The 56,235-nt window shown below is 68.8% G+C and carries 57 protein-coding genes (2 of these 57 running past the window's edge); 30 read left to right on the forward strand and 27 right to left on the reverse strand.

The window, feature by feature from the left end:
- Positions 1-239 carry the 3' portion of an arsenate-mycothiol transferase ArsC gene (locus tag GYB83_RS17225; RefSeq protein ID WP_161896582.1) on the forward strand. 196 nt of this gene lie to the left of the window's left edge, so the window shows 239 of its 435 coding nt (coding positions 197-435); the start codon falls outside the window, past its left edge; its stop codon occupies positions 237-239.
- Here GYB83_RS17225 and GYB83_RS17230 read toward each other — a convergent pair.
- A complete protein-coding gene (locus tag GYB83_RS17230) occupies positions 225-767 on the reverse strand; it encodes a TetR-like C-terminal domain-containing protein (RefSeq protein WP_161896583.1) in 543 nt (180 codons plus the stop codon). The two genes, GYB83_RS17225 and GYB83_RS17230, sit on opposite strands and share 15 nt — an antisense overlap.
- A gap of 51 nt (positions 768-818) precedes the next feature.
- Here GYB83_RS17230 and GYB83_RS17235 point away from each other — a divergent pair, with 51 nt between their 5' ends.
- A complete protein-coding gene (locus tag GYB83_RS17235) occupies positions 819-1,112 on the forward strand; it encodes an alpha/beta fold hydrolase (protein WP_161896584.1) in 294 nt (97 codons plus the stop codon).
- A 50-nt stretch (positions 1,113-1,162) separates the two neighbouring features.
- Here the strand turns inward: GYB83_RS17235 and GYB83_RS17240 are convergent, their stop codons facing one another.
- Complete coding sequence (locus GYB83_RS17240) at positions 1,163-1,519, reverse strand: hypothetical protein (RefSeq protein WP_161896585.1); 357 nt, start codon at positions 1,517-1,519, stop codon at positions 1,163-1,165.
- Between the two features lie 185 nt (positions 1,520-1,704).
- Between GYB83_RS17240 and GYB83_RS17245 the strand changes: the two genes are divergently transcribed.
- Positions 1,705-2,199 carry a hypothetical protein gene (locus tag GYB83_RS17245; RefSeq protein ID WP_161896586.1) on the forward strand — a complete coding sequence of 165 codons (495 nt, stop codon included), beginning with the start codon at positions 1,705-1,707 and terminating at the stop codon, positions 2,197-2,199.
- Entirely contained in the window at positions 2,196-2,660 is a 465-nt protein-coding gene (locus tag GYB83_RS17250; RefSeq protein WP_161896587.1) for an SRPBCC family protein, read from the forward strand. The genes GYB83_RS17245 and GYB83_RS17250 overlap by 4 nt, the downstream gene beginning before the upstream one ends.
- A gap of 183 nt (positions 2,661-2,843) precedes the next feature.
- Here GYB83_RS17250 and GYB83_RS17255 read toward each other — a convergent pair whose 3' ends face one another.
- Complete coding sequence (locus GYB83_RS17255) at positions 2,844-3,905, reverse strand: magnesium and cobalt transport protein CorA (protein WP_161896588.1); 1,062 nt, start codon at positions 3,903-3,905, stop codon at positions 2,844-2,846.
- Between the two features lie 286 nt (positions 3,906-4,191).
- Here GYB83_RS17255 and GYB83_RS17260 point away from each other — a divergent pair, with 286 nt between their 5' ends.
- The 3 genes from GYB83_RS17260 to GYB83_RS17270 are packed head-to-tail and all read left to right on the forward strand — an operon-like array spanning position 4,192 to position 6,631.
- A complete protein-coding gene (locus tag GYB83_RS17260; RefSeq protein ID WP_161896589.1) occupies positions 4,192-5,088 on the forward strand; it encodes an alpha/beta hydrolase in 897 nt (298 codons plus the stop codon).
- 14 nt (positions 5,089-5,102) lie between these two features.
- A complete protein-coding gene (locus GYB83_RS17265) occupies positions 5,103-5,993 on the forward strand; it encodes an SDR family NAD(P)-dependent oxidoreductase (protein WP_161896590.1) in 891 nt (296 codons plus the stop codon).
- Positions 5,993-6,631, forward strand: coding sequence for a TetR/AcrR family transcriptional regulator (locus GYB83_RS17270; RefSeq protein WP_161896591.1), 639 nt, complete (start codon positions 5,993-5,995; stop codon positions 6,629-6,631). Before GYB83_RS17265 ends, GYB83_RS17270 begins: the two co-directional genes overlap by 1 nt.
- 6 nt (positions 6,632-6,637) lie before the next feature.
- Here the strand turns inward: GYB83_RS17270 and GYB83_RS17275 are convergent, their stop codons facing one another.
- Together GYB83_RS17275 and GYB83_RS17280 are read right to left on the reverse strand one after the other, a co-directional pair.
- Positions 6,638-7,144, reverse strand: coding sequence for a flavin reductase family protein (locus GYB83_RS17275; RefSeq protein WP_161896592.1), 507 nt, complete (start codon positions 7,142-7,144; stop codon positions 6,638-6,640).
- Positions 7,141-7,749 carry a superoxide dismutase gene (locus GYB83_RS17280; protein ID WP_161896593.1) on the reverse strand — a complete coding sequence of 203 codons (609 nt, stop codon included), beginning with the start codon at positions 7,747-7,749 and terminating at the stop codon, positions 7,141-7,143. The genes GYB83_RS17275 and GYB83_RS17280 overlap by 4 nt, the downstream gene beginning before the upstream one ends.
- A gap of 95 nt (positions 7,750-7,844) precedes the next feature.
- Here GYB83_RS17280 and soxR point away from each other — a divergent pair, with 95 nt between their 5' ends.
- The gene (gene soxR, locus GYB83_RS17285; protein ID WP_186349865.1) at positions 7,845-8,291 is read left to right on the forward strand and encodes a redox-sensitive transcriptional activator SoxR; all 447 of its coding nucleotides are present in this window, start codon (positions 7,845-7,847) and stop codon (positions 8,289-8,291) included.
- Positions 8,292-8,346: 55 nt separating this feature from the next.
- Here the strand turns inward: soxR and GYB83_RS17290 are convergent, their stop codons facing one another.
- Genes GYB83_RS17290 through GYB83_RS17300 form a run of 3 tightly spaced genes read right to left on the reverse strand, consistent with a single transcriptional unit; the run spans position 8,347 to position 10,459 of the window.
- On the reverse strand, positions 8,347-8,784 hold the full coding sequence (locus tag GYB83_RS17290; RefSeq protein WP_161896595.1) for a nitroreductase family deazaflavin-dependent oxidoreductase: 438 nt from the start codon (positions 8,782-8,784) through the stop codon (positions 8,347-8,349).
- Complete coding sequence (locus GYB83_RS17295) at positions 8,781-9,539, reverse strand: alpha/beta fold hydrolase (protein WP_161896596.1); 759 nt, start codon at positions 9,537-9,539, stop codon at positions 8,781-8,783. Before GYB83_RS17295 ends, GYB83_RS17290 begins: the two co-directional genes overlap by 4 nt.
- Complete coding sequence (locus GYB83_RS17300; protein WP_161896597.1) at positions 9,536-10,459, reverse strand: oxidoreductase; 924 nt, start codon at positions 10,457-10,459, stop codon at positions 9,536-9,538. The genes GYB83_RS17295 and GYB83_RS17300 overlap by 4 nt, the downstream gene beginning before the upstream one ends.
- A 96-nt stretch (positions 10,460-10,555) precedes the next feature.
- On the opposite strand from GYB83_RS17300, the gene GYB83_RS17305 reads away from it, so the two are divergent.
- From GYB83_RS17305 to GYB83_RS17315, 3 genes are all read left to right on the forward strand, one after another.
- Positions 10,556-11,491: a threonine/serine dehydratase gene (locus GYB83_RS17305; protein ID WP_161896598.1), complete on the forward strand. Its 936-nt coding sequence runs from the start codon at positions 10,556-10,558 to the stop codon at positions 11,489-11,491.
- A gap of 76 nt (positions 11,492-11,567) precedes the next feature.
- Entirely contained in the window at positions 11,568-12,554 is a 987-nt protein-coding gene (locus GYB83_RS17310) for an adenylate/guanylate cyclase domain-containing protein (RefSeq protein WP_228461573.1), read from the forward strand.
- Positions 12,551-14,053: an acyl-CoA carboxylase subunit beta gene (locus tag GYB83_RS17315; protein WP_161896600.1), complete on the forward strand. Its 1,503-nt coding sequence runs from the start codon at positions 12,551-12,553 to the stop codon at positions 14,051-14,053. Before GYB83_RS17310 ends, GYB83_RS17315 begins: the two co-directional genes overlap by 4 nt.
- Before the next feature lie 67 nt (positions 14,054-14,120).
- On the opposite strand, the gene GYB83_RS17320 is transcribed toward GYB83_RS17315, so the two are convergent.
- A complete protein-coding gene (locus GYB83_RS17320; protein WP_161896601.1) occupies positions 14,121-14,726 on the reverse strand; it encodes an LGFP repeat-containing protein in 606 nt (201 codons plus the stop codon).
- Between the two features lie 258 nt (positions 14,727-14,984).
- On the opposite strand from GYB83_RS17320, the gene GYB83_RS17325 reads away from it, so the two are divergent.
- Complete coding sequence (locus tag GYB83_RS17325) at positions 14,985-15,794, forward strand: alpha/beta fold hydrolase (protein WP_161897561.1); 810 nt, start codon at positions 14,985-14,987, stop codon at positions 15,792-15,794.
- Positions 15,795-16,691, forward strand: coding sequence for an alpha/beta hydrolase (locus tag GYB83_RS17330; protein WP_161896602.1), 897 nt, complete (start codon positions 15,795-15,797; stop codon positions 16,689-16,691).
- A gap of 87 nt (positions 16,692-16,778) precedes the next feature.
- Here GYB83_RS17330 and GYB83_RS17335 read toward each other — a convergent pair whose 3' ends face one another.
- Positions 16,779-19,013: an NADP-dependent isocitrate dehydrogenase gene (locus GYB83_RS17335; protein ID WP_161896603.1), complete on the reverse strand. Its 2,235-nt coding sequence runs from the start codon at positions 19,011-19,013 to the stop codon at positions 16,779-16,781.
- 353 nt (positions 19,014-19,366) lie between these two features.
- Here GYB83_RS17335 and GYB83_RS17340 point away from each other — a divergent pair, with 353 nt between their 5' ends.
- Genes GYB83_RS17340 through GYB83_RS17350 form a run of 3 tightly spaced genes read left to right on the forward strand, consistent with a single transcriptional unit; the run spans position 19,367 to position 21,725 of the window.
- On the forward strand, positions 19,367-20,452 hold the full coding sequence (locus GYB83_RS17340) for an NADH:flavin oxidoreductase (RefSeq protein WP_161896604.1): 1,086 nt from the start codon (positions 19,367-19,369) through the stop codon (positions 20,450-20,452).
- On the forward strand, positions 20,449-21,108 hold the full coding sequence (locus GYB83_RS17345; RefSeq protein ID WP_161896605.1) for a DUF1345 domain-containing protein: 660 nt from the start codon (positions 20,449-20,451) through the stop codon (positions 21,106-21,108). Before GYB83_RS17340 ends, GYB83_RS17345 begins: the two co-directional genes overlap by 4 nt.
- Complete coding sequence (locus GYB83_RS17350; RefSeq protein ID WP_161896606.1) at positions 21,105-21,725, forward strand: LysE family translocator; 621 nt, start codon at positions 21,105-21,107, stop codon at positions 21,723-21,725. The genes GYB83_RS17345 and GYB83_RS17350 overlap by 4 nt, the downstream gene beginning before the upstream one ends.
- Positions 21,726-21,761: 36 nt before the next feature.
- Here the strand turns inward: GYB83_RS17350 and GYB83_RS17355 are convergent, their stop codons facing one another.
- From GYB83_RS17355 to GYB83_RS17375, 5 genes are read right to left on the reverse strand one after another with little or no spacing between them, the layout of a single operon-like run.
- Entirely contained in the window at positions 21,762-22,493 is a 732-nt protein-coding gene (locus tag GYB83_RS17355) for a MerR family transcriptional regulator (RefSeq protein ID WP_161896607.1), read from the reverse strand.
- A gap of 9 nt (positions 22,494-22,502) precedes the next feature.
- Positions 22,503-23,999, reverse strand: a complete 1,497-nt coding sequence (locus GYB83_RS17360) for a flavin-containing monooxygenase (RefSeq protein WP_161896608.1) — start codon at positions 23,997-23,999, stop codon at positions 22,503-22,505.
- A gap of 13 nt (positions 24,000-24,012) precedes the next feature.
- Positions 24,013-24,936: a ferritin family protein gene (locus tag GYB83_RS17365; RefSeq protein WP_008376476.1), complete on the reverse strand. Its 924-nt coding sequence runs from the start codon at positions 24,934-24,936 to the stop codon at positions 24,013-24,015.
- A 34-nt stretch (positions 24,937-24,970) separates the two neighbouring features.
- A complete protein-coding gene (locus GYB83_RS17370; RefSeq protein ID WP_161896609.1) occupies positions 24,971-25,855 on the reverse strand; it encodes an SDR family NAD(P)-dependent oxidoreductase in 885 nt (294 codons plus the stop codon).
- The gene (locus GYB83_RS17375) at positions 25,855-26,853 is read right to left on the reverse strand and encodes an alpha/beta hydrolase (protein WP_161896610.1); all 999 of its coding nucleotides are present in this window, start codon (positions 26,851-26,853) and stop codon (positions 25,855-25,857) included. Before GYB83_RS17375 ends, GYB83_RS17370 begins: the two co-directional genes overlap by 1 nt.
- A gap of 179 nt (positions 26,854-27,032) precedes the next feature.
- Between GYB83_RS17375 and GYB83_RS17380 the strand changes: the two genes are divergently transcribed.
- From GYB83_RS17380 to GYB83_RS17390, 3 genes are read left to right on the forward strand one after another with little or no spacing between them, the layout of a single operon-like run.
- A complete protein-coding gene (locus tag GYB83_RS17380; protein WP_228461577.1) occupies positions 27,033-27,512 on the forward strand; it encodes a hypothetical protein in 480 nt (159 codons plus the stop codon).
- A gap of 7 nt (positions 27,513-27,519) precedes the next feature.
- Positions 27,520-28,797, forward strand: coding sequence for a flotillin family protein (locus tag GYB83_RS17385; RefSeq protein ID WP_161896612.1), 1,278 nt, complete (start codon positions 27,520-27,522; stop codon positions 28,795-28,797).
- Positions 28,798-28,806: 9 nt separating this feature from the next.
- Positions 28,807-29,622 carry a hypothetical protein gene (locus GYB83_RS17390; RefSeq protein WP_161896613.1) on the forward strand — a complete coding sequence of 272 codons (816 nt, stop codon included), beginning with the start codon at positions 28,807-28,809 and terminating at the stop codon, positions 29,620-29,622.
- On the opposite strand, the gene GYB83_RS17395 is transcribed toward GYB83_RS17390, so the two are convergent.
- Entirely contained in the window at positions 29,607-30,221 is a 615-nt protein-coding gene (locus tag GYB83_RS17395; RefSeq protein WP_161896614.1) for a pyridoxamine 5'-phosphate oxidase family protein, read from the reverse strand. The two genes, GYB83_RS17390 and GYB83_RS17395, sit on opposite strands and share 16 nt — an antisense overlap.
- A 15-nt stretch (positions 30,222-30,236) precedes the next feature.
- Between GYB83_RS17395 and GYB83_RS17400 the strand changes: the two genes are divergently transcribed.
- On the forward strand, positions 30,237-30,701 hold the full coding sequence (locus GYB83_RS17400) for a carboxymuconolactone decarboxylase family protein (RefSeq protein WP_161896615.1): 465 nt from the start codon (positions 30,237-30,239) through the stop codon (positions 30,699-30,701).
- Between the two features lie 19 nt (positions 30,702-30,720).
- On the opposite strand, the gene GYB83_RS17405 is transcribed toward GYB83_RS17400, so the two are convergent.
- The 4 genes from GYB83_RS17405 to GYB83_RS17420 are packed head-to-tail and all read right to left on the reverse strand — an operon-like array spanning position 30,721 to position 33,367.
- Positions 30,721-31,053: a GNAT family N-acetyltransferase gene (locus GYB83_RS17405; RefSeq protein WP_161896616.1), complete on the reverse strand. Its 333-nt coding sequence runs from the start codon at positions 31,051-31,053 to the stop codon at positions 30,721-30,723.
- Entirely contained in the window at positions 31,046-32,020 is a 975-nt protein-coding gene (locus tag GYB83_RS17410) for a pirin family protein (protein WP_186349800.1), read from the reverse strand. Before GYB83_RS17410 ends, GYB83_RS17405 begins: the two co-directional genes overlap by 8 nt.
- A gap of 28 nt (positions 32,021-32,048) precedes the next feature.
- Complete coding sequence (locus GYB83_RS17415) at positions 32,049-32,669, reverse strand: LON peptidase substrate-binding domain-containing protein (RefSeq protein WP_186349866.1); 621 nt, start codon at positions 32,667-32,669, stop codon at positions 32,049-32,051.
- 5 nt (positions 32,670-32,674) lie between these two features.
- Entirely contained in the window at positions 32,675-33,367 is a 693-nt protein-coding gene (locus tag GYB83_RS17420) for a VOC family protein (protein WP_228461578.1), read from the reverse strand.
- Positions 33,368-33,472: 105 nt separating this feature from the next.
- Between GYB83_RS17420 and GYB83_RS17425 the strand changes: the two genes are divergently transcribed.
- Positions 33,473-35,173: an alpha/beta hydrolase gene (locus GYB83_RS17425; RefSeq protein ID WP_228461580.1), complete on the forward strand. Its 1,701-nt coding sequence runs from the start codon at positions 33,473-33,475 to the stop codon at positions 35,171-35,173.
- A 45-nt stretch (positions 35,174-35,218) separates the two neighbouring features.
- Positions 35,219-36,076 carry a crotonase/enoyl-CoA hydratase family protein gene (locus GYB83_RS17430; protein ID WP_161896618.1) on the forward strand — a complete coding sequence of 286 codons (858 nt, stop codon included), beginning with the start codon at positions 35,219-35,221 and terminating at the stop codon, positions 36,074-36,076.
- Positions 36,077-36,156: 80 nt separating this feature from the next.
- Here GYB83_RS17430 and GYB83_RS17435 read toward each other — a convergent pair whose 3' ends face one another.
- Together GYB83_RS17435 and htpG are read right to left on the reverse strand one after the other, a co-directional pair.
- On the reverse strand, positions 36,157-36,612 hold the full coding sequence (locus tag GYB83_RS17435; RefSeq protein WP_161896619.1) for a nitroreductase family deazaflavin-dependent oxidoreductase: 456 nt from the start codon (positions 36,610-36,612) through the stop codon (positions 36,157-36,159).
- Positions 36,612-38,546, reverse strand: coding sequence for a molecular chaperone HtpG (gene htpG, locus GYB83_RS17440; protein WP_161896620.1), 1,935 nt, complete (start codon positions 38,544-38,546; stop codon positions 36,612-36,614). Before htpG ends, GYB83_RS17435 begins: the two co-directional genes overlap by 1 nt.
- 82 nt (positions 38,547-38,628) lie before the next feature.
- On the opposite strand from htpG, the gene GYB83_RS17445 reads away from it, so the two are divergent.
- Positions 38,629-39,393 carry a PIG-L family deacetylase gene (locus GYB83_RS17445; RefSeq protein ID WP_161896621.1) on the forward strand — a complete coding sequence of 255 codons (765 nt, stop codon included), beginning with the start codon at positions 38,629-38,631 and terminating at the stop codon, positions 39,391-39,393.
- Between the two features lie 22 nt (positions 39,394-39,415).
- Here GYB83_RS17445 and recD read toward each other — a convergent pair whose 3' ends face one another.
- From recD to GYB83_RS17465, 4 genes are read right to left on the reverse strand one after another with little or no spacing between them, the layout of a single operon-like run.
- Positions 39,416-41,245, reverse strand: coding sequence for an exodeoxyribonuclease V subunit alpha (gene recD, locus GYB83_RS17450; RefSeq protein ID WP_161896622.1), 1,830 nt, complete (start codon positions 41,243-41,245; stop codon positions 39,416-39,418).
- Positions 41,242-44,595 carry a UvrD-helicase domain-containing protein gene (locus GYB83_RS17455; protein ID WP_161896623.1) on the reverse strand — a complete coding sequence of 1,118 codons (3,354 nt, stop codon included), beginning with the start codon at positions 44,593-44,595 and terminating at the stop codon, positions 41,242-41,244. The genes recD and GYB83_RS17455 overlap by 4 nt, the downstream gene beginning before the upstream one ends.
- Complete coding sequence (recC, locus tag GYB83_RS17460) at positions 44,592-47,924, reverse strand: exodeoxyribonuclease V subunit gamma (RefSeq protein WP_161896624.1); 3,333 nt, start codon at positions 47,922-47,924, stop codon at positions 44,592-44,594. The genes GYB83_RS17455 and recC overlap by 4 nt, the downstream gene beginning before the upstream one ends.
- A 4-nt stretch (positions 47,925-47,928) precedes the next feature.
- Complete coding sequence (locus tag GYB83_RS17465) at positions 47,929-48,384, reverse strand: acyl-CoA thioesterase (protein ID WP_161896625.1); 456 nt, start codon at positions 48,382-48,384, stop codon at positions 47,929-47,931.
- Positions 48,385-48,444: 60 nt separating this feature from the next.
- Between GYB83_RS17465 and GYB83_RS17470 the strand changes: the two genes are divergently transcribed.
- Together GYB83_RS17470 and GYB83_RS17475 are read left to right on the forward strand one after the other, a co-directional pair.
- Entirely contained in the window at positions 48,445-49,035 is a 591-nt protein-coding gene (locus GYB83_RS17470; RefSeq protein ID WP_161896626.1) for a GNAT family N-acetyltransferase, read from the forward strand.
- A 94-nt stretch (positions 49,036-49,129) separates the two neighbouring features.
- Positions 49,130-50,563, forward strand: a complete 1,434-nt coding sequence (locus GYB83_RS17475) for an NAD(P)/FAD-dependent oxidoreductase (protein ID WP_161896627.1) — start codon at positions 49,130-49,132, stop codon at positions 50,561-50,563.
- 370 nt (positions 50,564-50,933) lie between these two features.
- Here GYB83_RS17475 and GYB83_RS17480 read toward each other — a convergent pair whose 3' ends face one another.
- Positions 50,934-51,350, reverse strand: a complete 417-nt coding sequence (locus GYB83_RS17480; RefSeq protein ID WP_161896628.1) for a PaaI family thioesterase — start codon at positions 51,348-51,350, stop codon at positions 50,934-50,936.
- A 259-nt stretch (positions 51,351-51,609) separates the two neighbouring features.
- Between GYB83_RS17480 and GYB83_RS17485 the strand changes: the two genes are divergently transcribed.
- From GYB83_RS17485 to GYB83_RS17505, 5 genes are all read left to right on the forward strand, one after another.
- On the forward strand, positions 51,610-52,002 hold the full coding sequence (locus GYB83_RS17485; RefSeq protein WP_161896629.1) for a BlaI/MecI/CopY family transcriptional regulator: 393 nt from the start codon (positions 51,610-51,612) through the stop codon (positions 52,000-52,002).
- Between the two features lie 85 nt (positions 52,003-52,087).
- Positions 52,088-53,026, forward strand: a complete 939-nt coding sequence (locus GYB83_RS17490; RefSeq protein ID WP_161896630.1) for a M56 family metallopeptidase — start codon at positions 52,088-52,090, stop codon at positions 53,024-53,026.
- Positions 53,027-53,056: 30 nt separating this feature from the next.
- Complete coding sequence (gene guaB1 / locus GYB83_RS17495) at positions 53,057-54,493, forward strand: GMP reductase (RefSeq protein ID WP_161896631.1); 1,437 nt, start codon at positions 53,057-53,059, stop codon at positions 54,491-54,493.
- 9 nt (positions 54,494-54,502) lie between these two features.
- Positions 54,503-55,879 (forward strand): hemolysin family protein, encoded by a 1,377-nt coding sequence (locus GYB83_RS17500; RefSeq protein WP_161896632.1) that lies wholly within the window; start codon positions 54,503-54,505, stop codon positions 55,877-55,879.
- On the forward strand, positions 55,872-56,235 hold the beginning of the coding sequence (locus GYB83_RS17505) for a hemolysin family protein (protein ID WP_161896633.1). The gene runs 713 nt beyond the window's last position; the window shows 364 of its 1,077 coding nt (coding positions 1-364); the start codon lies at positions 55,872-55,874; its stop codon lies beyond the right edge, outside the window. The genes GYB83_RS17500 and GYB83_RS17505 overlap by 8 nt, the downstream gene beginning before the upstream one ends.

A 56,235-nucleotide genomic window follows, 5' to 3' on the forward strand; every position in this document is an offset into this window, starting at 1 on the left:
CGAAGGCGATCGACCCCGATGTCCTCGCCGACGTCGATCTCGTGGTGATCCTCGGCCGCGAAGCCGTCGTCGACGCACCGGCAGGGGTCACCGTGATCAATTGGGACACCGACGAACCCTCCGAACGCGGCATCGACGGGATCGACCGCATGCGCCTGGTGCGCGACGACGTCGCGGCACGGGTCACCGAGCTGGCAGCAGCCTTGCGCGACTCGACGCCGCCGTCACGAGGGAAATGACAGCCCGCCGATCGTGATGTCGACGACCGCGTCGAGCATCCGATCGTCGACGACCTCCCGGGTCAGCAGGCGCCGGAAGTGGATCGGCGCGATCACCATCTCCAACACGATGCGCGGGTCCACATCCGCGGCGATGTCACCGCGCGCCGCTGCACGCTCGATCATCACTCCGGCAGCCTTCGATCGCGCGAGCCAGAAGCTGCGCCGCGCATCCGACGTGGCGGAGTCGTCCTCGACCGTGGACATCGATCTGACCAGCGCCGTCCCGAGTGGTGATATCAGATAGTCCGCAAGCAACCGTGCAAACGCACGCAGGTCGCCGCGGAGCGATCCGGTGTCCGGGACCGTCAGAGTGTCGCCGCTGACGTCGAGAAGCGCGTCGAGGACGAGGTCTTCGACGCTTCCCCACCGCCTGTCCAACGACGTCGCGTGCACCCCCGATCGGCGCGCGACCTCGGTCATCGTCACCCCGCGCACGCCGTTCTCGACGCCATCACCGATGGCCGCGTGCCGCTCCTTCGCCGACACCCGCTGGACGCGACACCGGGACACGATCGCCGACGACGCTCTCCGGAGATCATGATGTGGACGCTTCAGAAGACCTTCGGCGTGTCCGATCCGCTGTCACTGATGAAGCGGATGCGGTCCCTGTCCCTGCGATCGGCCTACCGCGACGTGACGATTCCCATCCTGGCCGTCAACGGCGACTCCGACACACTCGTCTCCACCCAGGACACTGTCGACCTCGCGCACCACGCACCGCTCGGCGATCTAATCCTGTACCCGGACGACGACCATTGCGCCATGGGTCACTACGACGAGGTCGCCGCCGACTCCACAGGTTTCCTCGCCCACCACCTCGGGTGCGACTGACCGCCGGGTCGAACACTGCTCCTCGCCTGATCGACGAGTTGGAGACGAGGTCAGCGCAGGGGCGTCAGTGTGAAGGTTCCGACGCGGGCACCGCCGAGATACGCCGGCCCCTTGTAACCGCCGTGTCCGTCGGGATACATGAACACGCGGTGGCCGGGGAAGAAGTCGACGTAGCCGCCGTTGCCGACGTTGTGAATCGGGTAGTGGCCGATCAGGACCAGTTGGCCGTGCTCGACGTGTCCGACACGCTTGAGCAGGACGGTGTTCCCGGCCCATGTGGTGGAAGTGTATGCGCCGGACTTGACGTCGGCCGCGGCCTGTCCCGGAACGGCGACGAGCGCTGCCGCGCTCACCGCTGCGGCGACCGCGACGGTCCGGACGACGGCTGGGCGGAAAGATGTGGTCATCGTCGTTCCTATCTGCTCGGGGTTCTCACGCTACGCCCGATCCGGCCCCCGAGCGCGGCAGTCGTGAGGCGATTTCCCCGTCGAACGACCGACACGCGGAACTCGCGTAAATTGCGTTGACGCGGAACGCCGACCACCATCGACGACATGTCGAGAAGGCCTGATTCCGGAAGCACGTGGTCGACATGATCATCGTCTACGCGGTCGTTGCGTTCGTCGTCATCGCCGCCGCGGTGGGCCCGTTGCTCGTCGTCGGAGCCCTACGCGGAACGCCGGGACGTGTCAGGCGGCGCATGGCCGCCGGCCTGATCGCGACGACTGTCGTCGCGGGGTGCGCGGCTGCGGCTGGCGGAGTCGACGTCCTCGAGTTCTGCGTGTACGTGATCGAGGGCGCCGTTCTCGCGTGCTTCGCCTTCACGCCCGGCGTCCTCGTCTCGGGCATCGGCGCGCTGTTCACCAAACGGGCGCTCGGTTCGACACCGCTCGTCGTCTCGGCGTGTGTGCTCATCGTGGCGGGCCTGGCGATCGACGTTCCCCGACCGGTGCCGTGGGACGAACTCGCCATGGTCTTGCTCGGCGTCGCGCTGGTCCTCGTTCCGGTTTTCGTCACGCCCGCAGGGCGCCGTCGGGACACGCCTGGCACACTTGTCGAAACGCCCGCAGAGGAGAGAAGTTCATGACCGGACCCGCCGACCGCGACTTCACCGACGAGGTCACGATCAACGCCGACCGCGCGCACGTATGGGACATCCTCAGCGACCCGGCGACCATGCCGAAGGCCAGCCCGGAACTCTTCGCCATGACCCGACGAAAGGGGCCGTTCCGCGCTGGTGAACGGTTCGTCGGATGGAACCGCCGCAAGGCCGTCGTGTGGCCGACGGTCAGCAGGGTGGTGACGGTCGACGAAGGCCGCGAACTCACCTGGCACACCTCGACGAGCGGCGCCACCTGGTCCTACACGATTGCCGGCGACGGCGACGCCACCGTGCTGCGCGAGGCCCGGACGATCACCGACGGCGTCCCCGGATTCGCCACGCTGTTCGGCAACGTGCTGCTCGGCGGCATGGGCAATCACGCCGACGAACTCGAATCCCACGTCTCCGCCACCCTCGCCTGGATCAAAGCCGAAGCCGAGCGCTGACGTCCTCACCCGTTCGTTGACCGAACGCTGACTCCCTAACGCCGGCATCCGCACGTAACATTCCCCGATTTCCGAGCGCGGCCGAGGAATCACCCCGAGATCGTTCGATTCGGGGAATGTTAGACGCTTCGACTTGCTGCACTCGCTCAACGAGCGGCGGCAGCAGGGCGGTCGGGCGGCGGATCAGATCCAGCCGCGGCGCTTGAACGCGAAGTGCAGGACGACGCTCACCATCACCATCAGGAAGAGGCCGAACGGATAGCCGTACTGCCAATGCAGTTCCGGCATGGTGTCGAAGTTCATGCCGTACACGGTTCCGACTAGGGTCGGCGCGAAGAGGATCGCCGCCCACGCCGAGATCTTCTTGACGTCCTCACCCTGGGCGATACTGGCTTCGCTGAGAGTCTTCATCTCCTCGTTCTGCCGCTGCGCGACCAGCGTCGCGTTCACGGTCAGGATGTCGCGCAAGGCGCTGCGGAAACCGTCGATGCGCTCATTGATCCCCACGACATGATCGGCGACGTCACGCAGGTGGCGGCGCAGTTCCTCGTCGACCCCGTACTTGTCCGACCCGGCGTCGAGAGCCGCGAGGACTCCCGTCAGCGGCCTGGTCGCGCGCTGGAACTCGACGACTTCGCGGGACAGTTCATACGTCCGGCGCGATGCCGCGGGATCGCCGCCGAACACCTCGGTCTCGATCTCGTCGATGTCGTTCTCCAAGCCGCGGACGACGGGTGCGTAGCCGTCGACGACGGAGTCGAGGATCGCGTACAACACCGCATCGGTGCCGCGTGCGAGGAGGCGGGGATCGTCCTCGAGCCGCCTTCGGACACCCGCCAGGTCGGGCGACTCGCTGTGCCGGATGGTGATGACGAAGTCGGGCCCGATGAACAGGTGGAGCTCGCCGAACTCGACGATCTCGGCGGCGTCGACGTAACGGGCGGCGCGCAGCACCGCGAACAGTGTGTGCCCGTAGCGCTCGACTTTCGGACGCTGATGAGCGTGAACCGCGTCTTCGACGGCGAGTTCATGAAGGCCGAATTCATCCGCGAGCGCGGACAATTCGTCGATGCTCGGACGGTAGAGGCCGATCCACGCCATTCCGTCGGGCGTCGATCGAAGACTCCGGAACGTCTCGCCGAGGGATGGGGGAGACGCGACACGGCGGCCGTGGCTGTAGATGGCGCTGTCGACGATGCTCGATGCGCAGTCGACGGTGGACGAGTAGCAGCGTTCTTTGGACATGACGAGACCATTCACACGAGAAGGGGACTCCGGAAGCGGAGTCGAGGATCACGAATGAGGTCGCACACGCGACACGCCGACGTCAGCGCAGGACGAGAGTGCGACCGTTCGGACTGGGAGGTTCACCGGCGGACATGGCGGCTCCTTCCCCACTCGGCGTCAACACGTCGGCGACCATACCATCGGTCGACATCCCTCTCAGTTTTGTAAGGTCTTCTAATTTTAGAATTGAATCTATATTGTGATCATCACCGAACCCCACCACACCAACGTGAGGAGCCTCCAGATGGAGCGCATCGACGTCACATTCCCATCCGGCGACGCGGCTTGTGCGGCGTGGCTGTACCTGCCCGACGCCGACAGCACCGATCGACCCGGACCGGTCGTGGTCATGGCCCACGGTCTCGGCGGCGTGCGCGAAGAACGACTGGACGCCTTCGCCGAGCGATTCTCCGCCGCGGGTTATGCGTGTCTCGTCTTCGACTATCGATACTTCGGAGCGAGCGGCGGCGAGCCCCGCCAGCTGCTCGACGTCCCGAGCCAGCGTGCGGACTGGCGTGCCGCGGTCCGGTATGCGCGATCCCTGCCGCAGATCGACGCCGACCGAGTCGTGGTGTGGGGAACGTCGTTCAGCGGTGGTCACGTCATCGTGACCGCCGCGGAGGACCGCCGGATCGCCGCCGCCACGGCGCAATGCCCGTTCACCGACGGACTCGCCTCCGGGACCGCCATGTCTCCCCTGGTCAGCATGAAGATCGCGGCCCTGGCCGTGCGCGACGTGGTGGGTTCGAGACTCGGTCGCCCGCCGGTGATGGTCCCCACGACAGGCGAACCCGGCACTGTCGCCCTGATGACCTCCCCCGACTCCGTGGCCGGCGTGCAGGCGCTCATCCCCGAGGGCGCGCACATCGAGAAGGACGTCGCGGCGCGCGTCGCACTTCAGATTCCGCTGCAGTTCCCCGGCCGTCAGGCGGCGAACGTGGCATGTCCCCTGCGGGTCGTCATCTGTGAGCAGGACGCCGTCGCTCCGGCCGCCGCGACCCGGAAGCACGTGTCGAAGGCGCCCGACGTCGAGATCGTCTCGTACGACACCGGGCATTTCGACATCTACGTCGGCGATTGGTTCGAGAAGAACGTCACCGAACAGATCGACTGGCTTCGCCGGACCGTCGCGCTCCCCTGACCCGGAAGATCACCATGAAACGCTACGACCTGTCCGGACGCACAGTCGTCATCACCGGCTCGACGGGCGGCCTCGGGTCGGCCCTGGCCGCTGAACTCCGCGCCCGCGGAGCCCGCCTCGCATTGCTCGACCTCCACGCCGACGCGGTACGCATCCAGGCCGAGACGCTCGGTCCGTCGTCCGTCGCTCGGGCGTGGTCGGTGGACGTCCGCGACCTCGTGAGCATCCAGACCGCCGTCGACGAGGCGGCCGTGCACTTCGGCGGCATCGACGTCGTGATCGCCAATGCCGGAGTCGGTTCGATGGCGTCCATCGAGACGCTCGACCCCGACGCGTTCGCCAGGATCATCGACATCAACCTCAACGGCGTGTGGCGGACATTCCGCGCCGCCGTTCCGCACGTGATCCGGCGGCGCGGATATCTGCTGGCGATCTCGTCGATGGCGGCGTTCGTCCACTCCCCGCTCAACGGGCCGTATGTCGCGAACAAAGCAGGTGTGTGGGCGCTCGCGGACGCGACCAGGCTCGAACTGCGTCACCACGGCGTCGCGGTCGGCAGCGCTCATCCGACGTTCTTCGCCACCCCGATGATGGACGACGTCCACTCCGATCCCGCGGGCCGCGCGTTGTGGGGTGGAAACACGTCGGGACTGTGGAAGATGGTCCCGCTCGACGAGGTCGTGGAGATCGTCGTCGACGGCATCGAGCGCCGCAAGCCGCTGATCGTCGCACCGAAGAGGAACGCCCTCGCCGCCCGGATCCCCGGGCTGATCCGCCCGATCGTCGAACGAATCGGCTTCCGTGGCACCACGATTCCCGACGCTGCCGCACTCGCGAGCGCCACCGGGTGGATCAGTGCGCGGCACGAGAACCCCGAGGAGACAGATCCCGGCCACATGAGATGATGCGGACACGGAGAGGAGCCCCGGTGGCAGACGACAAGGCACCGTCGCGACAGTCGCGCAAGCGGATCGCGACGCGTGAGGCGATCATCGACGCCGCCGAGGAACTTCTCGACCGGGGCGGACTCGACGCGGTCACGTTGCCCGCGGTCTCGGAGAAGGCCGATGTCGCGTTGCAGACGATCTACAACCGTGTCGGCACGCGGGACGCGGTCCTGCTCGCGGTCGCCGAACGAGCTCTCGCCGCCAATCGCGAGTACATGGACGCGGCGTACGCATTGCCCGGGTCGGCCGAGGATCGGGTGACGGCGGCGGCCGCCGCCTACGCCCGGTTCGCGTTCGAACGCCCTCACCAGTTCCGCCTGTTGGCGTCGCCGCCCGACGTCCCCGAGGCGCTCGAGCGGATAGCCGAGCTGACCGCCGAACAGAACGGGAAGCTCGCCGACGCGATCCGCGACGGTGTCGCCGACGGAAGCGCGCGCGCCGACCTCGATCCCGATCTCACCGCGACCCTGATGTGGGCAGCGTTCAACGGCGTCCTCAGCCTCACATGGCGGGCGGGCCCCCGCGTCGACGACATCGGCCGCCTGCTGAGCCTGCTCGCGTCGATCGTCGCCGACGGTGTCCGTCCGCGCCCCTGACCGGCGTCAGGCGGCCCTGCTCTCGCGGACGTCGCCGGTCGTGTGGAAGCCGTGGTCCCACCGCAGCAGCGGCGTGCCGTCGCGGCTGCTCCCCCGGACGACGTCGCCGACGATGAGCACCTGGTCGTTGACCGGCATCGTCGACGACGTGGTGCACCACACCGAGGCGAGCGAGTCGGGCACCCACAGGACGCCCTCGGGTGATCGATGCGCGCCGGCCGCCGCGAGCGCCTCGCTGCGTTCAGCGGGTGACGTCGGACCGGTGAGGGTCTCCACGAGGGGCAGATGGTCGACCGACAGCACCGACAACGCCCACGGTCGTCCCGCCATGATCGCCGACAGACCCGGTCGCCGACCGCCCACGGACACGGCGATCGCGAACGGATCAACGGACGCGGTGAGCACCGACGCCGCGACGAAGCCGACGTCGCGGCCGTCGTCGTTCACCGTCACCAGGCACACGCCGCTGCCGAGTTTGGCGAAGGCGTCGTACAACGAGGCGTCTGCGCTCATCGGACCGTCGCGACGGCGGCCTCGAACCGCGCCTGGGCGTCGGCCCAGTTCGCGATGTTCCAGAACGCCGCGGCATAGTCGGCCTTGACATTGCGGTAATCCAGGTAGAACGCGTGCTCCCACATGTCGAGTTGCAGGATCGGGACCAGGGTCGCGGGGATGTTCGACTGCTGGTCGTACATCTGCACGACGTGCAGCCGGGCGCCGAGGGCATCCCACGCCAGGATCGCCCATCCCGAGCCCTGAATCGTCAGTGCGGTCTGCTCGAAGTGGGCACGGAACCCATCGAACGACCCGAACTGGTCGTCGATCGCGGCAGCCAGTTCGCCGGTGGGCTTGTCGCCGCCGTCGGGTGACAGATTGGTCCAGAAGATCGAGTGATTGATGTGACCGCCGAGGTTGAACGCGAGCGTCTTCTCCAGGCCGACGATCGAACCGAAGTCACCCGTCTCGCGGGCGTGCGCGAGCTTGTCGAGGGTGGTGTTGAGGCCCGCGACGTAGTTCGCGTGGTGTTTCGAGTGGTGAAGCTCCATGATCTCCGGGGAGATGTGCGGAGCGAGGGCACTGTAGTCGTACGGAAGGTCGGGCAGCGTGTAGGCGGTCATGGCGGTGTTCCTTTCATCGAGGTGCAGTCGCCACGCTAAGACCTCAAGTTCACTTGAGGTCAATTCGCTACGATGGAGACATGGACCACACCGCGATGCATCATGAGCCCGACGAGTTGCTCACGGTCGGCGAGATGAGCCGCCGTACCGGCGTCGCGGCGTCCGCCCTGCACTACTACGAGACGCTCGGGCTCATCGCGTCCACGCGCACGTCGGGCAACCAGCGCCGCTACCCGCGCCACATGCTTCGCCGCGTCGCGCTGGTGTCGGTCGCAAAACGGCTCGGGATTCCCCTCGCCGACGTTCAGGACGCGTTCGCCGACGTGCCGCTCGATCGTCGACCGAGCCATGACGACTGGCAGCGCGCGTCACGCCGATGGAAGTCGACGCTCGAGCAACGTCGGCTCGGCATCGAGAAGCTCGAGAAGGAACTGACGGGCTGCATCGGCTGCGGATGCCTGTCGATGAAGGCGTGCGGACTGCTCAACCCCGACGACGAACTCGCCCAGACCGGATCGGGCGCGCGACGCGTCGATCTGTGATCTCAGCGCGACCGGAACGAGTGCGCGGCGCGCGGACCACCCGTTCCGGTCGTGGTCAGCGGTTCTCGCAGATCACGACGGGGACGTCGCGCTCGGTTCGCTTCTGGTAGTCCGCGTATCCGCGGTACGACGCGACGATCCGCGGCCACAATTCGGCCTTCTCCGCGGGAGTCGCGGTGCGCGCCGTGACGCGGCGGGTGACGCCCTCGATGACGATCTCCGCGTCCGGCGTCGCCTGCAGGTTCCGGTACCAGTCCGGGTGCCGGTCGTCGCCGCCCTTCGACGCGACGAGCACGATGCGCTCGCCGTCGTGGACGGGACTCGTCAGATAGCACGACCTCGGCAGTCCGGACTTGCGGCCCACGGTGTGGAGTTCCACGGTCGGCATGCCGAACGGGGCCGACAGCAGACGTCCGCCGCTGATCGCGAGGATCGCGCGGTGGCCGCGGTTCATCAGCTTGGCGCCGACGTCTTTGATCAGGTGGGACTTCATCTTTCGGCTCCTTCACGGGTCCACCAGTCGACGATTCGATCGACGACGGCGTCGGGTGTGCGCACCCAGGCGATGTGGTCGTTGGACGCCCCGTCGGGAACGTCGCGGTCGAGGTAGTGCCAGCGGGTGACGGACCGAGCGGCGAAGAAGCGCTCGGCGAGATCGTCCACCGCCGCGGACGGCGACAGATCGTCGCCGTCGAGGCTGATCATCAGTGCGGGTGTGTCGACGGGGCCGGCCACCGGAAACGGGGGCCTGCCGCTGCGCACCATGCGCGACCATTCCCGCATGAGCGTGCGAGCGCCGGGCGCGCCGAACGCGGGCTTCGGCAGGTAGCCGAACACCGCGGTCGTCGCCGGCACGACGACGCCCGCGAGAAGGGCGAGCGGCAGTCCGCCGTACCGGAAGTGGCGGAAGTACGGGAACGACGCACCCACGGTGACGACGCCGTCAGCCGGCGTCCTCGTCAGTTCGTGACCGGCGACCAGCTGCCCGCCGAGGCTGTGACCGAGGAGGACGACGGGCCGTCGCGGATTCTCGCCGCGGACGCGCGTCACCGCTGTCTCGATGTCGCCGATCTCGTCGTCGTAGCCCCAGTCCGACGCGCGGGACGCCCGCGGTTCGCCTCGCTCGAAACCCCGTCGCGGCAATGCGACCGCATCCCAGCCCCGCCGCTCGAAGGCCTCGACGAGCGGACGGTAGTACCCCGAGCCGATCGCCATCGCGGGTGCGATCAGCACGATCGGCTCCGTCATGCCTGCACGTCGATCGCGACGCCCGTCAACTCCTCGGACACGGCCCACAGCCTGCGGATCGCTTCGTCGGCGCCGGGCCGCACCAGCGGGCGGACCACAGGCGATCCGAAACTGGCGAACAGCGGGCCGTACAGCGTGCCGCCGGTCGCCGACGGATCGGTCGCGGCCCGCAACTGGCTCAGCGCGCCGCGCGGCACCGACATCCCGAAGAAGCGTGTCGTCACGCCACCGAGTGTGCCGAGGACGCCGCCGCCACCGGCCTCGGCAGTGGTGGTCTGCAGGTCCGAAGCGGTCCAGCCGGGATGACCCGACAGCGCCGTGGCCCGCGCGCCCGCGTCGGTGAAGAGACGGTCGAGCCCGATCGCGAAGTGCAGATTCGCGAGCTTGGAGTTCCCGTACGCGCGCCACGCGTCGTAGCGGCCCTCGAGGAACGGATTGGCCGGGTCGATGCTGCGGCCCTGATGGCGGGCCACGCTCGTCACCGTCACGACGCGACCGGCGTCGGCGGCGAGGACCGCGGGCAGCAATGCCGCGGTCCACGTCCAGTGACCGAGATGATTGGTGCCCAACTGGACCTCGTAGCCGTCGGCCGTACGCCCCTCGGGCATCGCCATGACTCCCGCGTTGTTGATCAGCATGTCGATCCGGTCGTGTCGGGCGAGGACCTCGGACGCGGCACTCTTGACCGACTCCTGCGACGACAGGTCGAGCGGGACCACATCGATGGCCGCGCCGGGCGCCTCGCGGAGGATCTGCGTCTTGGCCGCCTCGGCCTTGTCGAGATTGCGGGCCGCGATCACGATCTCGGCGCGCTTGCGCGCGAGCGCCGTCGCGGTTGCCAGGCCGAGTCCGCCGTTGGCGCCGGTGATGACGGCGACGCGGCCGTCCTGTGCGGGGATGTTGCTCTCTGACCAGCTCATGGTGCCTTCGCCTTCCGCGATGTTTACATTGCTCACGACACTAGGAAGGCGCGTGAGCAGTGTCAACATTGGTGTGACGCAGGTAACGTCGACACCGTGATCACCGCAGACGACGTCCGCATCGCACAACACCGGATCGCCGACCGCGTCCGGCGTACCCCGATGATCCAGGCGGACCGGGGTCCGTCCGGCGGCGACGTCTGGTTCAAGGCGGAGTTCCTCCAGCGCTGCGGCGTGTTCAAGACCCGCGGCGCGTTCAACCGCCAGTTGCACGCCCGCGAGCTCGGCCTGCTCGATCCGACCGTCGGCGTCGTCGCCGCGTCCGGCGGAAACGCCGGGCTGGCGAACGCCTACGCGGCCTCGGTGCTCGGTGTGCCCGCGACAGTGTTCGTCCCCGAGACCGCACCCCGGGTGAAGGTGGATCGTCTGAGCGCCTTCGGAGCGACCGTCCGCCAGGTGGGACGCGAATACGCCGAGGCGTACGACGCCGCGCAGGCGCACGTCGCGTCGACCGGCGCGCTGTTCTGCCACGCCTACGACCAGCCGGAGATCGCGGCCGGGGCGGGAACGCTCGCCCTCGAGATCATCGACGACCTCGCGGGCGTCGACACCATCGTCGTGGCGGTGGGCGGCGGCGGGCTGTTCGCCGGTGTCGCGGCGCTCGCGCACGAACACGGGGTGCGGGTGGTGGCAGTCGAGCCCGAACGCATCCCGACGCTGCGGTCGGCGCTGGACGCCGGGGCGCCCGTCGACGTCGATGTGTCGGGCGTCGCGGCCGACTCGCTCGGCGCGCGCCGCATCGGCGACATCGCCCTCGCGGTCGCGGCTGTGACCGACCCGATCAGCGTCCTCGTATCGGACGACGACATCGTGCGATCTCGGTCGTCGCTGTGGGCCGACTACCGGATCCCGGCCGAACACGGCGCCGCGGCAGCCGTCGCCGCGCTCGACGGCGGAGCCTACCGTCCGGCGTCGGGCGAGCGGATCGCCGTCGTCGTCTGCGGCGCGAACACGGATGTCTCGACCTTGTAGGTTCGTCGCGGTCGCCACTCGTCGAGGACTGCGGAATCGACGCCCGGGCATCGGTGCTCCGAATAGCCTGGACGGGATGGACACCAACCACGACGTCGACCTCCACGATCTCGCATCGAAGGTGGAGACCTTCCTGCTCGGCGGCGAGCGGACGTTCAGCGCGCGCGACCTCGCCGAGCACGTGGGGATCGACCTCGAATACGGCCGCGCGATGTGGCGGGCGATGGGCTTCCCGATCGAGGACGACGACGCGATCGTCCTCACCCGTCGCGACGCCACCGCGACCAAGGGCGCGATGCACGCGGTCGACCTCGGCATGGTGACGGCGGACGAGGTGCTCTCGTTCACGCGCCTGACCGGGCAGGTGTTCGCGCAGCTCGCCGAGTCCGAGGGCGAAGCGCTGATGCGGATCGTCTTGGACGGAGTCGCCAGGGTCGGATCGGACGAGACGCTCGAGCGTCTCATGGGCGACGCCCTCCCGCTGATCGAGGCCCTCCACGTCTACGTGTGGCGGCGGCAATTGGCGGCGTTCATCACCCGGACCGTCGCGCAGTACGACAGGACGGGCACGACGAGCGCCGACGTGACCGTCGGATTCGCCGACATCTCGGGGTTCACCGCGCACTCGCGGACGGTCTCCCCCGCCGACCTCGCAGACCTGCTCGAACTCTTCGAGTCGATCGCCACCGACGCCGTCGGCGCGCACGACGGTCGCGTCGTCAAACTGATCGGCGACGCGGTGCTGTTCACCGCGCCGACCGCTGCATCGGGCGTGTCCATCGCCCGCGACCTGCTCGACGCCTGGCCCGTCGACCGTCCGCCGGTCCGGGCCGGGATCGCCTCCGGCCCGGTTCTGCGGCGCCTCGGGGACGTCTTCGGACTCACGGTGAACATCGCGAGCAGACTCACGTCACTGGGCGGACCCGGCCAGATACGCATCGACGAGGCCACTCGTGCGGGGTTGCCGCCGGACGCGTCGTACCGCGTCGTCGAACAGAGTCCGCAGAACGTGCGGGGCTATGACAGCCTCCATTCGTGGACCGTCGAGGAGGACGTCTCATGACCGAACAGAGCCCGGCGAGCGGTCTCACCGAGGTGATCGCCAGACGGCACCTGACCACCGACGACGCCCGCCCGGAGAAGGTCGCGAAACGCCACGCCGCCGGTCGCCGCACCGCACGGGAGAACATCGCGGACCTCGTCGATCGCGGCTCGCTCGTCGAGTACGGACAGTTCGCCACCGCCGCGCAGGAGCGCAGGCGTGACCTCGCCGACCTCGTCGTCGACACCCCGGCGGACGGATTGATCGGCGGCACCGCGACCGTCGACGGCACACCGTGCGTGGTGATGTCGTACGACGCGATGGTGCAGGCCGGCACGCAAGGTCTGCGCGGACATCACAAGACCGACAGGCTGATCGACGTGGCGATCCGCCGTCGCCTGCCTGCTGTCTTCTTCACCGAGGGCGGAGGCGGCCGTCCCGGCGACACCGACTTCCCCATCGTGTCCGCGCTCGACGTCGGATCGTTCGCGCGATGGGGAGCCCTCGGCGAGGTCGCCCCGCGCATCGCGCTGGTCTCGGGGCGGTGCTTCGCAGGCAACGCGGTCCTCGCGGGCTCCGCGGACGTGCGTATCGCGACAGCCGACGCCAACCTCGGCATGGCCGGACCCGCGATGATCGTCGGCGGTGGGCTCGGACACGTATCCGCCGACGACATCGGCCCGGCGGACGAACAGTTCGCGAACGGAGTGCTCGACGTCCTCGTCGACGACGAGGAGGACGCGGTGCTCGTCGCCCGCGAACTGCTGGGTCTGTTGACGGGCCGTCGGACGGCGTCCGACCAGGCCGACCAGGCCGTGCTGCGCGACGCCCTGCCCGCGGGCGAACGGGAGGCGTTCGACGTCCGGCCGATCGTCGAGACGATCCTCGACACCGACTCCACGATCTGGCTGCGGTCGGGCTGGGCCCCGGAACTCGTCACCGCCCTCGGCCGCCTGGACGGGCGTCCGGTCGGCGTCATCGCGAACCAGTCGACGCACGACGCCGGCACACTCGCCGCCGACTCGTCGACCAAGGCAGCCGACTTTCTGGAGCTGTGCGAGCGCTGGTCGCTGCCGGTGATCAGCCTCGTCGACACGCCCGGCTTCATGGTGGGCCCGGACGCCGAACGGACCGGGCTCGTGCGGGCGGCCTCGCGCCTCGTCAACGTCGGGTCGCGACTGAGCGTCCCGCTCGTCGGGGTGGTCCTGCGCCGCGGCTACGGTCTCGGTGCACAGGCCATGCTCGGCGGCGACACGCGTCGGCCACTGCTGACCGTCGCCTGGCCCGAGGCCCACCTCGGACCGATGCGCCTCGAAGGCGCCGTCCGGCTCGGCATGGCGAAAGAGATCGCGGCACTGCCCGAGGCCGAACGGGAGCCCGCCGTCCGCGACCTCACCGCCGCGATGGAACGCAACGCGCGTGCGCTCAACGCCGCACGCGTCCTCGAGATCGACGACGTCATCGACCCGGCCGACACTCGCCGGGTGATCGCCGCGACGCTCTGGTCGTCTGTCGATTGAGCGCAGACGTCCCCGTACGCTCGCCGGAGTGCGAGCACACGGGGACGTCGTCGGTCGACGAAGCCGCCTACTTGGCGGCGACCTCCTTGCCCATGACCGTCACCTTGATCTTGTCGGTCTTGGTGTCGAAGGTGATCTCGCCGTGCTCGAAGGTCGACTTCTTGAGAGTTCCCTCGTCGGTCTCGTCGCTGGTCGCCGCGCCGAGCGGACCGTTCGAGCCGGACTTGCCGTGCGCCGACGGTTTGCCGTGCTCGTCACGTTTGACGTTCCACGCGTCGCGGATCTTGCCCCAGGTGATGAAGGCGGGAGTGCCCGCCTCGGCGTTCTTCGCGGTGATCACGCCACCGACGAACTGTTGGAAGACGACGCCGCTCTCGCTGGTTCCCGCCTCGCCCTTGCCCGCCTTCGGCTTGCCGAGGTCCTTGCGCTGTTTGTCGGTCGCGGCCGAGTACTTCGCCGCGATCGGGCCCGTGAGCGTGACCTCCTTGCCATCGGTGCTCGTCAGTTCGACGGGCTTCGCGGCCGCGGCCGACGAGGTCGTCGTCGCCGCGCTCGTCGCCGTCGTCGACGCTGACGCATCGTCCGACTTGTCGTCGCTACAACCGGCCAGCACCGCAGCGGTCACCGCCAATGCCGCGGCGACCCCCGCCGTCCGTCGCATGTTCTGTCGCATGTTGATCCCTCCCAGGCTTCAAGGACATCTCTTTCGGTCGCGTGGAACACGACCCGCCTCGGACACTAGGGCACAGCGCAGTCACGAGAACAGCCCTCGCGCACAATGATTCGAAATTCTTATCGGCCAATCGGACTACACGGCCATAAGCGCCCGGTTGCCGCACGACCACCCTCGTCCGATACGTTTGTACAGGGCAGTCAGGAGGATCACGTGAACGCCATCAACATCGAGACAGTCACCGTCGAGAGCAACGGCATGCGTCTGGTCGGCGATCGGCGTCGCACCGATTCGACGACCGGCGAACCGATCGTCCTGTTGCACGGAGGCGGCCAGACCCGCCACTCCTGGGACCGCAGCGCCCATGCCCTCGCGGCCCGTGGACGTGACGTGTACACCTTCGATCTCCGCGGTCACGGGGACAGTTCGTGGGCGGACGACTACGGCATCGGCGGGTTCGTCGACGACCTGCGATCGGTGATCCGGGCCATCGACGCCGCTCCCGTCCTGATCGGCGCATCGCTCGGCGGCATCACCAGTCTGTGCGTCGCGGGCGAGTTCCCCGGCGCGGCGTCCGCGCTGGTGATGGTCGACGTGGTGGTCGACGTCGAACCCGCGGGCATCGACCGCATCAAAGCGTTCATGAGCGACCACATCGACGGCTTCGACACTCTCGAGGACGTCGCCGACGCCGTCGCCGCATACACGCCGGGGCGCGCGAGGACGCGCAATCTCGACAGTCTCCGCAAGAACGTCCGGCTTCGGGACGACGGGCGCTGGTACTGGCATTGGGACCCGGCGTTCATCATCGGCCCCGCCGACGAGACGCGGACGGTGACCGACCCCACCAGGTTGCGAGCCGCAGCCAGACGGGTGGACGTTCCGACACTCATCGTCCGCGGCGGCAAGTCCGATGTGGTGAGCGATGCGGGCATCGCGTCCATGAAGGCGTTGGTCCCGCACGCGGACGTCGCCGATGTGGCCGCCGCGGGACACATGGTGGCCGGTGACGACAATCAGGTGTTCGAGGCGTCCATCGACGAATTCCTCGGCCGCCACGGCCTGTAGATGCGCTTCGATCTCGCCCGGTTCACCGCGCCGGGATCAGCCGAACACGCCGCCGAGTGCAGGACTCACCACTCCCGGACTGCGGCCGTCCGGGGACCCGCCGACCACGACGAACTGCTCCGCGTCCGTGCGGCCATCGCGACGCGTCCGTCGGTCGCGGACCCCGATGCCCGGACGCGCACGATCGACGGGGTCCCGGTCCGCGTGATCAGCCCGACCCGACCCGCACGCGGCGTGTACCTCGCGCTGCACGGCGGCGGCTTCTACCTGGGCTCGGCCGTGCGCAGCGACCCGCGGCACCGTGACCTCGCCGACGCCCTCGACGTCGTCGTCGTGGCGCCCGACTACCGACTGGCGCCCGAACACCCGTGGCCCGCGGCCGGTGACGACTGCGAACGCGTCGCGGACTGGCTCATCGACCACTCCGTCGACGAGTTCGGAAAGTCGACGCTCCTCATCGGCGGAGCCTCCGCCGGAGCGACCCTCGCCCTCACCACTCTCCTGAGACTGCGCGACCGCGGGCGCTCGGACGCGTTCGCCGGAGCCGTCCTCACCTTCGGCACGTACGACATCAGCGGACGCACCCCCATGGGTCGGGCGATCGACGACGAGTACTTCATCGACGCGTATGTCGGCCACGTCGACGATCGGTCGGTCCCCGACATCTCGCCGATCTTCGCCGACCTGCGGTCCCTGCCGCCGTCACTGCTCACCGTCGGGACGGCCGACGTCCTTCTGGAGCACAGCGTCGTCCTGGCCTCGCGGTTGGCGCTGGCCGACTGCGACGTCGAGCTCAACGTGTATCCGGACGCCCCGCACGCGTTCACCGGCGCTCCGACCGCGATGGCCGCGTCGGCCTGGGCCGACATCTACCGCTGGATGTCGGCACGCCTCTGACGCGTTCTCGTCGGACGACGACCCCGAAGCACGAAAGCGGGTCCACCCGGATGGGTGGACCCGCTTTCGTGCGTGAGAGGTCGAGTGTCAGCCCTGAGCCGCGGCGAGCGCCGCGTTCAGCGTGGCGCTCGGGCGCATGGCCGCGTCGAGCTTGTCGAGATCGGCCTGGTAGTAGCCGCCGAGCTCCACGGGATCGCCCTGCACGGAACCGAGCTCGGCGACGATCGTCTCCTCCTGGGCCGCGAGGCTGTCGGCGAGCGGCGCGAAGTGGGCGGCGAGTTCCGCGTCGTCGGACTGCTCCGCCAGCGCCTGCGCCCAGTACAGGGCGAGGTAGAACTGGCTGCCACGGTTGTCGAGCTCACCGGTGGTGCGCGACGGCGACTTGCGGTTGTCGAGCAGCTTGCTCGTCGCGGCGTCGAGCGTCACACCGAGGATCGCGGCCTTCGGATTGTCGTTCTTGCGGCCGAGGTCGTCGAGGCTCGCGGCCAGTGCGAGGAACTCACCGAGCGAGTCCCACCGGAGGTGATTCTCTTCGACGAGCTGCTTCACGTGCTTCGGCGCCGAACCGCCCGCACCGGTCTCGTAGAGGCCGCCGCCCGCCATCAGCGGGACGATGGACAGCATCTTGGCGCTGGTGCCCAGCTCCAGGATCGGGAACAGGTCGGTCAGGTAGTCGCGGAGGATGTTGCCGGTCACCGAGATGGTGTCGAGGCCGCGCATCGCGCGCTCGAGCGTGTACCGCATGGCACGGACCTGCGACATGATCTGGATGTCGAGACCCTCGGTGTCGTGATCGGCCAGGTACTTCTTGACCAGAGTGATCAGGTTGTTCTCGTGCGGGCGGTACGGGTCCAGCCAGAACACCGCGGGCATTCCCGATGCGCGCGACCGGTCGACGGCCAGCTTCACCCAATCCTGGATCGGGGCGTCCTTGACGATGCACATGCGCCAGATGTCGCCCTGCTCGACGTTCTGCGACAGCAGCACCTCGCCGGTCGACGCGTCGACGATGTTGGCGACACCGCCTTCGGGGATCTCGAAGGTCTTGTCGTGCGAGCCGTACTCCTCGGCCTTCTGCGCCATCAGGCCGACGTTCGGCACGGTGCCCATCGTGGTGGGGTCGAATGCGCCGTTGGTCTTGCAGAAGTTGATGATCTCCTGGTAGATGCGGGCGAACGTCGACTCCGGCATCACCGCCTTGGTGTCCTTCTTGCGGCCGTCCGCGCCGTACATCTTGCCGCCGATGCGGATCATGGCCGGCATCGACGCATCGACGATGACGTCGCTCGGCGAGTGGAAGTTCGAGATGCCGCGGGCCGAGTCGACCATCGCCAGCTCAGGGCGGTGCTCGTGGCAGCGGTGGAGGTCTTCGACGATCTCCTCGCGCTTCGACGCGGGCAGGGTCTCGATCTTGTCGTACAGGTCGACCATGCCGTTGTTGACGTTGACGCCGAGTTCGTCGAACAGGTCGCCGTGCTTGGCGAACGCGTCCTTGTAGAACACCTTCACGCAGTGACCGAAGACGATCGGGTGCGAGACCTTCATCATCGTCGCCTTGACGTGCAGCGAGAACATGACGCCGGTCTCCTTGGCGTCGTTGAGCTGCTCTTCGTAGAACTCCAGCAGCGCCTTCTTGCTCATGAACATGCTGTCGATCACGTCGCCCTTGTCGAGCGGGACCGTCTTCATCAGGTGCGTCTCGCCGTCGGGGGTCACGACCTCCATGCGCGCCTCACACGCGTGGTCCATGATCATCGACTTCTCGCCCGCGTAGAAGTCGCCGTGGTGCATGTGCGCGACGTGCGACTGCGAGGCCATCGACCACTTGCCCATGCTGTGCGGGTTCTTGCGCGCGTACTCCTTGACGGCCTTCGGTGCGCGGCGGTCCGAGTTGCCTTCGCGCAGAACCGGGTTCACGGCGCTGCCGAGGCAGGCGGAGTAGCGGTCGCGGATCTCGACCTCGTCGGGCGTCTTGGGATCGTGCGGGTAGTCCGGCAGGTCGTAGCCGTGCTCGCGCAGTTCGGCGATCGCCGCGTTCAGCTGCGGGACGGACGCGCTGATGTTGGGGAGCTTGATGATGTTGGTGTCGGCGAACTGCGTGAGACGTCCGAGCTCGGCGAGGTTGTCCGGGACACGCTGGTCCTCGGTCAGTCGTTCGGGGAATGCCGCGAGAATGCGGGCGGCCACCGAGATGTCGCTGGTCTGGACGTCGATCCCGGCGGGTTCGGCGAACGTGCGGATGATCGGCAGGAACGCTGCGGTGGCGAGGCGAGGGGCCTCGTCGGTGAGCGTGTAGATGATCGTCTGCTTCTGGGAGGTCATAGGTCGCAGCCTCTTCTGATCGTCATCGTTCTTGTGGAACTTGTTGCTATCGCTGACATTGTCCCGCCGAACGTGACCCGGTGCGGGCTGTCCCCGGAATTGCGAGGCAGCCCACACGTCGATCGGCCACTGACCTGCCCTGCTTGCTGTATGCAGCAGGGCCTGCCGTCTGGTGGGACGTATTTCCTGCGAATCGACCGGCGTCAACCGGCGATCCGCCGCGCTCGGCGGAGTGGTTTTCCGTCTCCCGCTTCACTATTCATCCTACCTATGGGCGGCGGCGCACTCCGCGCGTGTCCCGGTGTGGCGCAGCCGATACTGTCGGGCGTAGATCAGCAGAGTCGAGGAGTCCCATGCCAACGCCGTCCCAATCGCTCACCCTCCGCCGCGGCCCGAGGTGGCGCAATCGTGTCGCATTGGCCCCGCTGACCAATCTGCAGAGCAATGCCGACGGCACGCTGACCGACGACGAACACGACTGGCTCGCGCGACGCGCAGACGGCGGCTTCGGCATGGTCATGACGTGTGCGGCATTCGTCGACGACGCGGGACACTCGTTCACCGGGCAGCTCGGGGCGTCCGACGACGCCCACCTCCCCGGACTCACTCGGCTCGCCGACAGCCTGCGCGCCGCGGGCGCGGCGTCGTCGGTGCAACTTCAGCACGGTGGACGCCGCGGCGACCGGGCGCTGACCTCGACACTCGTCGCCCCGTGGGACGACCCGAAGTACGGCGCACAGGCGTTGACCACCGACGGCGTCCAACAGGTGATCGCCGATTTCGCGGCGGCCGCGCGCCGGGTGGAACGTGCGGGCTTCGACGGCGTCGAGATCCACGGAGCCCACGGCTATCTCCTCGCGCAGTTCCTCGACGGCCGCAACAACGTGCGGACCGACAGGTACGGAGGCAGCGCGGACAACAGGTTCGCGATCATCCACGAGACGATCGCGGCCGTCCGGGCCGCGACCGGGGCCGACTTCCAGGTCGGCCTGAGACTGTCTCCCGAGAGGTACGGGATCGTGCTCGACGAGGCCCGCGAACTCGCCCGACAGGTGCTCGCCGACGGCGCCGTCGACTACCTGGACATGTCCATGTGGGACACGTTCAAGCATCCTCACGATCGCGAGTCCCACGACCGACCGCTGCTCGACTACTTCACCGAGATCCCCCGCGGCGACGTCCGCCTCGGGGTCGCGGGCAAGATCCTCAGTTCCGCTCAGGTGCACGAGTGCCTCGACCGCGGCGTCGACTTCGTCCTCGCCGGGACCGCAGGCATCCTGCACCACGACTTCCCGCGGCTCGTCGTCGACGACCTCGACTTCACGGCGACGCACCCGCAGCCCGCATCGCACTTCATCGCCGAATCCGTCGGACCCGCGTTCCTCGACTACCTCGCGACCAACTGGGACGACTTCGTGACCGCCGGCGACGCGACATGATGGTTCGAGCACGCGCCTCGGTCACGGCCGCCGTCGTCGCCGACCTGTCGATGGTCGGCCTGTCCGTCTACGCGCTCGCGTCGCGCGAGTTCGCCGCGCTCATCGCGTGGGAGGTCGGCGCGCTCGTCTACCTGCTCGGGACCGGCGTCGTCTTCCGTCACCGTGCGCGGCGCGGCACACGCGATCCGCGCACCGGTTTCCTGAACACCCTGTCGTGGGTGATGCCGATCGCGGCCAGCCTCGTCGGCGTGAACTCGGCGGTCATCGCGTTGCTCGGGCAGTCGTTCGCCGAACAGGCCAACGGCACCGCCACCGCCGCCGCGTTCGGGGTGGCGGGCATCGTCATGTCGTGGCTGCTGCTCCACATCGCGTTCGTCAACGTGTACATGACCCGGTACAGCGAGTCGACGGTCCGCTCGCTGACCTTCCCCGAACATCGCGACCCGGAATCCGGCAGGCCGCCACGCGAACCCGGGTACGCCGAATTCGTGTACTTCGCGTTCACCATCGGCACGACCTTCGCGACGTCGGACGTCGAGGTCCGCACCCGCCGGATGCGCTCGGCGGTGGTGACCCACAGCGTCTGGAGCTTCTTCTACAACGCGCTCGTCGTCGCCGTGGCGTTCCAGGTCCTGCAGCGCTTCGCGACTCTGTGAGCTGGTCGCTGTGGTGGGCGCTTCTCGGCGCGTGCCTGCTCATCAGCTTCACTCCGGGCGCGGGCGCCGTCAACACGATGACCAATGCGCTGAACGTCGGGTTCCGCCGATCGATCTGGGGGATCCTCGGCCAGCAGGCCGCATTGCTCATCCAACTGTTGATCGTCGCGGCGGGGTTGGGACTGGTCATCGCCCGGTCGCCGACGGCGTTCGACGTGATCCGCTACTGCGGCGCCGCGTATCTCGGCTACCTTGGCGTTCGGTTGATCCTCTCGCCTGGGCAGGACGGCGACCTCGACGTGACCGACCGGTCGGACGAGAGCGGCGTGTCGATGTTCGTCCGCGGCCTCTGGGTGAACCTGCTGAACCCGAAGGCGATCGTCTTCCTGCTCGCGTTCATCCCGGGTTTTGTCGCCGCCGACCGTGATCTGCCCACACAGTACGGCGTCATCGGCCTGACGATCGTCGCCGTCGACGTGACGGTCATGTGGCTGTTCTTCGCACTGCTCGGCCGCATGTTCGCGCGTGTCACCTCGTCGCCGCGATCCCGCCGCCGCCTCGACGTCCTCTTCGGCCTGCTCTTCATCGGCGTCGGCGTCATGCTCGCGCTCATGTGACGCTGCACGGCCGCACGCTTCGACACGCCACCTCGGCTACGGCATCTCGACAGTCGCCAGATAGTCCTTGACTTCGGCGTCACGCGCATCGTCGAGAGCCCGATCGAGGGCGGCGTAGGCGTTCGCCGTCGCCGACGACCTCATCGTCGCGAGGAGATCGGTCACCCACTCGACCTCATCGGGCGTCGACGGTATCCACCCCGGCCCCTCACGTCGGACGATCTCGTCCCGTGCCCCCGACATCAGCACGCGCACGGCGTCGGCGAGTCGGTCGGTGAACTCGTGGTGCACCACGATCAGCGTGCGCAACTCCATGCCGCGCGCAACGAGTCGCCCGAGGTTCCTCAGGATGTTGTCGTCGACGGCACGCACCCGCGACGACCCGTCGACGCGCGTGAGGATTCGCGCGTCGACGAGTGCGTCGAGGGTCTCGGCGTCGACCGGGCCGAGTGCACGCTCCAACTCGTCGTGCGTGATCTCGTCGGGCCGCCGCTGCGCCCACCGGAGGTCGAGCAGATCCGGAAGATCGAGCGCCTCCGCGACCATTGCACGGGGATTGGTGAGGAACGTCCCGATGTGCTTGAGCGTGAAGCCATTGCTCAACAGCCGGTTGATCGCCCGCAGATTCGCCAGGTGACGCTCGGTATAGATCGCAACGCGCCCGCGGCGCAGGGGCGCGGGCAGAAGCCCGCGCTCCTGGTAACCGCGGATGTTGCGCGTAGTGGTGCCGGATGCTCGCGCGAGGTCGTCGATCCGGTACTCGGTCATCGCACGAACCTACCCGGACATCACCGGAGTCGCGACGGCCGCCGCGTCGCTGTGCACCAGAATCCGGTAGTCCTGCAGGTCCACCTCACGGAGCTGATTCGCGTATTGAGTCGCGAAGCCGGGGAACATGGTCGCGTTGAAGCCGTCGTCGGTGAGATACCAGCTCTGGCACCCGGAGTTCCACGTCGTCGACTGGAGCCGACGTTGGATGTCCTCGTTGTACTCCGCCTGCACGTCGGCGCGGACGTCGAGTGCCTTCCACCCGTTCGCCTCGACCAGGCCGATCGACTCGGTCAGGTAGTCGATCTGCGCCTCCATGTAGACGAGCGCGGAGTTGTGTCCGGGACCCGAGTTCGGTCCGAACGTCACGTACAGGTTGGGGTAGCCCGACACGGCGACACTGCGGTACGCGTACGCGCCGCCGGACCACTCGTCGGCGAGGACTCGTCCGCCGATGCCGGTGATGGGGAACGGCGTGCCCTGCTTGCCGACCTCGAACCCTGTCGCGAAGACGATGCAATCGAATCGATGCTCGATGCCTTCGACGGTGCGGATGCCCTTCGGAGCGATCCGCGCGATCGGCCAGGTCACAAGCTTGCAGTTGTCTTGCTGGAGCGCCGGGTAGTAATCGCTTGTCATCAGCAGTCGCTTGCACCCCGCCGAGAAGTCCGGCGTCAGTTGACGACGCAACCACGGATCCTTGACGGTCAGCCGCAGGTTGAGCCGGCTGATCGCTTCGACGACGCGCGTGATCGGGCTGTCCCAGACCAGGCCGAGAGCCATCGACTCGTGTCCCCAGTACCAGGCCGACCGCGCGAGGCTCTGAGCACCGGGAACGTGACGGTAGATCGACTTCGCGAATTCACCCGTCTCGACGTCGATGCGCGGAAGCACCCAGCCCGCGGTGCGTTGGAACACCTTGACCGACCCGGCCTGTTTCACGAGGTGAGGAACGATCTGGACGGCGCTGGCACCGGTCCCGACGACGGCGACCTTCTTGCCCGCGAAGTCGTAGTCGTGGTCCCACCGCGCACTGTGTACGACGTGCCCTTCGTAGTCCTCCAGCCCCTTGATGTCGGGCAGTGACGGGTTCGCGAGCGGACCCGCGGCCATGATCACCGATCGTGCACGGACGGCGCGGCGGCGTCCGGCGAACCGGATCGTCCACTCGCCTGCCTTCTCGTCGTATTCGAGACCGGTGACCTCGTGACCGAACTTGATGTGCCGGGCGACATCGAAGTCGGCGACCATCGAGTCGATGTAGTCGAGGATCTCCGCGCTGCCCGAATAGGTGTGCGACCAGTCGGGGTTCTGCGCGAAACTGTACGAGTACAGGCGCGACGGGATGTCACATGCGGCACCAGGGTACGTGTTGTCTCGCCAGGTGCCGCCGACGCGTTCGCCTCGTTCGAAGACGACGACGTCGTCGATGCCCTTCTGTTTCAGGCGGATAGTGGCGCCGATGCCCGCGAACCCCGCGCCGATGACTGCAACTGCGATGCTCATGTCTCTGTCGTCCTCAGGCGGCCGGCTCGTAGGTGAGTTCCTGCGACCACGACGGTGTGCGGTGCACGAGGTCGAACGGGATGTACGACGTCACCTTGACAAGCGAATCGGCGACGAGGTGATAGGGAACGTTCTTCCGGTCGATCACCCAGCTGCCGTGCATCGCGACCACCTGGAACATAGGGAGCCGGCGCACGTACTCGGACCGCTCGCCGACCGCACGGTACTTCCGCATCGCACCGTAGAGCTTCTCCTCGTCGACGCCCATCGCCACGATGTTGTCGCGCATCTTGTTGAGCAGCGGCATGTAGCTGAGGAAGCCGACCATGAGCGACGGCTTCACCCAGCCGCCGACGAAGTCGGCTGTGCGCTTGCGGAGATCGGCATGGCCGAGGATCTCCATGACTTCGTAGTCGACGGCGAGGTGACGTGACTCGTCCGAGTTGATGTGACGGAACACCTCCTGGGCCACCGGGTCCTTGACCTCATCGGTGATGAACTTGATGAGCGCACCGTCGAGAGCCACCTCCAGCATCGGAATCACGGTGCCGAGGAACGACAGCGACATTCCGTCCGAGTACTTGTCCAGCCAGTTGATGATGAGCTGCACATTGACGTTCGGTGACGGGATCTCGTCGTTCTCGAGCATTCCCCACCGACGCATCAGGGCGAGCTCCGCGTTCGCGTGCTTCTGCTCCTCGGCGTGGAAGTGCTCGTAGATCGACTTCAAAGTCGGGGTCGGGGCCTTCTTCGCCATCGCGGCGAAACCGCGGGCGCCGACGTTCTCGATCCACATGAGGTCCGAGAGAAACGGCTTGAGCTTGGCGTGGAGCTCCGGCTCGATGAGTTCCGCGCCCGGCGCGTCCCAGTCGATGTCGGCGAGCGCCCACTGACGGTTCTTGATCATCGCAAGCATGCGATCGAGGTCCATTGCCATGATTCGTGTCCTTTGAAGTAGTGGTGACCGAGTGTCAGCGGTGATCGACGGGTTCGGATGCGTCGGTCTCGAGCGGCGCGATCCGGCCGAGGAGACCCGCGCCCCAGGTGTAGACGCCGGGGAGATGACGTTTCAGATGCCAGATGACGGTGGCATCCAACTGCGGAACCACGTAGAGACGGCCGAGATCGTTGGCGTCGAGGGTGGCGGACGCGACGCTCTCGGGTGAGACGCCGGTGAGTTCCATGAGCCGACCCGCGAGGCCCTGGCCGGCATCGGTGATCCGGCCGTCACGTGCGACATTGGTCTTGACGAACGTCGGGCACAGGACGGTGACGTTCACCCCGCTGCCGCTCATCTCGGCTGCGAGGGTCTCCGACAGCGACATGACGCCGGCCTTGCCGACGTTGTACGGCCCCATCGCGGGGGCCGCGGCGAATCCCGCCGCCGACGCGACGTTGATGATGCCGCCGTGTCCGGTGCCGCGCAGCATCGGAGCGAACGTCTCGCACCCGTGGATCACGCCCCACAGGTTGATCCCGAGTGCCCAATTCCAGTCGTCCATGCCGACCGCGCCGACGGCTTTGCCGCCGATCCCGACGCCCGCATTGTTGACGACGAGGGTGGGCGGCCCGTCGAACTCCCTGACGGCGAGGTCGGCGAGCTTCGCCACGTCATCGCGAATCGACACGTCGCAGACCGCGGCGACGGCCCGGCCACCGCTGCCGGTGATCGCCCGGACGGTGTCGTCCGCGCGCGATCCGTCGATGTCGGCGCACACCACGTGCCCACCCCGACGCGCGAGTTCGAGCGCGAACGCGCGCCCGATCCCACTGCCCGCGCCGGTGACGACCGCCTTCGCGTCGTGGCTGCGCCGGTTGCGCACCAGGGTGGACAGGACCGAGTCGATGCCGAACATCAGGCGACTCCTTCGTTCTCATTGGGGATGGCTGTGCTGGTGGCAAGCGCGTCGGCGACGAAGTCGCGAATCCGCAGGAGGGCGGCGTCGGCGTCGGGGGTCAGTCGGGGCAGCGCCTGGAATACGTGCATCTGGCCCGGCCACACTTCGAGGTCGGCGCGGCCGCCGTACGCGCTCACCTGACTGGCGAAATGCCGCGAGTCGGCCGACAGCATCTCCGCTCCGCCGGCCTGGATCAGCATCGGCGGGGCGTCGGCCGCGGCGTGGTAGTCGAGGGCGAGCCTGCGGTCGGACAGGTCGGCGTCGCGTGTGTAGAGATCGACCAGGCGTCGTGCGGCGGCGGCGGTGATCATCGGGTCGCGCCGACGGCGTTCCTGCTGTGCGGACAATCCGAATGTCAGGTCGACGACCGGCGACAGCAGGACCGCGGCGGCAGGCCCCGGCTCACCGTCGGCGGCCCTGTTGAGCACAAACGCTCCGGTCAAATGCCCACCCGCGGAATCGCCCGCGACGATCAGGTTCTCCGGTTCGTATCCGCGGTCGAGCATCCACTGCCAGGCGGCGTCGACATCGTCGGCGGCTGCCGGGAATCGATGCTCGGGCGCGAGGCGGTAGTCGGGCACGAAACACGGCAGGCCGAGCACGGCCGAGAGTCGGGCGACGAAGCTGCGGTGCGTGCCCGGCGAGCACATCATGTAGGCGCTGCCGTGGAGGTAGAGGACCGCGGTTTCGCTGCGGCGGTCGACGCCGGCCCCGTACACCCATTCGCCCACCACGCCGCCGTCCCGAACCTGGACCACGGAGGCTCCCCTGGGCATCCGACCGGCGGCACCCATGAGCGCGGCGATCAGGCCGCGCGACACGGCGACACCCGCCGTGCTGGTTCCGATGAATCCGGTCACGGAGCCGACGCCGACTCGAGTGATCAGTGCGTTCAGTCGGGTACGTGCCGCCGCTCTAGCGGGCACCCGTGGCGCGGGCGCGGTGAGTTCAACCATTTTTCGATGACACCACCAACAGTGCCATTTGTCAATGGCACTATTAGCGATGTCAACGGTGTCGTTCGTGCGGACGGCTCCGAACGTCCGATGTGCGAGAATGAGGTCACGCGAAACACCTAGCGGATTGGGGTGCCGTGCTCGGAATCGTCTTACTCGCAATAGGTCTCGTCGGCTTAGTGCTCACATTGCTCTCGCTCATCGGATTCGAGTTCGCGCAGGTCGACGTTCACGTGGGCGATTCCGGCGCGGGACTGCTGTCCGTCGTGACACCGTTCCTCACCGGCTTCGGACTCCTCGCGGGCGGCCTGCTCACTTTCGGTCACACATCGACGCTGATCGCGCTCGCCGCGGGAATCGCCACCGGCGTCGTCCTGTCGGGCGTCGCACTGCTCATCCTCGGTTACCTCGTCGACTCGGAGGAAGAGCTGCCCTCGTTCGACCTGATCGGCTCCACCGTCCGGATCGTCGAACCGGTGTCCGACGGCCGACTCGGCACCGCCGAGGTGTCGACGCCACTCGGCACCAGGCAGATCACCGTGCGGTCGACCGAACAGCTGCCCCACAACGCACGCGCCGTCGTCCTGGAGAAGGCGGACGGCCGCGAGGTCTTCATCGTCTCGCCGATAACGTTCGGCGACCATCCGGAAGGGAATTGATACACCCATGACCACCGTCATCTGGGCTGTCGCAGCCGTCGTGGTGTTGCTCGTCCTCGTCGTCCTACTGCTCCTGTCCCGCTACCGGGTGCCGGGGGCCGAAGAGGCGTTCATCGTCACCGGCACCGGCAAGGGCCATCAAGGCAAGGTGTACCGGGGCACCGGAACGTTCGTGCTGCCGGTCGTGCAGCGTGCGACGCGGGTGCAGCTCTCGTCGATCAAGGCCGACCTCGACACGTCGACCCCCGCCAACGACGGCATCGAACTCAAGGTCCGCGGCGTCGCCGTCGTCAAGGTCGGCGACACGCCCGAGGACATCCTGAAGGCCGGTCCCCGCTTCGGCGACGACCTCGAACGCGTCAAGGCGCTGGTGACCGAGCAGCTGTCCGGCGAACTCCGGTCGATCGTCGGCACCATGACCGCGAAGAGCATTCTCGTCGACCGCCAGCAGCTCGTCGACCAGGTCGCTCAGTCGATCAAGGAGATCCTCGGCAACCAGGGTCTGCTGCTCGACAGCTTCTCCATCAACGACGTCCAGGACTCCGACGGCCAGTACTTCAGCGACCTCGCGGCCAAGGAGCGTTCGGATCAGGCTGCGATCGCCGCACAGTCGCGCGCCGAGGCGCACCGCGTCGCCGAGCAGAGCCGGATCAAGAACGAGCAGGCGATCATCGAGCAGCAGCGCGAGCTCGACATCCAGCGCGAAGCCGCACGTCAAGCCACCGACCGCGCCGCGGCCGAGGCCGACTCTGTGCGTCCGCTCGTCGAGGCCGAACGCCGCCGGATCCAGGTGGAGAAGGACAACGAGGTGGCCGAGCAGTCGGCTCGCCTGCGCGACACTCAGCTCGACGCCGAGGTGCGTCGTCCCGCCGAGGCCGAGCTGTATGCGGCCCAGCAGCGCGCGGAGGCACGCAAAGCGGAGATCACCGCGGAGGCCGAGGCCAAGGCGGCGGGCATCCGCATCACCGGCGAGGCCGAAGCCGAGGCTCTCGAGAAGCGCGCCGACGCCCTCGGCAAGCTCGACAAGGTCGGCCAGCTCGAACTCGTCCTGTCCAAGTTGCCCGACATCGTCCGCGCGGCGTCGGAGCCGTTGGCCGACTCGAACATCACGCTCGTCGGCGATTCGGTGAGCCCACTGACGCGCAGCGCGGGCGCCGGTGTGGCGAGCACGCTCGAGGTGATCCGTTCCACCACCGGTATCGACGTGGCCGGAATGCTCGCCGACCTCGGCGCATCCGGGACGTCCGCCGCCGACACGGCCGCGCACGACACCATCACCGGCTAACGTCACGATGTGACCAGACACCGCCGCACACGCAGACTCTCCATCGCACTCGTCATAGGAGGCCTCGCTGCGGCGGTGTTCTCACCTCCCGCACACGCGGACTGGTCCCGGCCGTCGGTGTCGGACCACTTCACCCCGATCTACAACGAGGGTCTCGCGACCGACAGACACGGCTTCCTCCATCCGCGCGGATGGCTGTCGATCCGACCGGAGCTGGCCGCGCAAGGCTGGACGCACATCGGCGACCAGGACATCCACGGCGGATACACCTACGACGTGTACGAGGACCTCGACGCCGGACGCAAACTGTTCACGATCACGTCGCCGACCGGACGTTTCACCCGCTACGACCATGTGCTCGAACCGGGCGAACGGGCGAACAACTCGTTCGTCACCGTCGACCCGACGGGCGAGCACCTCGTCAACGGCGAGTGGTTCGTGATGAAACGCCTGCTCGTCTTCGACAACCCGAAGGGCGAGCCGTCGGGCTCGACCATCCCGATCGCGGGTGAGATCCGCCTCGACAAGCCGCTGGAGAACGTCCAGAGCTGCGACTTCGTCACCGCCGAGCGGCTCGCCTGCGCCGTCGACGAACCGGTGAACCGCGTGGTGTCGGTGACGCTGTCGGCTCCGGTCGGATCGGCGAAGGTCGTCGACGCCACGGTCACTCCCGAGTTCGACCTCCCCAAGCGCAGCGTGTGCACGGGAACCTACGAGTCCGAGGGCATCGACTACGACACTCGTCGACGAGTGCTGAGCGTCGCGATGATCAACCCGAGCCCGTGCTTCGTCGGGACGAAGGTGTTCCGCTACCGCGCCAAGTGACGCACCGACTCCGGGATCACGGTCCCGGTGTCGGTGATCGGCTCGTCGTACACGGTCCGCATCGGGACCACACCCGTCCACCCGTCCGTCTCGACGCCCGCGCCGCCGCTTCTCGACTTCGCGATCCACTTGCCGTCGACGATCGGGAGGCGGAGCGCGATCGTCGCGGCGACCTCCTTCTTCGTGATCGGCGCCGTCTCCGCCGACCGCCCGGGGATGATCCTGTCGGTCAACGCGGTGAGCGCGGCCGTCGGATCGTCGACGGTCTCGAGCACACCCCGGACGACGACGGCGCGATAGTTCACCGAGTGGTCGAACAACGTGTCGGAGACGACGAGCCCGTCGACGGTGAACGCCGTCAGCGTGACCGCGGCCCCGGCCGCGACGTGCCGGAGCATCCCGGCGCCCGTCGACCCGTGGACGATGACGTCGTCACCGACCCGCGCGAACACCAGCGGCACCGACCACGGCCACCCGTCGACGACCGTCGACAGGGTCGCGACCAACGCCTCGTCGAGGACTTCGTCGAGCAGGGCCCGGTCGCCGCCGCGGCCGGGGTATCGCGTCAGACTGTGCAGCGCAGAGGGTTCGGCGTTCATGTGTACGTTTGTGCCATGCCGACTCCCCGCGTGTCCATCGATAAACAGTCTCCGGCCGTCTACAAGCAACTCGTCGCCGTCTCGGCCGCCGCGAAGCAGGCCGCGGAGGACGCTGGACTCGACCGTCGGCTGGTGGAGTTGGTCAACGTGCGTTGCTCGCAGATCAACGGCTGCGCATTCTGCCTGAGCCTGCACCACGAGGCGGCCGTCGTCGCGGGCGTCACCGAGCAGCAGATCGCCGTCCTGCCTGCGTGGCGCGAGGCTCCCCTGCTCTTCGACGATCAGCAGCGCGCCGCTCTCGACCTCGCCGAATCGGCCACCGAACTCCCGTCCACCGAGGACGCCGACTGCGCCTACGAACGCGCGGCCGACATCCTCGACGCGGCGCAGATCTCGGCGGTCACGTGGGTGGCCGTGGCGATCAACGCATTCAATCGCGTCTCCATCATGAGTCGCTTCAACGTCCACCCGCGAGAGTGAGAGACACTCCCGCGACGGCTCAGCGCGACGTGAGGAAGTCGAGCACGTCCGGGGTCACGGGATCGACGATGTCGGCGACCTCGTCGTGCTTGGAGACGTAGTGGGCGACGAGCGGACACACCGGGACCACGCGGAGCCCCGCCGTGCGGGTGTCTGCCAGCGCGTCACGGACGAGGATCGAGCTGAGGCCGCGGCCGGCGAACCTGTCGTCGAGTTCGGTGTGGGAGAAGATCCGCTGCGGTCCACGATCGACGAACAGCGTGAACCCGGCGAGTTCGCCGTCGACGGTGATCTCGTAGCGACCCGCCTCGTCGTTGCGGGCGACGGCGATCTGTCCGGTGGTCTCACTCATGTCCTGGCCTCTTTCTCGGCTTGAGCCTGCTTGTCGGCAGCGGCGGCGCGGGGATCCGATCCGCGGGGTCCCAGCCCTCCACCCGTCCGAAACGCTCGGCGGCGCTCTCCCATTCCATCCGGTACTCGACGATCTCGTCGTGTGTGCGGCCGACGAAGTTCCACCACATGATCACGTCCTCGTCGAACGGCCGGCCGCCGAGCAGGATCACGCGCGCCTGAGAGTCGGTCGGGTTGGTCAACCGGATGGCCGTGGCGCCCGGACCGACATACGCGAGACTGCCGCGACCGATCTCGACGCCGTCGACGAGGAGCCGGTCGGTGTCCAGGAGCACTCCGTGCTCGAACGCCTCGTCCACGGCCGGCGCGATCTCCGAGCGGGGATCGAGGACGATCTCCGCGCCGAGCAGAGGGGTGGCCGTCACGATCGGCGACGACGAGCCGGCGATCTCGCCGATGAACACGCGGACGGTGCCCGCGCCGCCGAGCTGCACCTGTTCCGGGACATGATGCTGGAAGCCGTGCGGGTCGTCGCGGACGGCGTCGGGCAGGGCCACCCACAGTTGCACACCGTGGAGGACGTCCGTCGCATCGGTCGACATCTCGGAGTGGCTGATCCCGTGGCCCGCCGACATCAGGTTGATCTCGCCGGGCAGGACCATCGCCTGCACGCCCGCGCTGTCACGGTGCTCGATCTCGCCGTCGAACAGCCAGCTGACCGTCTGCAGTCCGGTGTGGGGATGCGGGTGAACCCGCATGCCGCCGCTGCTCGACACCGGTTCCGGGCCGTAGTGGTCGGCGAAGCACCACGCGCCGACCATGGACCGGTCGCGAGTCGGGAGCGTGCGGTTGACGGTCATCGCCCGCAGGCCGCCGAGCGGGACCTCGCGGGGTGTCACCACCTCCACGCCCTCGGACGGGGTGCCGGAACAGTCGATCGCGTGCGGGTCGTCCTCGAGATTGCTCACGGGTTCGACTGTAGGCGCGCCGGAGCGTTCACGCCTGAAGACGGAATCTCAGCGCCGCGATCAGATCGTCGACGGCCGACACGAGGACGTCGACGCGCGCGGCCGGGTCAGGCGCCGCGAGCGCCTTGCGCCGGTCGGCCGCGCCGAGCGGCAAGTCGGACGCCGCGCGCCACGACGCCTCTTCGCGGTCGGGTCCGGCGTAGTCGACGGGTTCGGCGAGTTGCGAAGCGATCCACCGCAGCTGCTGGTCTCGCCGTCCGCCCTGACCGCAGAGCAGTTGGAGTTGGGCGCGTTTGCCGAGGAGCGACGGCCAGTCGGGGTCGCCCCCGGGCTCGTCGGGCAGTTCCCGGGTCACCGCACGTGGGTACGGGTCGTCGGTGAGCCAGTGGTCGACGACGATCCGCCTGGTGCCCATGCAGTTCACCGAGTACCGACCGTGGCCGGTCTCTGCCCACGCCTGAACGTGTGCGAGGGTCCCGACCGAGTCGCGGTCGTCCCCGCCGCCGACCTCCGATCCTCGTTCGATCAGCACGACCCCGAAGGTGCGGTCACCCGCGAGCAGCTCGTCGAACATGGCGGCGTAGCGCGGTTCGAAGATCCGGAGCGGCAGCGTCTCCCCGGGCAGGAGCACCGAGCCCAGCGGGAACATCGGCGTCACGATCGCGGTGTCTGTTCGATCAGCAGGGTCGGGGTTCCGAGCGCGCGATCGCGGACGGTGCAGACCCTCGTCCCGGGTTTGCGACCGACGCGGACCTCGCTCACGTCGAGGCCCGCATCCGCGAGTCGCGCGCGCTCGTCGTCGATGTCGTCGATCAGCCAGGCGAGCCCGCCGAACCGGTCCCGGTCGGCCATGCTCGGGCCGGCCACGACTTCGACGATCACGGTCGACGTGCGGAAGAACAGTTGCGCGACGCCCTCCGCGATGGTCCGGTCGAGCCGGAAGTCGAGCCCGAGACGTCCCGCGTACAGCGCGACTGCCGCGTCCACGTCGTGGTGATACATGACGACATGGTCGATCCGCGGTCCGTGGCCGCTCCCGCCGCGGGACGCCACGCCGATGGGCGCGACGTGTTCGAACGCATACGACGAGTCGTCGCGGTACACGGACGTCAGTCCGCGTCGGCCCAGCAGTCGGATGCTCTCGGACAGATCCGCGACGGTGAAGTCGACGGCCTGGTCGGCGTCCCCGGGCAGCAACTCCACCCGCCCGTTCCCGACCAGCCACACCCCCGTCTCGACCGGTTCGCCGAGCAGGACGCGGTAGGCGTCGGACGATGCGGACAGGTCGACGACCGGCACTCCGAGGACGATGTCGGACGCGGCGATCGGATCAGACGAAATGCTCACGGCGACAATCGTTGCACAACAGCGCCAACGTCGAGGTGCAGTGTGCGCCGACGTCGTACCCTGCGTGTATCTTGTGATCCTCACAATCGAGTACGAGGAGGCGACGTGGACACCGACGACGCAACGGAACCGACCACCGACACGCCTCGCGGCGGGCGTCTCCTCGCGGCGGCGCGGGGGTACGGGCGGCGCCTGTCGTTCACGGGCGCGGTGATCGCGACGTTGTTCCTGTGGTTGTCGGCGACGCCGTCCCTGCTCCCCCGCGGTCCCCTGTTCCAGGGCGCCGTAAGCGCGGGAGCAGCGGGTATCGGATACATGCTCGGCGCGTTCGTCGCGTGGCTGGCCCGCTACATGCTCTCGCGGGACGAGGCGTGGCGCCGCCCCGGCCGCACCTGGTGGATCGGCCTCGGCGTCGTCTTCGTGATCGGCACCGTCACGATGATGTTCTGGTTCCACCGCTGGCAGGACGAGATCCGCGACCTGATGGGCGTCGAACGTCTGACGTGGACGGCGTACCCGACCGTGGTGATCGTCGCGGTGATCGTGTTCGCGATCCTGGTCGGCATCGGCCAGGCCGTCGGCTGGGGTACCCGCACCCTGTTCCGCATGCTGAACCGCAAGGTCCCGCCGCGCATCTCCGCGGTGGCGACAGGGCTCGTCGTCGTCGTGTTGGCGGTGCTCGTGTTCAACGGCGTCGTCGCTAACTACGGCATGAGCGCGTTGAACTCGACGTTCGCCGCGGTCAACGACGAGACGAACCCCGACACCGAGCCGCCGACCTCCACGCTGCGTTCCGGCGGCCCGCAGTCGCTGGTCAGCTGGGACAGCCTGGGCCGGATGGGGCGGACGTTCGTGTCGAGCGGGCCAACCGTGGAGCAGCTGACCGAGTTCAACAAGCGGCCCGCGACGGAGCCGATCCGCGTGTACGCCGGATTGAAGTCGGCGGACTCCATCGAGGCCAGCGCCGAACTCGCCGCGCGCGAATTGGAGCGGACCGGCGGATTCAAGCGCAAGCTGATCGCCGTGGCGTCGACCACCGGCACCGGCTGGATCAACCAGGCGAACACCGACTCGCTCGAGTACATGTACAACGGCGACACCGCCGTCGTGTCCATGCAGTATTCGACGCTGCCGAGCTGGCTGTCGTTCCTCGTCGACCAGGAACGCGCCCGACAGGCCGGTCGGGCGCTGTTCGAAGCCGTCGACCGGCGGCTCCGGCGCATCCCGGAGGCTCAGCGCCCGAAGATCGTCGTGTACGGCGAGAGCCTCGGCTCGTTCGCCGCCGAGGCCCCGTTCGGTTCCATCCCGACCCTCGCGGCCCGCACCGACGGCGCGCTGTTCACCGGTCCCACGTTCAGCAACGACCTGTGGCGCGAGACGACCGATCATCGCGACTCCGGCTCGCCGGAGTGGCTGCCGATCTACGAGGACGGCGACCAGGTCCGATTCATCGCCGACGCCGACGACATGTCGCGCCCGGTCGGCAAGGTGTGGGACACCGGACGCATCGTCTACCTGCAGCATCCGTCCGACCCGATCACCTGGTTCTCCCCCGACCTGATCCTGAACAAGCCGGACTGGCTGGAGGAGAAGCGGGGCCGCGACGTGCTGAGTTCGACGGTGTGGATCCCGTTCGTCACGTTCCTCCAGGTGTCGGCCGACATGGCCGTGTCGGTGAACGTCCCCGACGGCCACGGTCACACCTTCCTCGCCGCGATCCCGAAGGCATGGGCGAAGATCCTCGAACCGCCGGGCTGGACGCCCGAGGACACCCAACGCCTACTCCCCCTCCTCACCCGCGGCTAACCCCGGCCCGTCGAGCGCAGTCGAGACGGCGGTAGCCTTCCACCCATGAGCGAGAACACGACTCCGGAATACCGCGACAGCGACAAGTACGAGGCGTTCGACGTGACCGTCGCCGATCACGTCGCCGAGGTGACGTTGATCGGCCCCGGCAAGGGCAACGCGATGGGCCCGGCGTTCTGGGCGGAGCTGGTTCCGTTGTTCACCGGCTTCGACGCCGATCCCGATGTGCGGGCGGTCGTGCTCACCGGTTCGGGTAAGAACTTCTCGTTCGGTCTCGACCTTCCGGCGATGGCGGGCGACTTCGGTCCCGTCCTCGGCGGCGACGGCAAGGCGGCGAAGGCCCGCACCGATTTCCACAACATGATCGGCCGCATGCAGGCGGGCATCAACGCCGTCGCCGACTGCCGCAAGCCGGTGATCGCAGCGGTTCAGGGCTGGTGCATCGGCGGCGGCGTCGATCTGATCACCGCCGCGGACATCCGGATCGCGAGCGCGGACGCCAAGTTCAGCGTTCGTGAGGTCCGGGTCGCGATCGTCGCCGACATGGGTTCGCTCGCCCGTCTCCCACTGATCGTCGGCGACGGCCACACCCGCGATCTCGCTCTCACGGGCAAGGACATCGACGCCGCGCGTGCCGAGAAGATCGGCCTCGTGACCGACGTCTTCGACACGCAGGAGGCACTGCTCGACGCGGCGCGCGCCAAGGCCGCCGAGATCGCCGAACTCCCGCCGCTCGTCGTCCAGGGCACGATGAACGTCCTGGACCACTCGCGCCGCGCCCGCGTCGACGAGTCGCTGCGCTACGTCGCGACGTGGAACGCGGCCTTCCTTCCCAGCAACGACCTCGGCGAAGCCATCGCCTCCGTGTTCGAGAAGCGTCCCCCGCAGTTCAAGGGCGAATAGGCCCTTCGCGCATACGCCTCGATTCCCGCTCACGGACTGTTCGTGGGCGGGAATCAACGCTCAGGGCGGGAATCGCCCGATCAGGCAGGCGTCAGCCGGAACACCGGGATGACGCGGTCGGTGCGCTGTTCGTAGAGAGTGAAGTTGGGCCACACGCTCAACAGGCACTGCCAGGCTTCGTCGCGGGCGTCGCCGGACAGTTCCTGTGCGTCCATACGACGCCCTCCGACGGTGGCCTCGCCGGCCGCACGCAGGTTGAACACCCACGCCGGACTCTTCGGGCCGCCGAAGTACGAGCCCGCGACGATCCAGTCGTCGCCGTCGGGCGCGGCGAGCACCGTCGTCGTCCGCGGCTCGCCGCTCTTGCGGCCGACGACGGTGAACGTGACGCTCGGCAGGCTCGCGATCCACAGCAGATCGATCCGGCCCCGACTGAGCCGCTGGATCAGGCCGTCGATCTTGACGATCTTCGGCAGATACGGCGGAAGCCACGACCACGATCCGATCCAGATCGCGGCCCGCGTGATGAGCGTCATCAGGCGAGCGAGTCCGCGACCTGCTGCGCGATCAACTTCGCTACCGCTGCGGGGTCCGCGAGCTCGCCGCCCTCGGCGAGGACGGCCGCCGCGAACACCAGCGACGCCGCCGGAGCGAGCGCGGCGTGGTCGTCCGACGCCGTGAACCGCTCGTTCAAACGCTCGACGAGTGCGTGAGTCGGGTTCAGCTCCAGGATCCGCTTGCTGCGCGGAACCTCCTGGCCCGACGCCCGGTACAGCTTCTCCAACTGCGGAGTCATCGAGAACTCGTCACCGACGAGGCAGGCGGCCGAATCGGTGAGACGCGACGTGAGACGCACCTGCGTGACGTCGTCGGCGAGCGCCTCGCCCATCCAGGCCAACAGCGGGGCGAACGCCTCGTCGCGTTCGCTGTCGGCCTCGTCGTCCGAGCCGTCCAGATCGACGACGCCCTTGGCGATCGACACGAACTTCTTGCCGTCGAACTCCGGCACCGTGCCGACCCACACCTCGTCGACCGGGTCGGACAGAACGAGCACCTCGATGCCCTTGGCGGCGAACGCCTCCAGGTGCGGGCTGCCGACGATCTGCGCACGCGACTCGCCGGTCATGTAGTAGATGACGTCCTGGTCGTCGGCCATGCGCGTCAGGTAGTCGGCCAGACGCGTCGGCTCGGTCTCGCTGTGGGTCGACGCGAACATCGACGCCTTCAGGATGGCCTGAGCGTTGTCGGCGTCGTTGACGAGGCCTTCCTTGAAGACGCGGCCGAAGTTCTCCCAGAACGTGCGGTAGTCGTCGGGACGCTTGTCGGCGATCTCCTGGACCGTCGAGATCACCTTCTTGACAAGACGGCGGCGGATCGCGCGGATCTGCCGGTCCTGTTGCAGGATCTCCCGCGACACGTTGAGTGAGAGATCGGCGGCGTCGACGACGCCCTGCACCCAGCGCAGGTACTCGGGCATCAACTCGGTCGCGTCGTCCATGATGAAGACGCGCTTCACGTACAGGTGGATTCCGCTCGCGCGTTCGCGCATGAACAGGTCGAACGGCGCCTGGGTCGGGATGAACAGCAGCGCCTGGTACTCGAACGTGCCCTCGGCGTGGAGCGAGATGGTCTCCAGCGGCTCGTCCCAGGCGTGCGAGACGTGACGGTAGAAGTCCGCGTACTCCTCGGGCGTCACCTCGTCCTTCGACTTGGACCACAGCGCCTTCTGCGAGTTCAGCGTCTCGTCGACCGGCCCGACGGGCTCGACGGCTTCTTCGCCCTCGGCGGGTTCCACCGGTTCGGGCGCCTCGCCGAGCATCCGGATCGGCCACGCGATGAAGTCGGAGTACTTCTTCACCAGACCGCGCAGGACGAACCGGTCCGCGTAGTCGTGGACGGCGTCGTCCTCGTCGACCGCGGTCAACGCGAGGGTGATCGAGGTTCCCTGAGGCGCGTCCGCGACGTCGTCGATCGTGTACGTGCCGTCGCCGGTGGACGTCCACCGCGTGCCCACCGACTCGCCCGCCTTACGGGTGACGAGCGTCACCTCGGAGGCGACCATGAACGTCGAGTAGAAGCCGACGCCGAACTGTCCGATGAGTTCCTCGGACACAGCCGTGTCGGCCCCGTCCGCACGCGACTCGGCCAGCTTGCGGCGCAGCTCCGCGGTGCCCGACTTCGCGATGGTGCCGATCAGGCCGATCACCTCGTCGCGCGACATTCCGATGCCGTTGTCGACGACGGTCAGCGTCCGCGCGCCGGCGTCGGGAATCAAGCGAATATGCAGGTCGGAGATGTCCGCGTCGAGGTCCTTGTCGGTCAGGCCCGCGAGTCGCAACTTGTCGAGCGCATCCGACGCGTTCGACACCAACTCCCGCAGAAAGCTGTCCTTGTTGGAATAGATCGAATGGACCATCAGGTCGAGCAGTTGGCGAGCCTCCGCCTGGAACTCGTGCACCTGTGACGTCAACGGAATACTCCTCTCTCGCCCCACCGCGGGGCTGAAACGGCCGATCGGCACAGAACAGCTTACTGACTCCTCGACGCGTACTGTGGACCACGTGTCCGGCATACCGAGCGCCCTGTTCGTCCACGCCCACCCCGACGACGAATCGTTGTGGACCGGCGGCACCATCGCAGCCCATATCGCCCGGGGCGGCGACGCCGACCTCATCACGTGCACCTGGGCGCCCGGCACCGTCCGGAACGTGGAGCTGGGGGACGCCGCCCGCGAACTCGGATTGAGCAGGCCGCCCATCGCCCTCGGCTACGCCGACAGTTTCGTTCCCGAGTCGGCGCCCGACGCGCCGTCGTTCATCGACGTGCAGTTCGACGACGAGGTCGCCGCGCTCGTCGGTCACATCCGGCGGATCAGGCCCGACATCATCGTCACCTATGACGCGTTCGGGATTTACGGGCACCGCGATCACATCCACACCAACAGGCTCGTGTGCGCCGCGGCCGACGCCGCGCCGCTCCTGCACTACGCACCGGGCTCCGGCGACCCGTGGCAGGTGAAATCGCTGTACTTCGCGACGATCCCGGTCAGCGTCGTCGACGAACTCCGCCCGTTCCTGCCCGAGGCGTCCCACCTGCCGCTCGTCGGCACGCCCGACGACCAGGTCGACCTCACGCTCGACCTCCACGAACAGCTCGGCGCGAAGATCCGCGCGATCACCTCGCACCGCACCGAGATGGCGCGCTCGGCTTCCATGAAGGGCTTCGGCTCCCTCCCGCGCGACCAACAGCGACTGTTCCTCGCGCGGGAGTCGTATCAGCGACGCGATCTCGTCCCAGGCGGAGCCGACCTCGGGTAGAGACCCGGCCCGGGTGCAGCGGTCAGTGTTCGGCTGTGCGGGACCGGAGGCCGGACGCCCGAGCGACGCGGCGCCCGACCGCCGCCCGCAGGGCGTCCGCGGTCCCGACGATCCGTACACGACGCTCGGCTCGGGTGATGGCCGTGTACAGCAGTTCACGGGTGAGCAGTTCGGCGTCCGCGGGCGGCAACACCACCGTGACCTCGGCGAACTGGCTGCCTTGGCTGCGGTGGATCGTCATCGCGTACACCGGAACCACATGGGCCAACTGGCTGGGGTGGAGCCGTTTGACGCTGTCGCCGCGCTCGAAGACGGCGACCAGCGCGTCACCGTCGGCGACGACGACTCCCGAATCGCCGTTGTAGACGTCCTGCGCGCGGTCGTTGGCCGTCACCAACAGCGGTTCGCCCGCGTACCACGATCCGCCGTGGGTGACGCCGCCGAGATCCTCCGCGGTCCACCCGGTGATCCGCCGAGACCAGCCGCCGACGCCGAAACGCCCGTCGCGATGCGCGCACAGGACCCGGTGCCCGCGGAGCGCCCGCACCGCGGACCGTTCGTCGCCCGACTCCGCGGCGACGCGGAGCTCGCGCGCCCACCCGACGACGGACGCGCGCACCTCGTCCAGCTCGTCCGGATCGACGAGGGTCACCGCGGAGTCGTCCGACGTCCCGATCAGATCGAGCACCCGGTCCGCGTCGCCCGCGTTGACCGCCTCGGCGACGTCGCCGATCCGGTCGCCGTACCGGTGTCCACGGCGCAGGGTGATGACGCCGCCGCCGAGCGCCGACAGTTCGGTGTCGGTGAAGTCGGACTCGTCGATCCGCGCGGCCGCGGTGAACGCCGAGGCGAGCTCCGGAGTACTCGTCTGCGCGGGCTCGCGCTCCACCAGGTCGGCGAGCACAGCTCCGGCTTCGACGGACACCAGCTGATGCGGGTCGCCCACCAGGATCAGCCTGGTGTCGCTGCGCAGCGACTCGAGGAGCCTGCACATCATCGTGACCGGCAGCATGGACGTCTCGTCCACCACGACGACGTCGAACGGCAGCCGATTGCCCGATCCGCGCACGAACGTGCCGTCCGGCCGCGATCCCAACAGGCGGTGCACCGTGACGGCGGCCGGGTCGCTGACGAGGCGCCTACGGGTGCGGCTGTACTCGCCGATCGCCGTCTGCAACTGGGCCGCCGCGCGACCGGTCGGCGCGCACAGGCCGATGCGGACGTCGTCGCCGAGGAGCGTCTCCATGACGGCGAGGATGCGGGCCACGGTGTACGTCTTGCCGGTGCCGGGGCCGCCCGCGAGGACCGTCGTCCAGCCGGTCGCGGCGAGGGCGGCGGCCGCGCGCTGACGGTCGTACCCGTCGGCCGGGGAGAACGCCGCGTCGAGGGCGCCGATCAACGCCGTCGGGTCGACGTCCGGCCGCGATGCCGCACGACCGTCGAGGATCGCCCGGATGCTCTGCTCCTGACGGAAGTACTTCCGCAGGTACAGCAGCGGTCCGTCGGCCGAGTCGGCCAGCGCCAACGGCGTCAGCGGACCGGACGCGGGACCGGTCACCAGCGGCGAACGCGCCAGCGCCGCGACGACCCGGTCGACCGGCGGCCACGTCAGTTCGACGGCGTCGCCGTCGGCCGTCCGCTCGGCGGGCGTGTCGGCAATGAGGTCGAGTCGCACACAGGTGGAGCCGGTCCGGACGGCGCGGACCGCGAGCGCCGTCGCGAGCAGCACGTCGTCGTCGGTCGGGCCGCCCGCCAGGGCGGTGAGCCGGCGCGCGACGTGCACGTCGGAGGCGTGGAGGACGCCCGCCTCGTTGAACGGCGCGAGGACACCCGTTTCGGACGCGACGATCATGACCCGATCCCTTCACCGGCCAGCAGCGCGCTCATCGATTCGACGAGGGCGGTCGGCATCGGCCATTCGAAGACACCGCATCCCGCAGGCGTGGACGGCCCGGCCATGCCGCGGACGAAGTGGTACTGCACAGGTCCGAGGTGACGGGCCGGGTCGTAGCCGCGCAACCGCCACGACAGGTACCTGTGCAGCGCGACCGAGTACAGCAGCGCCTGGAGCGGATAGTGCGCCGACATCATCTCGGCGGCCATCGCGTCGCGGTCGAAGTCCTCGACGGACAGTTCACCGGGACGCAGTCGGTTCGTCTTGTAGTCGACGACGACGAAACGGCCGTCGGACGTGCGGAGCACCGAGTCGATGCTGCCGGTGAGGAACCCGCGGAACCTGTCGTCGGACACTCCCCTCACCAGTTCGGCGTACGGCGCGAGTGGGTCGTCGGCCGGCAGATGCTCGGCGAGGAGGTCACCGACGGAGTCGAGGCCGAAGCCGCCGCCGACCGACGACAGCGGAAGCTCGAAGTCGAGTTCGGCGAGGCGGTCGCGCGGCGGGACGCCCCACAGGTCGCCGAATCCGAGCGGCGTCGTGAGCACTCCGATCAACGCCGTCGCCAGCACGTCGACGTCGATGTCGACGCCGCGCCGCGCGGCGCCGTCCGCGGTCAGTCGTCGCACATGCGCGTCGATGTCGTCGGCCGACGTGTCGACGTGTTCGAGGACCTCGTGGACGAGCGTTCCGAAACCCGCGCCGAACGGCAGCCCGTTCATCGGCGACGGCAGGCCCGACGACGGCTCGCCGCGGCCGACCGTCGGATCCGCCTGCTCGGACGGCTCGTCGCGTCGGTCGACGTCGTCGGGTTCGCTCCCCGTGCCGATCACCGTCACCGCCGCGTGCTCCGCGTGCGCAGCGGCGTGCGCGGCCGCCACGATCGCCGAGTACGACGTCCGACGCCACGCGTCGTCCACTCCGCGGCCGAACCGCGACACCGTCAGGGCGGGTTCGTCCCCGTCGCCGGTTGCGTCTCGCATGACCCGGACGCCGTCCCGTCCGCCGGCGCGTTCGACGCTGATGCACGGGCTCTTCGCCGCCGTCTGGCGGATGATCGCGGCCGCGTCGATGTCGTCGGCCGGGATCGGCACCGTGTCGGCGATCTGGGCGATGCCGCCCGCGGCGACGGCCGCGTCCCGCTGATGCGCGCTGAACAGCAGACGGTGCAGCGCGCCGCGGGCCGTCGTCGTGCTCGGGGCCCACCACAGCACCACCATCGATCGTGCCCTCGTCGCGGCGACGTACATCAGACGCAGGTCCTCCCCCGCGGCCTCGGCGCGCGCGAGCCCGTCGCGACGGTGGTATCCGGGCGCCGACGTGCCCGCGACGTCGAGGCACCGGGTGTCGCCATCGTCGTGGAAGACGAAGGTCGCAGGGTTCGGTCGGGACGCGCCGTCCCATCCGAACGGCACGTAGACGATCGGGAACTCGAGTCCCTTGCTGGCGTGGACTGTCATGATCTGCACGGCGGCCGTGTCGCGGTCCAGCCGCCTCGTCGCATCGCCGCGCCCGCTCCACTGCGCGCCCTCGGCGATCTGTTCGCCGAGCCAGTCGACGAGTGAGGCGAGGCCCCCTCCGGCGTCGGCCGCGTGAGCGTTGCACACGTCGGCCATCTGTCGGACATCGGTGAACAGGCGTTCCCCGCGCGCCGATCCGAGGAGCCTGGCCGCCGTGTCGAACTCGTCGAACAGTCGTGCCGCCATCGCCGCGAAACCACCGCCGGCGAAGACCCTGCCGAGTTCGGCGAACTGGGCGGCGAGCGTGCCGACTCCGGCGTCGCCCTGCGACTCCAGGCTCTGCGCCGTGTGACCGACGAGCGGCGTGAGGGCCGCCAACCGCACCCACGGCTGGCGGGACGGCTGGTCGACGGCCGTCAGAACATGCCACCAGTGTCGCGCCGCGTCGGTGGTGAAGATCGACGTCCCCGACGTCACCACCGACGCCACTCCGCGGTCGGCGAGTGCCCGCTGCAGCGGCTCGATCGTCCGGTTCGCGCGGAGCAGGACCGCGATGTCGCCGGACTGGACGCCACGGGTCACACCGTCGACCTCGATGGTGACCGTCGACGACAGCAGTGCGGCGATGTCGCCCGCGACGTCGTCGATCACCTTCTCGCGGACCTGCGCGACCTTCGGGGTGGTGCCGTCCTGCGTGTGGACGGTGAACTGGCTCTTGTCGAACCGCCGGATCCGGACCGCGGGTGCGCCGTGGATGCGCGAACCGGGATGATGTGCGGTGACCGGCCGGTACACGATGTCGGGGTGCCCGAACGCCGCACCGCCGAACACCGCGCTCAGGCCCTCGACGACGTTCTGATCGGACCTGCGGTTGACGTCGAGTATCCGGCGGTCGCCGGACGACTGGACGGCGTGCAGGTAGCTGAGCACCTCGGCTCCGCGGAACGCGTAGATCGACTGTTTGGGGTCGCCGACGAGGATCAGCGGCGCCTTGGTGTGGAAGCAGCGTCGGACGATCTCCCACTGCTGCGGATCCGTGTCCTGGAACTCGTCGATCAGCACGACCGAGAACTGGTCGCGGATGCGTTCGCACGCCTGATCGCCGACGTGGGGGTCGGTGACGATGTGGTGCAGCGTGTTCTGGAGGTCGTCGTAGGTCCGCAGCCGGGCGAGCCGCTTCCGGAGCTCCGTCTGCGTCCGGACATGACCGGCCATCCGCACGCGCAGCTCCGTGTCGTCGTCGGTCTCGCCGGGTTTGAACGGGGCAAGCGTCGCGTTCGGGTTTCGGACCGCGGCCTTCGCGATCTCCATCGACTCGTCGAACGGCGGGGCCGCGGACGGGTCGCCCGCGAAACGCGCGATGTACGCGTCCCTCGCCACCTCGCCGACGATGTCGTCCACGTCCTCGACGATCGGATACTGCTGTTCCCGCTCGCCGAGGAAGCCGAGCGCGGCGAGCATCCGGTTGCAGAACGTGTGCGTGGTCGCCATCGTCGCGGCGTCGAAGTCCGACAGCGCCGAGACGAGTCGTCGACGTCGCAGGTCGACGACTTCGGCCGGCCCGTCGAGCAGCCAGTCGGCGAGGACGTCGTCCGGCGCCCGATCGCCGTCGAAGGCCCGGAGACACTCCCGCAGCCGCATGCGCGTGCGGTCGCGGAGCTCCGCGGACGCGGCGTTCGAGAAGGTCGCCATCAACAGCCGCGACACCGGGACGCCCTCGGCGACGTAGCGGACGGCGAGAGACACGATCGCGTACGTCTTACCGGTGCCCGCGCTCGCCTCGAGCACGACGGTGCCCGTCGGCAGCGGGTCCCGCAGGCTGAAGCCCCGCGACTCGATGGTGTTCACCGGTCCTCCTCGGTGCGCAGCAGCGGCGTGAACAGGGCGCCCGCCAGGCGCAGGTACGTCGGCGTCGACGAGTCGCCCGGGATCAGGTGCTCCACGTCCGCCAGCGCGTCGAGGTCGGGCACGGCGACGCACAACTCGTCGAAGGCGACCGGCGCGTCCGGGTCGCCGTGGAAGACCAGACCCGCGTAGCGGCTCTTGTCGCCGAACGAGTTTCCGTAGGCCCACGCGGCCCGCCTCATCGCCTGCGGGGCCTGACCGCGCCGGTCGAATTCGGCGGCCGCGGCCGCCGCGGCGTCGAGCGTCAACCCGACCGGCGCGCGCAGACCGGCGTCACGGATGGCGACGAGGACGGTCAAGATGGCCGCGGCGTCATCGGGAGCTGTGAGCCTGCTGACCTTGGCCGACGGCGTGCGCCCGCCCGCCCCGCCGACGACCACGGCCTGTGGGACCCGTCGTGTCGACCCGGCAGCGATCGCCAGCAGTCTGATCCACGCCCCGAGCCGCTGCTTCGCCCCCAGCCGCGAATAGGAGACCGGGACCAGACGCTCGCCGAACACGTCGCCGACGGTGCCGTACAGACGGCGTCCGCCCGGCAGGTCGACGCGGACGTCGACGGCGTCCGCGGAGTCGGACCGGTGTCCCGACGCGGCCGTCGCCACCGCCTGCGCCTTGTCTCGGACGGGACCGAACGCCTGCGAGCCGAACACGAACGGCGGCAGCGATCCGCGACGCAGTTCCGCGCCTTGGGCCGCGGCCGGGTCACGCCCGTCGAGGAGTGCCTGCAGGTACCGGTTGCCGACACCCCACTGTTCGAGTCCGTCGAGTGCGACGGCCAGCTGGTCGGGATGCTCCTCGGCGCTCTCGGGCAGTCCCACGCCGAGGCGTTGACGGGCGAACCCGTCGACCGGCGCGCACAGGAAGGCGATGAGATCGTCGAGGTCGACGTCGCCGGGTTCTGGGTCGTCGAGCCGGGCGTCGGCGAGCCGCGGCAGTGCGGGGGCCGCGGCCCCCGACCGATTCACAGCGCTCAGCGCGCGGGCCCCGTCGAGGAGCGACGCGTCGTAGCTGAACGCCCGGCCGCCGTCGGCCGTGAAGTTCGCGGCGTCGAACGCGTGGAGAGTGTGCCGGTGGACGAGAGGCGACGGCCCGTCGTCGTGGCCGATCACCGCGTTCGCGGCGTCGACCAGTTCGCTGACGACGACCGCTGGCGGAAGGACGGCCCCGCTGCGCGGATCGGCTCCCGTGTAGAAGACCAGCAGGTGACCGGTGGCCGCGGTGACCGCGTCGAGGAACGTCTGCCTGTCCTCGTCGCGACGATCGCGTTCGCCGACGAGGGGCGCGACGGCGAGGACGTCGTCGCCGTCGATGGAGGCCGGTCGCGGGTAGGCCCCCGAGTCGAGTCCGAGGACGACGATCGCGCGGTGCGGGACCGACCGCATGGGGACCATCGTGCACACGGTCAGCTCCCCGGTGCAGAAGTTCGACCGGGTGGGGCGGGCCGCGAGCAGCCCGGCCGTCATATCGCGGACGTCGGCGAGACCGAGCCCGATGCCGTCGGCGTTCGACAGGGCGTCGCCGAGCATGCCGACCGCCTGCGCGCGCTGCCACTCGTCGTCGTCGCCGACGTCGGTGAGGCCTTCGACGACCCCGATCAGCAGGTCGGCCCATTCGTCGGCCGGGTGCGGCGTCGCCGATCGCGTGATGAACGCGCCGACGCGGTCGGCGAACTCGGCGAACCTGCCCGCGAGGTCGGTGTCGGTCGAGTCGACTCCCGCGAGCGGCAGCGCGGTGCCGAGCCACTGCATCTCCGACTCCTCGGCCACCACGCCGAGGAGGATGCGGTCCACCCCTCCGACGACGGTGCCCTGGGGGAACCCGCCGAGCCCGAAGCGATCGCGTTGCGCGGTGTCGACTCCCCACCGGATGCCCGAGCGCCGGATCCAGCCGCCGAGGGTGTCGATCTCGTCGTCGGTGAACCGGAAGCGGGCGCGGACGGGGGCCGCGGCCGCGAGGTCGAGGAGTTCGCCTGCGCGCAACCGTCCCGCCGCGACGTCGAGGAGTCGGGCGACGACGTCGAGCACCGCGTTCGACTCGCGCAGGCCGCGGTCGGCGAGGCGCACCCTGAGCGCGTACGCGGGATGATGCATTCCGGTCTGGCCGAAAGCGCCGCGGATCAGCGGCGCGAACGTCTCGACGTCGGGGCACATGATCAGGACGTCACGCGGTTCGAGGGTCGGGTCGTCGTCGAACAGTCTAAGCAGGCGATCGCGCAGCACCTCGACCTGCCGTTCCGGTCCGTGGCAGGCGTGCACCTCGAGCGAGGCGTCCGCCCGCAGCCCGGCGACGGTGTCGAGGCTGTCGCGGCGCAGCCCGTCCTGCAGGGCGCTCAGCACCGTCGCCGGACCGGAGGCCTCGGTCGGGTGGTGGACGTCGGAGCCGATCGACGGCGTCAGCACCTCCTGCATCTCCTGGACGTCCCTAGACAGGGTCGCGAGCAGCGGGTGCTCGGGCGGGGCGACGTCGCGGTCCGCGCGTCGGCGACGCGGGCGAGCGGGCTCGCGCGCGATCCGCCGCCACAGGGCGTCCGACGAGTGCGGGAGGTACAGCGTGACCTCGCGGTGGACGCTCAGCCCGTCGAGCACGGTGTGCAGGGTCTGCGGCACGCGCGTGGGGCCGAACAGCGCGAGCCGTTCGGGCAGGTCGACCAGGTCCGGCTCGTCGCGCAGCCGGACGGCGAGTCCGTCGAGGTCTTCGGCCGGATGCGGGTGATCCACCTCGTCGCGGACGAGTCGCCAGAACCACGGCTGCCACGCGAGGTGAGCCGCGAGCGGGTTCCCGACGCCGTCCGTGTCGCGGCCCGCTGCCCAGTCGGCGATCATCGTCGGACGCTGCCAGCCGTAGGCTCCGAACATGCCTGCGATGCTCGCCGCGGTCGAGAACCTGCGCCCGGATCGCAGCGCGCGTTTCGCGTCGTCGCCGGCCAGTCCGAGATGAGTGGCGATCACTTCGAGCCGCGGATCGTCGATGTGCGCGTCGAGGACGCGGAGCACCGGCCAGCGCAACCGCTCGGCGTACCACGACTCGGCGGCGTCGGGATCCGACGACGCTGCCGACGTCACCGTTCGGAGGAGTGACGCCGTGGAGTCGAAGTCGATGTTCGCGGCGATGCCCAGACGCAACGACAGCTGCTGGCGCAGCCACCGTTCCACGCCCCGTTCGGGCACGGCGACCACTTCGGCGCGCATGGGATCGTCGGGAGGGGTCGCCAGGGCGTCGGCGAGCACCCCGACGAGGGTGTCGGCGCGCTCGGCTCGGTGAACGGTCAGCACGGCGTCAGCGACGACGGCGAAACGGCACGGGATCGCCGCTGCGGGCCTCGAGGACCGCGCGGACGGAGTCGGGGATCGCGGGTTTGGCCCCGGTGGTCAGGTCGAGTCCGGCGAGCGTCGTCTCGCACAACGCGGCCACCGTGCCGTCCGGCGTGTACAGGGTGCATCCGAAGTCGAACGACGACGTGCCGATCCGGGTGACGGCGATCCGCACCCGGACGGGCTCGGTCGAGTAGTGCAGGATCGAGGCGAACTCGATCTCCTGGCGGGCGATGACGCCGACGAAACCGCTGCGGGCGGGACCGAACCAGCTCGACATGGTGCGCACACGCGCCTCCTCGAAGACGCGCGCCACCTGGACGTTGTTGATGTGACCGAGCGAATCCTGATCGCCCCACCGCAACGCGACCTCGACGACGTACGGTTCGGCGGCTCCGCTCGAGTTCTCTGTCTCCGACACGCGTCGACCATATCGCTCACCTCTGACATCGATTCGGTCCCCGTCGATAGACTGCGAGACGTGCCCATCGACTCGGAGCGTCTTCGTTTGCGACCCGTGTCGCCCGACGACGTCGACCGGCTGCTCGAGCTCGATTCCGATCCGGCGGTGATGCGGTTCGTCAGCGGCGGCGAGCCGACCGGTCGGTCGACCGTCCGGGACTGGGTGATCCCTCGATCGCAGGCCCAGTTCTCGGCGTGCGGCACCGGCCTGTGGACGATGACCGCCCGCCGCGGCGGCGAGTTCGTCGGCTGGGTGCATCTGCGCGTGCCTCGCCACAGTTCCGCGCGCGAGCTCGAACTGAGCTACCGGCTGCACCGTCGATTCTGGGGTGGCGGTCTCGCGGCGGAGGCGTCGGCCGCGCTGATCGCGGTCACCTTCCTGACCTCCGACACCGAACGCGTGTTCGCGAGCACCCACACCGACCACACCGCATCGCAGCGGGTGATGACCAAGCTCGGCATGCGACTGTCGGCGGGATCGTTGACACACGAACGGCTCTCGCCCGATGTCGTCGACGGCGACGTCGAGTACGAGATACTGCGCGATCACTGGCTCCGGACGCGCGGCAGGCACAGCGCGCGGCCGGCGACGGCGATCCGACGGGCCTGACACGCACTGCCTGAGATGCCCCGACGATCGCCAGCGACTACCGTTGGACGCGATCAGCGCACCGAACACATCGACAACTTGGGAGAAGACACCGATGAGCAACACCATTGCCACCGATCCGATGCGCCGCCGACGGGTCGTCATCATCGGATCGGGGTTCGGCGGTCTGTTCGCGGCGCAGCGCCTCAAGAAGGCCGACGTCGACGTCACCCTCATCGCGAAGACGACGCATCACCTGTTCCAGCCGATGCTGTACCAGGTGGCGACGGGCATCATCGCCGAAGGCGAGATCGCGCCGGCCACGCGCGTGATCCTCCGCAACCAGCGCAACGCGAGCGTGATCCTCGGCGAGGTCTTCGACATCGATCTCGACAAGCAGGTCGTGCGTTCCCAGCTGCTCGAGCGGACCACCGAGACGCCGTACGACGACTTGATCATCGCCGCGGGCGCCGACCAGTCGTACTTCGGCAACGATCACTTCGCCGAGTACGCGCCCGGTATGAAGACCATCGACAACGCTCTGGAGCTCCGCGGCCGCATCCTGGGCGCGTTCGAACAGGCCGAGCTGTCCGACGACCCCGCCGAGCAGGAGATGCTGATGACGTTCGTCGTCGTCGGCGCGGGCCCGACCGGTGTGGAGATGGCGGGCCAGATCGCCGAGATGAGCGACAAGACGCTCAAGGGCGCGTTCCGCAACATCGATCCCACCAAGGCGAAGGTGATCCTGCTCGACGCGGCGCCCGCCGTCCTCCCCCCGTTCGGCGAGAAGCTCGGGCAGAAGGCCAAGGCCCGACTGGAGAAGCTCGGCGTCGACGTCCGCCTCGGCGCGATGGTCACCGACATCGACGAGGACAGCCTCACCGTCAAGTACCCGGACGGCCAGATCGCGAAGATCCACAGTCAGTGCAAGGTGTGGTCCGCGGGTGTCCAGGCCAGCTCGCTCGGCAAGATCCTCGCCGACCAGTCCGACACCGAACTCGACCGCGCGGGCCGCGTGAAGGTGCAGGCCGACCTGACGATCCCCGGCCACTCGAACGTGTTCGTGGTCGGCGACATGATGGCCGTCGACGGTGTCCCCGGCGTGGCGCAGGGCGCGATCCAGGGCGGCCGCTACGCCGCCGACGCGATCCGCGCCTCGCTCAAGGGCCACACCCCGGACCAGCGCAAGCCGTTCAGCTACTTCGACAAGGGTTCGATGGCGACGATCTCCCGCTACAGCGCCGTCATGCAGGTGCCCATCCCCGGCACCAAGAAGAAGTTCGAAACCGAGGGCTACTTCGCGTGGCTCGGCTGGCTGATGCTGCACCTGGTGTACATCGTCGGATTCCGCAACCGCCTGAACACCTTCGTGAACTGGTTCTTCGCGTTCAGCACCCGCGGCCGCACGCAGTTGGCCGTGACCGAGCAGCAGGTGTACGCCCGCCACGCGCTCACCGAACTGTCGTACCTCGAACGACTGCGCCTGGCCGACGAGGACCGCGCCAAGGCCAAGAAGGACCTCGAGGAGCGCAACAGCTCCGCGAGCTGACGGGCTGCGAACTCCGTGCCAGGCGATCTGTGCGTCGGTCGCCCAATCAGCGGTCTTGACCGTGCAAAGACAGGTGGTTGAGCCCTTCGACAAGCTCAGGAACCACCGCGGCGTAGCGCTGGCGAAGCCGCGAGTCGAAACCGCCGGACGCAGACTGGATCTGCCTGCACGGCAACGTATCTCGTCCAAGTTCCAGCCCCGGTGACGGCGGTTTCGACAGTCCGCTTCGCTAGCAGGTAAGGGGTGAATCGGTGTCACGTGGTGACACCGATTCACCCCTTAAGCCTCGCGCATGTCGAGGCGTGCTCCTCGACGTCTCGGCTGCGCTCGACGAGCAGTGGGAGCGATGGTCTTGATCGTGTGGTGACATTCAGTCCTGAAGCTCGATGTTCTGCATGCGGACTTTCGACTGGGCGAGGGGGCGGCCGTCGGCGTCGGACATGTCGATCAGCCACAACTGCTGCCTGCGGCCACGGTGGACGGGCGTGGCGACGACGGTGATGTCGCCCTCGGACGCCGAGCGCAGGAAGTCCGTCGAGTTGTTGACGCCCACGGCGGTGCCGCCGATCCCGCTTTCCTGCAGCCAGCAGAAGGCGCTCACGCTCGCCGCGGTCTCGGCGAGGGCGCAGTAGACGCCGCCGTGCACGATGCCGAACGGCTGGTGATGGTCGCCGCGGATCGTCAACGTGCCGCGGAGGCCGTCGCCGGACACCTCGTCGATGGCGAATCCGAGGAGCGCGTCGAGCCCGGTGGCGTTCTTCACGAGTGCGTCGTAGTTCTCAGTCATGCAGCCAGCGTGCCACCGGCGCCCGCCGAGAGTTCGACGACCCCCGCGCTCCTCATCGGGAGCCCGGGGGCCGTCGTCGCAAATCGGGGGTCTCTGCAGCCCTCAGGACACTCACGCGATCGCTAGAAATGAATGTAGGCTAGCCTTACTTTCATGTCAAGCCGACCCTCCCCGGAGGGTTCCGGGAACCATTCCGGCCCGGCGAGCGTTAGCACAATCGACCGGGCGGCAAGCGAACAACGAGAGGAGCCGACGTAAGATGAAGAAGATGAATGGCTTGGGAGAGTTGGAACGTGCCGTGATGGACCGTCTGTGGGCGTCGCCTACCCCACAGACGGTCCGTCAGGTCCACGCCGAGCTCTCGAACGCACGATCCCTCGCCTACACGACAGTCATGACCGTGCTGCAGCGACTGACGAAGAAGGACCTGGTCACCCAGATCCGCGACGACCGCGCACACCGCTACGCGGCGACCCGTCCCCGCGAGGACCTCGTCGCCAGCCTGATGGTCGACGCGCTCAAGGGCGCACAGGCTCCCGGGTCCCGACACGCCGCACTCGTCTCATTCGTCGGCCAGGTCGACGCCGACGAGGTCGCCGCTCTCCGAGAGGCGCTCGACGAACTCGAGTCCTCGCGCGGGCTGAAACACTAGAATCGACACCGGGCCGGCGCCGCTGGCCCTGTCGACACCCACCCGTCGGGCCTGCACGCCCGACCGCACGACCAGAGGAAGGCCGATGACCGCGCTGCTGTTCGGCATCCTCACGCTCGCGTTGGTCGGCCCGATCCCGCAGGCGCTCTCCCGTGCGACGTGGCCTCTCTACGCGCCACGGGCCGCCATGACGCTGTGGCAGTCGATCGCCCTCGCCGCCGTGCTGTCGGCGTTCAGCACGGGCCTCGCGATCGCCGCCAATCTCCTCGCGCCCGGCCCGAACGGCACCCCGACGACAAACCCGCTCGACGAGATCACCCGACTCGGGTGGTTCCTCTGGAGCGCCTATGTCGTCATCTTCGCGCTCACGCTCCTCGTCGGCGCCCGCTTGATGTACACGGCCGTCCGGGTCGGCATCCGCACGCGCGCCCGCCGCACCGTGCATCGCAACCTCGTCGATCTCGTCGACTGCGCCGACAAACGGCGCGGAGCCGGACGCGACGTCCGAGTGCTCGACGTGCCGACGCCGCTCGCCTACTGCCTGCCCGGACTCCGCAGTCGCATCGTCGTCAGCGAAGGCGTCCTGGACCGGCTCTCCGACGACGAACTGTCCGCTGTCATCGAACACGAGCGCGCCCACTTGCGCGCACGCCACGACCTCGTCCTCGAGGCGTTCATCGCCCTCCACGAGGCGTTCCCGCGGTTCGTCCGCTCCCGCTCGGCGCTCGGCGCCGTCGAACTCCTCGCCGAGGCCCTCGCCGACGATCAGGCCGCGCGAGCCACCGCCCCGACCACCGTCGGGCGGGCGCTCGTCGCCTGCGCCGATGCGACCGCACCACGCGGTGCGATGGCCGTCGGCGGCCCGACCACGCTCACCCGGGTCCGGCGGCTCGCCTACATCCGGCCGGTGCCGCTCGTCTCGGCGACCGCCTACACGATGGCCGCCGCGATCCTCATCGTTCCGACGCTGGCCGTCGCGATCCCGTGGCTCACCGAGCTGAACCGACTCGTCACCCACTTCTGACCGGAACAACCGACAAGAGAGGCACCCCGCGTGCGCTTCCTGGACGGGCACGAACCCGACCACGACCTGACCTACGACGATCTGTTCATCGTCCCGAACCGGTCGGCCGCCACCTCGCGGTTCGACGTCGACCTCGCTTCGAGCGACGGAACCGGGACCACCATTCCGCTCGTCGTGGCGAACATGACGGCGATCGCGGGCAAGCGGATGGCCGAGACCGTCGCACGACGGGGCGGCATCGTCGTCCTCCCGCAGGACGTTCCGCTCGACGCCGCCGCGCGGACCATCGGCTTCGTGAAGGGCCGTGACCTCGTCGCCGACACGCCGGTCGTGATGAGCCCCGACGATCTGATGGCTCAGGCCCAGGCCCTGATCCCCAAGCGCGCGCACGGCGCAGCCGTGGTCGTCGACGACGGCAGACCCGTCGGGTTGATCGCGCGCAGCGTCTCCGGCAACGACATCGACATGTTCACCGACCTGCGGTCCGCCATGACGCCGATCCCCGTCACGCTGCCCGCGGGCACCGATCCGCGGACGGTGTTCGACACGCTCACCGACGCCAACGCCGACCTCGCCGTACTGGTGGACGGCGACGGAGCACTCGTCGGCGTCCTCACCCGGACCGCGGCCCTGCGCGCCGGGATCTACACCCCCAATGTCGACGCCCGAGGCCGTCTGCGGGTGGCCGCCGCCGTCGGCATCAACGGCGATGTCGTCGGCAAGGCCCGCGGCCTCGTGGAAGCGGGAGCCGACGTTCTCGTCGTCGACACGGCGCACGGCCACCAGGAGAAGATGATCAGCGCCTTGTCGGCCGTCGCGGACGCCGACCTGGGCGTCCCGATCGCCGCGGGCAACGTGGTCTCCCAGCGCGGAACACTCGACCTCATCGACGCGGGAGCGACGATCGTCAAGGTGGGCGTCGGCCCGGGCGCCATGTGCACCACTCGCATGATGACCGGCGTGGGACGTCCCCAGTTCTCCGCGGTCGCCGAATGCGCGGCCGCCGCCCGCGAGCGGGGCGCGCACGTGTGGGCCGACGGCGGCATCCGGCACCCGCGCGACGTCGCCCTCGCGATCGCGGCAGGCGCGTCCAACGCGATGGTCGGCTCGTGGTTCGCCGGAACCTACGAGTCGCCCGGCGACCTGCACACCGACGCGGGCGGCGAGTACAAGGTGAGCTTCGGCATGGCGTCCAAGCGCGCGGTCGCCGCCCGCTCGGCGACCGACAACGCATACGACCGCGCACGCAAGGGACTGTTCGAAGAGGGCATCTCGTCGTCGCGGATCCGGATCGATCCCGAGCATCCGAGCGTCGAAGACCTCATCGATCACATCACCGCGGGCGTCCGATCGACGGCGACCTACACCGGTGCGACGACGCTGCAGGAACTCCACGAGAAAGTGGTCCTCGGGGTCCAGTCGGCCGCAGGCTTCGCCGAGGGCCGCCCGCTGCCCGGAGGCTGGTGACCTACGGCGGTGGACATCCTCGTCATCGCCCTCAGCCTCATCGGCTTCGTGGCGCTCACGTTGGGGACCGCGCTGTTCGTCGCGGGCGAGTTCTCCCTGACCGCGCTCGAACGCTCGACGATCGCCGACGACCTCGCTCGTCGCGGAGACCGCAGGGCCCGGTCGGTCGACCGGGCGCACCGGGAGCTCTCGTTCCAGCTGTCCGCCGCGCAGCTGGGCATCACGATCACCACACTGATCACCGGCTACATCGCCGAGCCGGTGATGGCGAAGATCCTCACACCCGTCTTGGACGCCGCTCGGGTGCCCGAGTCGTGGCAGTCCGGCGTGTCGCTCGCCCTGGCGCTGCTCATCGCGACGTCGCTGTCGATGGTGCTCGGCGAGCTCGTGCCGAAGAATCTCGCCATCGCGAAACCGCTCGCCGTCGCACGGGCCACCGCCGGACCGATGAGCGTGTTCGCGCGCGTCTTCTCCCGCGCCATCAACGGGTTGAACGGCACCGCGAACGCACTGGTCCGACGGCTCGGCGTGGAGCCGACCGAAGAACTGCAGTCGGCGCGCTCGGCCGCCGAACTGTCGGTCCTCGTCCGGAACTCAGCGCTGCACGGCGAGATCGACGAGGACACCGCCGCACTCGTCGACCGCTCTCTGCGCTTCGGCGACCTGTCGGCCGAAGACCTGATGACCCCGCGCGTGCGCGTGGCGAGCCTCGAACCGGGCGACACCGTCCGCGACCTCATCGAGGCGTCGTCGAGCACCGGTCACTCCCGATTCCTGGTCGCCGCCGACGGCGACCTCGACAACCTCATCGGCGTGGTGCACATCAAACAGGCGTTCACCGTTCCGACCCGCGAACACCCGACCACTCCCCTGCGCTCGATCGCGCGCCCGGTGACCCGTGTCCCGGACAGTCTGGACGGCGACGCCCTCCGCGACCGGATCTCGGCCGACGGCCTCGAAGTGTGCGTGGTGGTCGACGAGTACGGCGGCACCGCGGGCATCGTCACCTCCGAAGACATCATCGAGGAGATCCTCGGCAACGTCACCGACGAGCACGACGACGAGGAGTCGGAGGTCGCCCGCGTCGGGAACGGATTCCGGTGCTCCGGTCTGCTGCGCCTCGACGAGGTGCAGCACGCCGTCGGATACCGCGCTCCCGACGGCGCGTACGAGACGCTCGGCGGACTCGTCATGTTCGTCCTGCGGCGGATCCCCGAAGTCGGCGACGTCGTCGACCTGCCGGTGCGGGAGACGGCGTCCGACGGCGAGCCGGGCGACGCCCCGGAGCGGTGGCGGGCCACCGTCGTCCGCATGGACGCACGTCGCGTCGACCAGGTGTGGCTGACGACCGTCGAGTCCGAACCGACGGGGGACGCACATGAGTGACATCGGCGGAATCCTGCTCGCGGTGCTCCTCCTGGCCGCCAACGCCTTCTTCGTCGGCACCGAGTTCTCGCTGATCGCGGCCCGCCGCGACCGGCTCGTCGCCCTCGAGGAGGCAGGCAAGAAGCGCGCCAGGACGGTCATCACCGCATCGGAGAACCTGTCGCTGATGCTCGCGGGCTGCCAGCTCGGCATCACGATCTGCTCCATCCTGCTCGGCCGGATCGCCGAACCGGCGATCGCGCACCTCATCGAACGTCCCCTCGAACTCATGCACGTCCCGGCGGGGCTGCTGCACCCGATCGCGTTCGCCGTCGCCTTGGCGATCGTGGTGGTCTTGCACATCCTGCTCGGCGAGA

It is taken from the genome of Gordonia spumicola (assembly GCF_009932475.1).
Classification (GTDB): domain Bacteria; phylum Actinomycetota; class Actinomycetes; order Mycobacteriales; family Mycobacteriaceae; genus Gordonia; species Gordonia spumicola.

Coding starts and splice junctions, on each gene's coding strand:
- GYB83_RS17235 (WP_161896584.1), top strand. CDS start 819: ATGATGTGGACGCTTCAGAAGACCTTCGGCGTGTCCGATCCGCTGTCA.
- GYB83_RS17240 (WP_161896585.1), bottom strand. CDS start 1,519: ATGACCACATCTTTCCGCCCAGCCGTCGTCCGGACCGTCGCGGTCGCC.
- GYB83_RS17245 (WP_161896586.1), top strand. CDS start 1,705: ATGATCATCGTCTACGCGGTCGTTGCGTTCGTCGTCATCGCCGCCGCG.
- GYB83_RS17250 (WP_161896587.1), top strand. CDS start 2,196: ATGACCGGACCCGCCGACCGCGACTTCACCGACGAGGTCACGATCAAC.
- GYB83_RS17255 (WP_161896588.1), bottom strand. CDS start 3,905: ATGTCCAAAGAACGCTGCTACTCGTCCACCGTCGACTGCGCATCGAGC.
- GYB83_RS17260 (WP_161896589.1), top strand. CDS start 4,192: ATGGAGCGCATCGACGTCACATTCCCATCCGGCGACGCGGCTTGTGCG.
- GYB83_RS17265 (WP_161896590.1), top strand. CDS start 5,103: ATGAAACGCTACGACCTGTCCGGACGCACAGTCGTCATCACCGGCTCG.
- GYB83_RS17270 (WP_161896591.1), top strand. CDS start 5,993: ATGCGGACACGGAGAGGAGCCCCGGTGGCAGACGACAAGGCACCGTCG.
- GYB83_RS17275 (WP_161896592.1), bottom strand. CDS start 7,144: ATGAGCGCAGACGCCTCGTTGTACGACGCCTTCGCCAAACTCGGCAGC.
- GYB83_RS17280 (WP_161896593.1), bottom strand. CDS start 7,749: ATGACCGCCTACACGCTGCCCGACCTTCCGTACGACTACAGTGCCCTC.
- soxR (WP_186349865.1), top strand. CDS start 7,845: ATGCATCATGAGCCCGACGAGTTGCTCACGGTCGGCGAGATGAGCCGC.
- GYB83_RS17290 (WP_161896595.1), bottom strand. CDS start 8,784: ATGAAGTCCCACCTGATCAAAGACGTCGGCGCCAAGCTGATGAACCGC.
- GYB83_RS17295 (WP_161896596.1), bottom strand. CDS start 9,539: ATGACGGAGCCGATCGTGCTGATCGCACCCGCGATGGCGATCGGCTCG.
- GYB83_RS17300 (WP_161896597.1), bottom strand. CDS start 10,459: ATGAGCTGGTCAGAGAGCAACATCCCCGCACAGGACGGCCGCGTCGCC.
- GYB83_RS17310 (WP_228461573.1), top strand. CDS start 11,568: ATGGACACCAACCACGACGTCGACCTCCACGATCTCGCATCGAAGGTG.
- GYB83_RS17315 (WP_161896600.1), top strand. CDS start 12,551: ATGACCGAACAGAGCCCGGCGAGCGGTCTCACCGAGGTGATCGCCAGA.
- GYB83_RS17320 (WP_161896601.1), bottom strand. CDS start 14,726: ATGCGACAGAACATGCGACGGACGGCGGGGGTCGCCGCGGCATTGGCG.
- GYB83_RS17325 (WP_161897561.1), top strand. CDS start 14,985: ATGCGTCTGGTCGGCGATCGGCGTCGCACCGATTCGACGACCGGCGAA.
- GYB83_RS17330 (WP_161896602.1), top strand. CDS start 15,795: ATGCGCTTCGATCTCGCCCGGTTCACCGCGCCGGGATCAGCCGAACAC.
- GYB83_RS17335 (WP_161896603.1), bottom strand. CDS start 19,013: ATGACCTCCCAGAAGCAGACGATCATCTACACGCTCACCGACGAGGCC.
- GYB83_RS17340 (WP_161896604.1), top strand. CDS start 19,367: ATGCCAACGCCGTCCCAATCGCTCACCCTCCGCCGCGGCCCGAGGTGG.
- GYB83_RS17345 (WP_161896605.1), top strand. CDS start 20,449: ATGATGGTTCGAGCACGCGCCTCGGTCACGGCCGCCGTCGTCGCCGAC.
- GYB83_RS17355 (WP_161896607.1), bottom strand. CDS start 22,493: ATGACCGAGTACCGGATCGACGACCTCGCGCGAGCATCCGGCACCACT.
- GYB83_RS17360 (WP_161896608.1), bottom strand. CDS start 23,999: ATGAGCATCGCAGTTGCAGTCATCGGCGCGGGGTTCGCGGGCATCGGC.
- GYB83_RS17365 (WP_008376476.1), bottom strand. CDS start 24,936: ATGGCAATGGACCTCGATCGCATGCTTGCGATGATCAAGAACCGTCAG.
- GYB83_RS17370 (WP_161896609.1), bottom strand. CDS start 25,855: ATGTTCGGCATCGACTCGGTCCTGTCCACCCTGGTGCGCAACCGGCGC.
- GYB83_RS17375 (WP_161896610.1), bottom strand. CDS start 26,853: ATGGTTGAACTCACCGCGCCCGCGCCACGGGTGCCCGCTAGAGCGGCG.
- GYB83_RS17385 (WP_161896612.1), top strand. CDS start 27,520: ATGACCACCGTCATCTGGGCTGTCGCAGCCGTCGTGGTGTTGCTCGTC.
- GYB83_RS17395 (WP_161896614.1), bottom strand. CDS start 30,221: ATGAACGCCGAACCCTCTGCGCTGCACAGTCTGACGCGATACCCCGGC.
- GYB83_RS17400 (WP_161896615.1), top strand. CDS start 30,237: ATGCCGACTCCCCGCGTGTCCATCGATAAACAGTCTCCGGCCGTCTAC.
- GYB83_RS17405 (WP_161896616.1), bottom strand. CDS start 31,053: ATGAGTGAGACCACCGGACAGATCGCCGTCGCCCGCAACGACGAGGCG.
- GYB83_RS17415 (WP_186349866.1), bottom strand. CDS start 32,669: ATGTTCCCGCTGGGCTCGGTGCTCCTGCCCGGGGAGACGCTGCCGCTC.
- GYB83_RS17430 (WP_161896618.1), top strand. CDS start 35,219: ATGAGCGAGAACACGACTCCGGAATACCGCGACAGCGACAAGTACGAG.
- GYB83_RS17435 (WP_161896619.1), bottom strand. CDS start 36,612: ATGACGCTCATCACGCGGGCCGCGATCTGGATCGGATCGTGGTCGTGG.
- recD (WP_161896622.1), bottom strand. CDS start 41,245: ATGATCGTCGCGTCCGAAACGGGTGTCCTCGCGCCGTTCAACGAGGCG.
- GYB83_RS17475 (WP_161896627.1), top strand. CDS start 49,130: ATGAGCAACACCATTGCCACCGATCCGATGCGCCGCCGACGGGTCGTC.
- GYB83_RS17480 (WP_161896628.1), bottom strand. CDS start 51,350: ATGACTGAGAACTACGACGCACTCGTGAAGAACGCCACCGGGCTCGAC.
- GYB83_RS17485 (WP_161896629.1), top strand. CDS start 51,610: ATGAAGAAGATGAATGGCTTGGGAGAGTTGGAACGTGCCGTGATGGAC.
- GYB83_RS17490 (WP_161896630.1), top strand. CDS start 52,088: ATGACCGCGCTGCTGTTCGGCATCCTCACGCTCGCGTTGGTCGGCCCG.